General features: G+C 72.8%; 54 protein-coding genes (2 of these 54 only partly in view). 32 read left to right on the plus strand and 22 right to left on the minus strand.

Going from position 1 to position 55,940, the window contains the following annotated elements; translation table 11 throughout:
- The 6 genes from ACZ6RT_RS02275 to ACZ6RT_RS02300 form a co-directional block, all read left to right on the plus strand.
- On the plus strand, nt 1-381 hold the 3' portion of the coding sequence (locus ACZ6RT_RS02275) for an acVLRF1 family peptidyl-tRNA hydrolase (RefSeq protein WP_470151964.1). It extends 276 nt beyond the left edge of the window; 381 of the gene's 657 nt are visible here — the last part of the coding sequence; the start codon falls outside the window, past its left edge; the stop codon is at nt 379-381.
- Between the two features lie 311 nt (nt 382-692).
- Nucleotides 693-2,291 carry an ABC-F family ATP-binding cassette domain-containing protein gene (locus ACZ6RT_RS02280; RefSeq protein WP_399188465.1) on the plus strand — a complete coding sequence of 533 codons (1,599 nt, stop codon included), beginning with the start codon at nt 693-695 and terminating at the stop codon, nt 2,289-2,291.
- Between the two features lie 114 nt (nt 2,292-2,405).
- Nucleotides 2,406-2,621, plus strand: a complete 216-nt coding sequence (locus tag ACZ6RT_RS02285; protein ID WP_344903296.1) for a helix-turn-helix domain-containing protein — start codon at nt 2,406-2,408, stop codon at nt 2,619-2,621.
- Nucleotides 2,622-2,757: 136 nt separating this feature from the next.
- Complete coding sequence (locus ACZ6RT_RS02290) at nt 2,758-3,585, plus strand: enoyl-CoA hydratase/isomerase family protein (RefSeq protein ID WP_399188467.1); 828 nt, start codon at nt 2,758-2,760, stop codon at nt 3,583-3,585.
- Nucleotides 3,586-3,707: 122 nt separating this feature from the next.
- Nucleotides 3,708-5,582: an ABC transporter ATP-binding protein gene (locus ACZ6RT_RS02295; RefSeq protein WP_399188469.1), complete on the plus strand. Its 1,875-nt coding sequence runs from the start codon at nt 3,708-3,710 to the stop codon at nt 5,580-5,582.
- Nucleotides 5,583-5,693: 111 nt separating this feature from the next.
- Complete coding sequence (locus ACZ6RT_RS02300; RefSeq protein WP_399188471.1) at nt 5,694-6,068, plus strand: transposase; 375 nt, start codon at nt 5,694-5,696, stop codon at nt 6,066-6,068.
- A 63-nt stretch (nt 6,069-6,131) separates the two neighbouring features.
- Here the strand turns inward: ACZ6RT_RS02300 and ACZ6RT_RS02305 are convergent, their stop codons facing one another.
- Complete coding sequence (locus ACZ6RT_RS02305) at nt 6,132-7,022, minus strand: sulfotransferase family protein (RefSeq protein ID WP_399188473.1); 891 nt, start codon at nt 7,020-7,022, stop codon at nt 6,132-6,134.
- Nucleotides 7,023-7,052: 30 nt separating this feature from the next.
- On the opposite strand from ACZ6RT_RS02305, the gene ACZ6RT_RS02310 reads away from it, so the two are divergent.
- The 3 genes from ACZ6RT_RS02310 (at nt 7,053) to ACZ6RT_RS02320 (ending at nt 11,721) form a co-directional block, all read left to right on the plus strand.
- Entirely contained in the window at nt 7,053-7,979 is a 927-nt protein-coding gene (locus ACZ6RT_RS02310; RefSeq protein WP_470151967.1) for a S66 peptidase family protein, read from the plus strand.
- A gap of 39 nt (nt 7,980-8,018) precedes the next feature.
- Nucleotides 8,019-8,975, plus strand: a complete 957-nt coding sequence (locus tag ACZ6RT_RS02315) for a hypothetical protein (RefSeq protein WP_470151968.1) — start codon at nt 8,019-8,021, stop codon at nt 8,973-8,975.
- Nucleotides 8,976-9,183: 208 nt separating this feature from the next.
- Entirely contained in the window at nt 9,184-11,721 is a 2,538-nt protein-coding gene (locus tag ACZ6RT_RS02320) for an Hsp70 family protein (protein WP_470151969.1), read from the plus strand.
- Between the two features lie 138 nt (nt 11,722-11,859).
- On the opposite strand, the gene ACZ6RT_RS02325 is transcribed toward ACZ6RT_RS02320, so the two are convergent.
- Complete coding sequence (locus ACZ6RT_RS02325) at nt 11,860-13,065, minus strand: hypothetical protein (RefSeq protein ID WP_399188481.1); 1,206 nt, start codon at nt 13,063-13,065, stop codon at nt 11,860-11,862.
- A 427-nt stretch (nt 13,066-13,492) separates the two neighbouring features.
- Here ACZ6RT_RS02325 and ACZ6RT_RS02330 point away from each other — a divergent pair, with 427 nt between their 5' ends.
- Nucleotides 13,493-14,440 (plus strand): NAD(P)/FAD-dependent oxidoreductase, encoded by a 948-nt coding sequence (locus ACZ6RT_RS02330; RefSeq protein ID WP_470151971.1) that lies wholly within the window; start codon nt 13,493-13,495, stop codon nt 14,438-14,440.
- A 193-nt stretch (nt 14,441-14,633) separates the two neighbouring features.
- On the opposite strand, the gene ACZ6RT_RS02335 is transcribed toward ACZ6RT_RS02330, so the two are convergent.
- Nucleotides 14,634-15,461: an alpha/beta fold hydrolase gene (locus tag ACZ6RT_RS02335; RefSeq protein WP_470151973.1), complete on the minus strand. Its 828-nt coding sequence runs from the start codon at nt 15,459-15,461 to the stop codon at nt 14,634-14,636.
- A gap of 206 nt (nt 15,462-15,667) precedes the next feature.
- Between ACZ6RT_RS02335 and ACZ6RT_RS02340 the strand changes: the two genes are divergently transcribed.
- From ACZ6RT_RS02340 to ACZ6RT_RS02355, 4 genes are all read left to right on the plus strand, one after another.
- Nucleotides 15,668-17,203, plus strand: a complete 1,536-nt coding sequence (locus ACZ6RT_RS02340) for a S1 family peptidase (RefSeq protein ID WP_470151975.1) — start codon at nt 15,668-15,670, stop codon at nt 17,201-17,203.
- A 135-nt stretch (nt 17,204-17,338) separates the two neighbouring features.
- Complete coding sequence (locus ACZ6RT_RS02345) at nt 17,339-17,674, plus strand: ArsR/SmtB family transcription factor (RefSeq protein WP_399188495.1); 336 nt, start codon at nt 17,339-17,341, stop codon at nt 17,672-17,674.
- A gap of 129 nt (nt 17,675-17,803) precedes the next feature.
- Nucleotides 17,804-18,700 (plus strand): TIGR03620 family F420-dependent LLM class oxidoreductase, encoded by an 897-nt coding sequence (locus tag ACZ6RT_RS02350; protein ID WP_470151977.1) that lies wholly within the window; start codon nt 17,804-17,806, stop codon nt 18,698-18,700.
- 129 nt (nt 18,701-18,829) lie between these two features.
- Entirely contained in the window at nt 18,830-19,117 is a 288-nt protein-coding gene (locus tag ACZ6RT_RS02355; RefSeq protein ID WP_399188499.1) for a hypothetical protein, read from the plus strand.
- A gap of 64 nt (nt 19,118-19,181) precedes the next feature.
- Here ACZ6RT_RS02355 and ACZ6RT_RS02360 read toward each other — a convergent pair whose 3' ends face one another.
- The 4 genes from ACZ6RT_RS02360 to ACZ6RT_RS02375 all read right to left on the minus strand — a co-directional run bounded on the left by ACZ6RT_RS02360 (nt 19,182) and on the right by ACZ6RT_RS02375 (nt 23,566).
- Nucleotides 19,182-19,562 carry a VOC family protein gene (locus ACZ6RT_RS02360; protein ID WP_344903251.1) on the minus strand — a complete coding sequence of 127 codons (381 nt, stop codon included), beginning with the start codon at nt 19,560-19,562 and terminating at the stop codon, nt 19,182-19,184.
- 53 nt (nt 19,563-19,615) lie between these two features.
- Nucleotides 19,616-21,547, minus strand: coding sequence for a dynamin family protein (locus tag ACZ6RT_RS02365; RefSeq protein WP_470151980.1), 1,932 nt, complete (start codon nt 21,545-21,547; stop codon nt 19,616-19,618).
- Nucleotides 21,548-21,668: 121 nt separating this feature from the next.
- Nucleotides 21,669-22,523 carry a hypothetical protein gene (locus tag ACZ6RT_RS02370; RefSeq protein WP_470151982.1) on the minus strand — a complete coding sequence of 285 codons (855 nt, stop codon included), beginning with the start codon at nt 22,521-22,523 and terminating at the stop codon, nt 21,669-21,671.
- Nucleotides 22,460-23,566 carry a dynamin family protein gene (locus tag ACZ6RT_RS02375; RefSeq protein ID WP_470151984.1) on the minus strand — a complete coding sequence of 369 codons (1,107 nt, stop codon included), beginning with the start codon at nt 23,564-23,566 and terminating at the stop codon, nt 22,460-22,462. The genes ACZ6RT_RS02370 and ACZ6RT_RS02375 overlap by 64 nt, the downstream gene beginning before the upstream one ends.
- Nucleotides 23,567-23,694: 128 nt before the next feature.
- Here ACZ6RT_RS02375 and ACZ6RT_RS02380 point away from each other — a divergent pair, with 128 nt between their 5' ends.
- Nucleotides 23,695-24,300: an RNA polymerase sigma factor gene (locus ACZ6RT_RS02380; RefSeq protein WP_470151986.1), complete on the plus strand. Its 606-nt coding sequence runs from the start codon at nt 23,695-23,697 to the stop codon at nt 24,298-24,300.
- A 32-nt stretch (nt 24,301-24,332) separates the two neighbouring features.
- Here the strand turns inward: ACZ6RT_RS02380 and ACZ6RT_RS02385 are convergent, their stop codons facing one another.
- The 4 genes from ACZ6RT_RS02385 to ACZ6RT_RS02400 all read right to left on the minus strand — a co-directional run bounded on the left by ACZ6RT_RS02385 (nt 24,333) and on the right by ACZ6RT_RS02400 (nt 28,353).
- On the minus strand, nt 24,333-24,503 hold the full coding sequence (locus ACZ6RT_RS02385) for a hypothetical protein (RefSeq protein ID WP_470151988.1): 171 nt from the start codon (nt 24,501-24,503) through the stop codon (nt 24,333-24,335).
- Between the two features lie 101 nt (nt 24,504-24,604).
- Nucleotides 24,605-24,856: a hypothetical protein gene (locus ACZ6RT_RS02390; protein ID WP_344903238.1), complete on the minus strand. Its 252-nt coding sequence runs from the start codon at nt 24,854-24,856 to the stop codon at nt 24,605-24,607.
- A 186-nt stretch (nt 24,857-25,042) separates the two neighbouring features.
- Nucleotides 25,043-26,803, minus strand: coding sequence for a glycoside hydrolase family 15 protein (locus ACZ6RT_RS02395; RefSeq protein ID WP_399188511.1), 1,761 nt, complete (start codon nt 26,801-26,803; stop codon nt 25,043-25,045).
- Nucleotides 26,804-26,853: 50 nt separating this feature from the next.
- Nucleotides 26,854-28,353 carry a peptide MFS transporter gene (locus ACZ6RT_RS02400; protein ID WP_470151990.1) on the minus strand — a complete coding sequence of 500 codons (1,500 nt, stop codon included), beginning with the start codon at nt 28,351-28,353 and terminating at the stop codon, nt 26,854-26,856.
- A gap of 175 nt (nt 28,354-28,528) precedes the next feature.
- Between ACZ6RT_RS02400 and ACZ6RT_RS02405 the strand changes: the two genes are divergently transcribed.
- A complete protein-coding gene (locus ACZ6RT_RS02405) occupies nt 28,529-30,364 on the plus strand; it encodes an AMP-dependent synthetase/ligase (RefSeq protein WP_470151992.1) in 1,836 nt (611 codons plus the stop codon).
- Between the two features lie 155 nt (nt 30,365-30,519).
- Entirely contained in the window at nt 30,520-31,533 is a 1,014-nt protein-coding gene (locus ACZ6RT_RS02410; RefSeq protein ID WP_470151993.1) for a hypothetical protein, read from the plus strand.
- Nucleotides 31,534-31,535: 2 nt separating this feature from the next.
- Here the strand turns inward: ACZ6RT_RS02410 and ACZ6RT_RS02415 are convergent, their stop codons facing one another.
- The 3 genes from ACZ6RT_RS02415 to ACZ6RT_RS02425 are packed head-to-tail and all read right to left on the minus strand — an operon-like array spanning nt 31,536 to nt 34,496.
- Complete coding sequence (locus tag ACZ6RT_RS02415; RefSeq protein WP_399188518.1) at nt 31,536-32,549, minus strand: NAD(P)/FAD-dependent oxidoreductase; 1,014 nt, start codon at nt 32,547-32,549, stop codon at nt 31,536-31,538.
- Complete coding sequence (locus ACZ6RT_RS02420; protein WP_399188520.1) at nt 32,546-33,148, minus strand: isoprenylcysteine carboxyl methyltransferase family protein; 603 nt, start codon at nt 33,146-33,148, stop codon at nt 32,546-32,548. Before ACZ6RT_RS02420 ends, ACZ6RT_RS02415 begins: the two co-directional genes overlap by 4 nt.
- A 7-nt stretch (nt 33,149-33,155) precedes the next feature.
- Nucleotides 33,156-34,496 (minus strand): type III polyketide synthase, encoded by a 1,341-nt coding sequence (locus ACZ6RT_RS02425; protein WP_470151995.1) that lies wholly within the window; start codon nt 34,494-34,496, stop codon nt 33,156-33,158.
- Between the two features lie 122 nt (nt 34,497-34,618).
- Here ACZ6RT_RS02425 and ACZ6RT_RS02430 point away from each other — a divergent pair, with 122 nt between their 5' ends.
- Nucleotides 34,619-35,488: a UbiA family prenyltransferase gene (locus tag ACZ6RT_RS02430; protein ID WP_399188524.1), complete on the plus strand. Its 870-nt coding sequence runs from the start codon at nt 34,619-34,621 to the stop codon at nt 35,486-35,488.
- Nucleotides 35,489-35,625: 137 nt separating this feature from the next.
- Here ACZ6RT_RS02430 and ACZ6RT_RS02435 read toward each other — a convergent pair whose 3' ends face one another.
- Complete coding sequence (locus ACZ6RT_RS02435; RefSeq protein ID WP_470151996.1) at nt 35,626-36,807, minus strand: FAD-dependent oxidoreductase; 1,182 nt, start codon at nt 36,805-36,807, stop codon at nt 35,626-35,628.
- Between the two features lie 53 nt (nt 36,808-36,860).
- Here ACZ6RT_RS02435 and ACZ6RT_RS02440 point away from each other — a divergent pair, with 53 nt between their 5' ends.
- The 9 genes from ACZ6RT_RS02440 to ACZ6RT_RS02480 all read left to right on the plus strand — a co-directional run bounded on the left by ACZ6RT_RS02440 (nt 36,861) and on the right by ACZ6RT_RS02480 (nt 46,762).
- Nucleotides 36,861-37,430 carry a PadR family transcriptional regulator gene (locus tag ACZ6RT_RS02440; RefSeq protein WP_399188528.1) on the plus strand — a complete coding sequence of 190 codons (570 nt, stop codon included), beginning with the start codon at nt 36,861-36,863 and terminating at the stop codon, nt 37,428-37,430.
- Between the two features lie 706 nt (nt 37,431-38,136).
- Nucleotides 38,137-39,525 carry a DegT/DnrJ/EryC1/StrS family aminotransferase gene (locus ACZ6RT_RS02445; RefSeq protein ID WP_470151997.1) on the plus strand — a complete coding sequence of 463 codons (1,389 nt, stop codon included), beginning with the start codon at nt 38,137-38,139 and terminating at the stop codon, nt 39,523-39,525.
- A 2-nt stretch (nt 39,526-39,527) separates the two neighbouring features.
- Nucleotides 39,528-40,763: an MFS transporter gene (locus tag ACZ6RT_RS02450; RefSeq protein WP_399188532.1), complete on the plus strand. Its 1,236-nt coding sequence runs from the start codon at nt 39,528-39,530 to the stop codon at nt 40,761-40,763.
- Entirely contained in the window at nt 40,760-41,770 is a 1,011-nt protein-coding gene (locus tag ACZ6RT_RS02455) for a sulfotransferase (RefSeq protein WP_399188534.1), read from the plus strand. Before ACZ6RT_RS02450 ends, ACZ6RT_RS02455 begins: the two co-directional genes overlap by 4 nt.
- Nucleotides 41,755-42,585 carry an SDR family NAD(P)-dependent oxidoreductase gene (locus ACZ6RT_RS02460; RefSeq protein ID WP_399188536.1) on the plus strand — a complete coding sequence of 277 codons (831 nt, stop codon included), beginning with the start codon at nt 41,755-41,757 and terminating at the stop codon, nt 42,583-42,585. Before ACZ6RT_RS02455 ends, ACZ6RT_RS02460 begins: the two co-directional genes overlap by 16 nt.
- 83 nt (nt 42,586-42,668) lie before the next feature.
- Nucleotides 42,669-43,520: a class I SAM-dependent methyltransferase gene (locus tag ACZ6RT_RS02465; protein WP_470151999.1), complete on the plus strand. Its 852-nt coding sequence runs from the start codon at nt 42,669-42,671 to the stop codon at nt 43,518-43,520.
- A 167-nt stretch (nt 43,521-43,687) separates the two neighbouring features.
- Nucleotides 43,688-44,563, plus strand: a complete 876-nt coding sequence (locus ACZ6RT_RS02470; protein ID WP_399188540.1) for a family 3 encapsulin nanocompartment shell protein — start codon at nt 43,688-43,690, stop codon at nt 44,561-44,563.
- A 20-nt stretch (nt 44,564-44,583) separates the two neighbouring features.
- Nucleotides 44,584-45,897, plus strand: a complete 1,314-nt coding sequence (locus ACZ6RT_RS02475) for an NAD(P)/FAD-dependent oxidoreductase (protein WP_470152001.1) — start codon at nt 44,584-44,586, stop codon at nt 45,895-45,897.
- Between the two features lie 106 nt (nt 45,898-46,003).
- Entirely contained in the window at nt 46,004-46,762 is a 759-nt protein-coding gene (locus ACZ6RT_RS02480; RefSeq protein WP_470152002.1) for an aspartate/glutamate racemase family protein, read from the plus strand.
- A gap of 145 nt (nt 46,763-46,907) precedes the next feature.
- Here the strand turns inward: ACZ6RT_RS02480 and ACZ6RT_RS02485 are convergent, their stop codons facing one another.
- Nucleotides 46,908-48,062 (minus strand): RtcB family protein, encoded by a 1,155-nt coding sequence (locus tag ACZ6RT_RS02485; RefSeq protein ID WP_399188546.1) that lies wholly within the window; start codon nt 48,060-48,062, stop codon nt 46,908-46,910.
- A gap of 234 nt (nt 48,063-48,296) precedes the next feature.
- Between ACZ6RT_RS02485 and moaA the strand changes: the two genes are divergently transcribed.
- The 3 genes from moaA to ACZ6RT_RS02500 are packed head-to-tail and all read left to right on the plus strand — an operon-like array spanning nt 48,297 to nt 50,281.
- Nucleotides 48,297-49,286 (plus strand): GTP 3',8-cyclase MoaA, encoded by a 990-nt coding sequence (gene moaA, locus ACZ6RT_RS02490; RefSeq protein ID WP_470152003.1) that lies wholly within the window; start codon nt 48,297-48,299, stop codon nt 49,284-49,286.
- Nucleotides 49,283-50,020 (plus strand): molybdenum cofactor guanylyltransferase, encoded by a 738-nt coding sequence (mobA, locus tag ACZ6RT_RS02495; protein ID WP_470152005.1) that lies wholly within the window; start codon nt 49,283-49,285, stop codon nt 50,018-50,020. The genes moaA and mobA overlap by 4 nt, the downstream gene beginning before the upstream one ends.
- 3 nt (nt 50,021-50,023) lie before the next feature.
- The gene (locus ACZ6RT_RS02500) at nt 50,024-50,281 is read left to right on the plus strand and encodes a DUF6457 domain-containing protein (protein ID WP_344903175.1); all 258 of its coding nucleotides are present in this window, start codon (nt 50,024-50,026) and stop codon (nt 50,279-50,281) included.
- A gap of 190 nt (nt 50,282-50,471) precedes the next feature.
- Here ACZ6RT_RS02500 and ACZ6RT_RS02505 read toward each other — a convergent pair whose 3' ends face one another.
- The gene (locus ACZ6RT_RS02505; protein WP_344903173.1) at nt 50,472-50,783 is read right to left on the minus strand and encodes a DUF3099 domain-containing protein; all 312 of its coding nucleotides are present in this window, start codon (nt 50,781-50,783) and stop codon (nt 50,472-50,474) included.
- A 75-nt stretch (nt 50,784-50,858) separates the two neighbouring features.
- Here ACZ6RT_RS02505 and ACZ6RT_RS02510 point away from each other — a divergent pair, with 75 nt between their 5' ends.
- Nucleotides 50,859-51,080 carry a dodecin gene (locus ACZ6RT_RS02510; protein WP_344903170.1) on the plus strand — a complete coding sequence of 74 codons (222 nt, stop codon included), beginning with the start codon at nt 50,859-50,861 and terminating at the stop codon, nt 51,078-51,080.
- Nucleotides 51,081-51,248: 168 nt separating this feature from the next.
- Nucleotides 51,249-52,418 (plus strand): linear amide C-N hydrolase, encoded by a 1,170-nt coding sequence (locus tag ACZ6RT_RS02515; protein ID WP_470152007.1) that lies wholly within the window; start codon nt 51,249-51,251, stop codon nt 52,416-52,418.
- Nucleotides 52,419-52,502: 84 nt separating this feature from the next.
- On the opposite strand, the gene ACZ6RT_RS02520 is transcribed toward ACZ6RT_RS02515, so the two are convergent.
- The 5 genes in view from ACZ6RT_RS02520 to ACZ6RT_RS02540 are tightly spaced (at most 50 nt apart) and all read right to left on the minus strand, a layout consistent with a single transcriptional unit that may run on beyond the window.
- Nucleotides 52,503-53,153, minus strand: a complete 651-nt coding sequence (locus tag ACZ6RT_RS02520) for a TetR-like C-terminal domain-containing protein (RefSeq protein WP_470152008.1) — start codon at nt 53,151-53,153, stop codon at nt 52,503-52,505.
- Nucleotides 53,154-53,187: 34 nt separating this feature from the next.
- A complete protein-coding gene (locus ACZ6RT_RS02525) occupies nt 53,188-53,349 on the minus strand; it encodes a hypothetical protein (protein ID WP_470152010.1) in 162 nt (53 codons plus the stop codon).
- A gap of 29 nt (nt 53,350-53,378) precedes the next feature.
- Complete coding sequence (locus ACZ6RT_RS02530; protein WP_470152011.1) at nt 53,379-53,915, minus strand: SDR family oxidoreductase; 537 nt, start codon at nt 53,913-53,915, stop codon at nt 53,379-53,381.
- Nucleotides 53,916-53,919: 4 nt separating this feature from the next.
- Entirely contained in the window at nt 53,920-55,287 is a 1,368-nt protein-coding gene (locus ACZ6RT_RS02535; RefSeq protein WP_399188565.1) for a metallopeptidase TldD-related protein, read from the minus strand.
- A gap of 50 nt (nt 55,288-55,337) precedes the next feature.
- Nucleotides 55,338-55,940, minus strand: the end of a protein-coding gene (locus ACZ6RT_RS02540; protein WP_470152013.1) for a TldD/PmbA family protein. 897 nt of this gene lie beyond the right edge of the window; 603 of the gene's 1,500 nt are visible here — the last part of the coding sequence; its start codon lies beyond the right edge, outside the window; the stop codon is at nt 55,338-55,340.

A 55,940-nucleotide genomic window follows, 5' to 3' on the forward strand; every position in this document is an offset into this window, starting at 1 on the left:
CACGCGGCCGGGATCTTCCAGGGGGAGGAGCTGGTCTCCTCCAAGGTCGGCTCGCGGCAGGTGCACGGACGCAGCGCCGCGGGCGGCTGGTCCCAGCGCCGCTTCGCCCGGCGCAGGGAGAAGCAGGTGGACCAGGCGCACGAGGCCGCGGCCGAGGTGGCGCTGCGGATCCTGGTCCCGTACGTGGACGGGCTGGAGGCGGTGGTGCTGGGCGGTGACCGGCGGGCGGTGGACGCGCTGCGGCCCGACCGCAGGCTGGCGCCGGTCTTCGCGCTGGAGGCCGAGCCCTTCCTGACCGTCCCGGACCCGCGGCTGGTGGTGCTCAAGGACACCCCGGCCCAGTTCCGCGCGGTCCGCATCCGGGTGACCGACCCCGCCTAGCCCTCGCCCGGCCGGGTCCGCACCGGGACGACCGGTCCCGTAGGGCCGGGGCCGCGCGGGGACGGCCGGTTCCGCGTGATCGGGCCGTGTCCGGGTGAGGGCCACCATCGACCGTCCGGGTGAGGTCCTCCATCAATGGAGGAGAAGAGGGCCGGTGACGCGCCGTACACTGATCGGTATGCGCACTCCCGATTGACCGTCGTCCGACGAAGGCGAGACGGCCGAGCCGAGAGCCGGGAGACACAGGGCGCGGCGGGTTCGGCCACAGTGAAGCGGACCTGTGTATTTCCTGCTGGGAGTGTTCTCCAACCATGATCGTAGCTTCTGACATCGAGCTGAGGGCCGGCGCGCGGCTGCTCATCGAGGGTGCCTCGTTCCGGGTCAACCCGGGCGACAAGATCGGGCTCGTCGGCCGCAACGGGGCCGGCAAGACGACGCTGACCCGGGTGCTCGCCGGGGAGGGGATGCCCGCGAGCGGCACGGTCTCCATCACCGGCGAGGTCGGCTACCTGCCCCAGGACCCCCGTACCGGTGACCTGCACGTGCTGGCCCGCGACCGGATCCTGTCGGCCCGCGGGCTCGACCAGGTGCTGAACGAGCTGCGCGAGGCCGAGCTCGGCATGTCCTCGGCCGACGACCGCACCCGGGACCGCGCGGTGCGCGCCTACGGGCGCCTGGAGGACCGGCTCCACGTGCTGGGCGGGTACGCCGCCGAGTCCGAGGCCGCCTCCATCGCCTCCAGCCTCGGCCTGCCCGACCGGGTGCTCGGCCAGCCGCTGGAGACCCTGTCCGGAGGGCAGCGCAGGCGGGTGGAACTGGCTCGGATCCTGTTCAGCGGGGCGGAGACTCTCCTTCTTGACGAGCCGACAAACCACCTAGATGCAGACTCAATCGGGTGGCTTCGTGATTTTTTACGATCTCACCAGGGCGGCTTGATCATTATCAGCCACGACGTGTCACTTCTTGAAGCGACGGTAAACCGCGTCCTGCACCTGGACGCCAACCGCGCGGTGATCGACACCTACAACGTCGGCTGGAAGGCCTATCTGGCCCAGCGGGAGACCGACGAGAAGCGCAGGCGTCGTGAGCGCGCCAACGCCGAGAAGCAGGCCTCGGCCCTGATGTCGCAGGCCGACAAGATGCGCGCCAAGGCCACCAAGGCCAAGGCCGCGCAGGACATGCAGCGCCGCGCCGAGCGCCTGCTCTCGGGCCTGGAGGTGGAGCGGCGCAGCGACAAGGTCGCCAAGCTGCGCTTCCCCCAGCCCGCCCCGTGCGGGCGCACGCCGATCATGGCCGAGGGGCTGTCGAAGTCGTACGGCTCGCTGGAGGTCTTCACCGACGTCGACGCCGCGGTGGACCGGGGGAGCCGGGTCGTGATCCTGGGCCTGAACGGCGCGGGCAAGACCACCCTGCTGCGCATCCTGGGCGGGATCGAGCAGCCCGACACCGGCGCGGTCAAGCCCGGCCACGGTCTCAAGCTGGGCTACTACGCCCAGGAGCACGAGACCATCGACCCCGAGCGCACCGTGCTGGAGAACATGCGCTCGGCCGGGGGAGAGCTTCCCGACGTGGAGCTGCGCAAGGTCCTGGGCTCGTTCCTGTTCACCGGCGACGACGTGGACAAGCCGGCGGGGGTGCTGTCCGGCGGGGAGAAGACGCGGCTGGCGCTGGCCACGCTGGTGCTGTCCGCGGCCAACGTGCTGCTCCTGGACGAGCCCACCAACAACCTCGACCCGGCCAGCAGGGAGCAGGTGCTTTCGGCACTAACGTCCTATTCTGGGGCGATTGTGCTCGTCACGCATGATGAGGGTGCTGTGGAGGCTCTACGGCCCGATAGGGTGATCTTGCTGCCTGACGGAATCGAAGACGCGTGGAGCGAGGAATTTTCCGATCTTGTGGCACTTGCCTGATCTTAATTTGAGCGGGTACGGATCTTTTCCCATGGAGTAGGTAGCCGATCTCGCTGAAATGACTGATCATGGCGTGTGTAACGCTGCGGAAGTCTGGCACTACAGGAGGTACTCGTGGCCGACACACTGAAGAAGGGCACCCGGGTCACCGGGGCCGATCGTGAAAAACTGGCCTCCGATCTCAAGAAGCGATACAGCGCAGGTGAGAGCATCCGCGCCCTGGCCGCTTCGACCGGCAGGTCATACGGGTTCATCCACCGCATCCTGAGCGAGTCCGGTGTGACTCTGCGCGGGCGCGGCGGAGCCACCCGAGGCAAGTCAAAGCGCTGACCCCGCCTCGGAACGCGCGACCGCAGCCGCTCGATCCCCCACACGCCGACGCCGTCCCCGCCCGGACCTGTAGAACCTCATTCTGGAGAGTCGATAGGCTCGGGCGAGGCGGAGACGGAAGGCGGGAGAAGAGGCGATGGTGGGAGTGTCGTTCGGGGGGAGTGCGGAGGAGATCTCTCTGAAGGAGGTCGGTCTGCGCTACGAGGTGGACGGCGAGATCGCGACGATCACGCTGGACCGGCCGGACAAGCGGAACGCTCAGACGTTCGCGACCTGGTCGGCCCTGGCGGACATCGGTGACGGCCTGCCGCAGCAGGTGAGGGTCGTCGTGATCAGAGGTGAGGGGCCGTCCTTCTCGGCGGGGATCGATCTGAGGATGTTCACCCCGGAGGGGGTACCGGGGCAAGGGTCGTTCGCGTCCTCGGCGGCACTCGGAGAGGCGACGTTCGCCGACCGGGTGACGCAGGCCCAACGCGGTTTTCTCTGGCTGAGGCGTCCCGACATCGTCTCGGTGGCAGCGGTTCAGGGCCACGCGATCGGTGCGGGGTTTCAGCTGGCGCTCGCCTGCGACCTGCGGGTCCTGGCGGACGACGCCAAACTGTGCATGAAGGAGCCCGCCCTGGGACTGGTCCCCGACCTGACCGGCACCAAGCCGCTGGTCGACCTGGTGGGACTGTCCAGGGCCATCGAGATCTGCCTGACCGCCCGTGTCGTGGGGGCACAGGAGGCGGCGCGGATCGGGCTGGCCGAGCTGGTCGTGGCACCGGAGGAGCTGGACGAGGCCGTACGGGACCTGAGCGCCGCGCTGCTGGCCACGAACCGTGACGCCGCGACGGCGACCAAGCGGCTGCTTCAGGGCGCCTCCGGCCGCACCCTGACCGAGCAGGCCGCGGCCGAGGGCCGCGAGCAGGCCGCACGGATCAGGGCGCTCTTCGGGGAGGGGGGCGGCAAGGCCCCCGCGTAGGCCCCGCGTGGCCCCCGGACGGGTACGGGGGGTCGCGTTCCCACCGGCTCCGGGTGTTCGCCCGGAGCTGATCGGGGAATGGGCGTGCCCCTCGCGGTGCTCGCATCGACGAAGGAGGCCGGATGACGATGATGGGCGGGGGCTTCGGGCCCCAGATGATGCGCTCGCTGCGGCGCGACAGCTCGGTGACCAAGGAGCGTCTGGCACCCGGCACCGTCCGGCGCATCGCCCGCTACGCCCGTCCCTTCTCCCGGCACATCGCGGCCTTCCTCGCGCTGGTCGTGGTCGGCTCGGTCATCGTCATCGCCAACCCGCTGCTGATGAAGGCGATCATCGACGACGGCATCGGTACCAAGCGCACCGGGGTCGTGATCGCCCTGGCGCTGGTCATCGCGGGCCTGGCGGTCGCCGACGCGGCGCTCACCCTGGCCCAGCGCTGGTTCTCCTCGCGGATCGGCGAGGGCCTGATCTACAACCTGCGCACCGAGGTCTTCGACCACGTCCAGCGGATGCCCGTGGCCTTCTTCACCCGCACCCAGACCGGCGCCCTGGTCTCCCGGCTCAACACCGACGTCATCGGCGCCCAGCGGGCCCTGACCAGCACCCTGTCCTCGGTCGTGGCCAACGTGGTCATGCTGGTGCTGGTGCTCGGCGCCATGCTGGTGCTGTCCTGGCAGATCACCGTCGTCGCCCTGGTGCTGCTGCCGATCTTCATTCTGCCGGCCAAGTGGGTCGGCAGGAAGATGTCCGGCCTCACCCGCGAGCAGATGGAGCTCGACGCCGAGATGAGCTCCATGATGACCGAGCGGTTCAACGTCGCCGGGGCCATGGTCGCCAAGCTGTACGGCCGCCCGGCCGACGAGGCCGCGGCCTTCGCAGGCAAGGCCGGCCGGGTGCGCGACGTGGGCGTCACCGTCGGCATGTACGGCACGGTCTTCCGCGCCGCCCTCGGCCTGGTCGCCGCGCTGGCCACCGCCCTGGTGTACGGCGTGGGCGGCGTGCTGGCCGTCTCCGACGTCTTCGAGCTGGGCACCCTGGTGGCGCTCGCCGCCCTGCTGATGCGCCTGTACGGTCCGCTGACGAGCCTGTCGAACGTGCACGTGGACGTGATGACCGCGCTGGTCAGCTTCGACCGGGTCTTCGAGGTGCTCGACCTGCGGCCCATGGTCGCCGAGCGGCCCGATGCCGAGCCGATCCCGCCGGGACCGGTCTCGGTCGAGTTCGACGACGTCCGCTTCACCTACCCCTCGGCCTCGGAGGTGTCGCTGGCCTCGCTGGAGGCGGTGGCCCGCCCCGACACCGGGCCGGGCCACGAGGTGCTGCGCGGGGTCACCTTCACCGCCCGTCCCGGCGAGATGGTCGCCCTGGTCGGCCCCTCGGGCGCGGGCAAGACGACCATCACCGCCCTGGCCTCCCGGCTGTACGACGTCTCCTCCGGCGCGGTCCGCGTCAACGGCCTGGACGTGCGCGACGCCACCCTGGCCTCGCTGCGCGACACCGTCGGGGTCGTCATGCAGGACGCCCACCTGTTCCACGACACCATCGGGGCCAACCTCCGCTACGCGCGGCCCGAGGCGAGCGAGGAGGAGATCTGGGACGCGCTGCGGGCCGCCCAGATCGCCGACCTCGTCCTGGACCTGCCCGACGGGCTGGAGACCGTGGTCGGCGACCGCGGCCACCGGCTGTCCGGTGGCGAGAAGCAGCGGCTGGCGCTGGCCAGGCTGCTGCTCAAGGCCCCCCGCGTGGTCGTGCTGGACGAGGCCACCGCCCACCTGGACTCCGAGTCCGAGGCGGCCGTCCAGCAGGCCCTGAAGGTCGCGCTGGCCGGGCGGACCTCGCTGGTCATCGCCCACCGGCTCTCCACGATCCGCGAGGCCGACCAGATCCTGGTGGTCCAGGACGGCCGGGTGGCCGAGCGGGGCCGCCACGAGGAGCTGCTGGCCATGGGCACGGTCTACGCCGAGCTCTACCGCACCCAGTTCAGCGAGACCTCCTGACGGGACCGGGACGCCGCCCGCCGTCCGTGCCCGGTCGTCCGGGCCCGTCCCGGACGGCCGGGCACGGCCCTGAGTGGATCTTCAAGCGCCGATGGTGTAGATCATGGGGTCGTGGAAGACCGCCTGAGACGCGATGACCTGACCGACGACGAGTGGGAGTCCCTGGCGCCGCTGCTGCCCGCTCACGCCCGGCAGGGAAACCGGTGGGCCGACCACCGCACGATCATCGACGGGGTGTTCTTCCGCACCAGGACCGGCTGTTCCTGGCGCAGCCTGCCGGAGACGTACGGGAAGTGGAAGACCGTCTACAACCGCCACCGCCGCTGGACGCTGGACGGCACCTGGGAGACGATCCTGAAGGTCCTGCACCCCGGCGGCGGAAGTGCCGGGAGCGTGGGAGGTGTCCCCGCCGCCCGGACGGGGCGCCGGTCCGTCCCACCGGAGGACATCCGGCCCTGGGCGACGTTCGAGGTGCCGAACCGGTGAGCGTCCCGCCGGACGGAGGGGGGCCGGACCGGTGGGCGTCCCGCCGGGCGGGCCGGCCCGGTCTCAGGAGGGCTGCACGTAGCCCAGGCGGGCGAGCTCCTCGCGGGCGACCTTGGAGACCAGCTCGGTGTCGGCCTCGCGCAGCCGGGTGCGCCAGACGCCGACCTTGGGCACGTTCCTGCCCAGCAGGGCGACCTTGGGCACCCTGGTCTCCAGGAAGCGGGAGAGGCCGTCCACGGTCTCGGCGGGGGAGGAGACCAGGTCCTCGTACCGCAGGGTGAGCAGCTGGTCGCGGGGCAGCTCGTGGTGCAGGGTGGCCGAGAGCCGGACCGCGCTGCGCCAGCGCAGCGCGCACTTGCCCGCCGTGGGCATCGCCTTCCAGCGCTCGCTGTGCTCGCCGGAGTTGACGCCGAGGAACGGGTTGGGGAACTCCGTCTCCTCGCTCAGCATGGAGGGCTTGAACCAGGCCAGGGAGGCGGGGTCGGCCAGCATGTCGGCGGCCACGTCGCGGCCGTCCCTGATCAGCTGGACGAAGCGGGCGTCGGGGAAGGCCTGCAGCAGCACCGAGGCGCTGTAGATCAGGTCGGGACTGGCGTCGCCGAAGCGGGCCACGGCGTCCGAGGTCGTGCACGGGCCCGCCCCGGTCACGCCGCCGGCCTCCCGGCAGGGGGGCGGGCACTCCTCGCAGGCGCCGGGCAGGAGCTGCCAGGACTCGGCCAGGGCGTCGCGGAGCACGCGGGTCGCCCCCATGCCCCGTCCGGCGATCGAGGGACGCCGGGCGAAGGCGTAGACGACGTTCGCCACCGCCGCCCGCCCCATGGTGACGTGGAAGCCTGGGGAGCGTTTCAGGGCGCGGGCCAGCAGGTCCGCGCCGGAGTGCGGGGCGGCGAGCACGAAAACCGGCCGGCGGACCTTGATGCCGTTGACCACCAGGATGTGGGGCGGAGGTCGCATATGAAAGCCCAGTGTGGCACCGTTTGCGAGGTGAACGAACCGGCCGCCGGGTCACCGCTCCCACCCCCGCCGCGCCCGGGGGACACGGTGGCCGTGGTGGCGCCGTGCGGCCCCCCCGACCCCGAGCGGCTGGCGCGCGGCGTCCGCGTCCTGGAGGACCTGGGCCTGAAGGTCCGCGTCGGCCCGCACGTGCTGGAGCGGGACCGCTATCTGGCGGGCCCGGACGCCGCCCGCGCGGCCGACCTGCGGGACGCCTGGTGCGACCCCGAGGTGACCGCGGTGTTCTGCGCCCGCGGCGGCTACGGCGCCACCCGGATCCTCGGCCTGCTGGACTGGGACGCCATGCGGGCCGCCGGACCCAAGGCGTTCGTCGGCTCCAGCGACGTCACCGCGCTGCACGCCGCCCTCGCCGCGGAGCTGGGCATCGCCTCCTGGTTCGGCCCGATGCCGGCCTGCTCCACGATCAGCGACCCCGAGGGGCCCGAGCCGCGCACCTTCGAGAACTTCACCGCCGCCCTCGCCGGGACGCCACCGCGGATCACCGGTGACCGGGTGATCAGCGCAGGCACCGTCACCGCCCCGGTGACCGGCGGCAACCTCAGCCTGCTGGCCGCGCTCTGCGGCACCCCGTACGCGCTCTCGGCGCGGGGGAGGATCGTGCTGCTGGAGGACGTGGCCGAGGCGCCGTACCGGATCGACCGGATGATCACCCAGCTGTTCCAGGCGGGCTCGCTGGACGGGGCCGCGGGGTTCGTCCTGGGCTCCTGGGTGGGCTGCGCCGACCCCTATCCGGTGCTGGAGGAGCTCCTCGGGCCGCTCGGCGTGCCCGTCATCGCCGGTCTCCCGATAGGTCATGGAATGCCACAATTTTCCGTATTACTAGGGACACTTGGTGTTATTGATGCAGAATCGTGCTCTCTGGCCTACTCAACCGGGGGCGCGGGCACGGCACTCTAGGTGCGAACCTAGGAGGAAACCGGCAGAGGGGGCGCACGCGTGAGATTGTTTCGGCGGCACCGCGACCGGAAGACCGAGACGCCCAGGCGGCCGGTCGAAGACGTCGATCTCGACTCCCTGCTCGCCCTGGTCGCGGACAATCTCGGCTACGCCTGCGCCTTCGACCCGGACGGCGCCGCCCTGACGCTCACCGGCCCGCGCCGGCTCACGGTACGCCTGGCCGGGCTGCGCGCCGAGGCCCTGCGCCGCTCCCGCGAGGACTGGCCGGTCCTGGTCTCCGGCCACCTGACCCACGCGCTGGCCACCGCCGACGAGCCGTTCGACGCCTGCGACCTGAGGCAGGTCCGCCCGCTGCTGCGGACCCGCATCCAGCTCGACGACGACCTCGACCCGGCCCACGTGGTCGGCCGTCACCTCACCGCCGACCTGGTCGAGGTGCTCACCATCGGCCCCGCCCCCACCGCCCCCACCGCCCCCACCGGCTCGGCCGCCCGCCCGGTCCGCCCGGAGGAGGTCGGCTGCTGGCCGATCACCGCCGGGCAGGCGCTCGACCTGGCCCTGGAGAACGCCCGCAGGGACGAGCGGCTCTCGGTCACCGAGGGCGACCTCGGCGGCGTGGCGGTCCGCAGGCTGACCGGCCCCACCGAGGGCGCCGCGGCCCACCTGCGCAGGCTGGGCGACTACCTGCCCGTCCCCTCCGACGGCGTCCTCGTCGCCCTGCCCGACCCGGCCACGCTGATCGTCCACCCGGTCGAGGGCATCGGCGTGGTTCGCGCGATCGAGAGGCTGCGGCTGTTCGCCCAGCGGGAGTTCGAACGACGGGCCGGGGCCCTCAGCCCGCAGGTCTACTGGTGGCACGCCGGCCGTCTCTCCCTGATCAGGGCCGACCTGATCGACCAGGACGGGCAGACCCGGCTGGTGGTCGCGCCCCCGCCGGACTTCGCCCGCGTCCTGGCCGCCCTGGCCGTACGGTCCGAGGGCGGCGCGGAGGGCTGAACCGCCGCGCGGCGGGCCCCGATGGACCCCGCGGTGGTCCCGGTTGGGTTCCGGTGACACCGGTGGTCCCGGGTGGGTTCCGTGGTCGTCCCGGCTCCCGCCGTACCGGATCCCGGACCGGTCCGCGCCTGCCCGCACGGTCCCGCACGGCCCCGGACGGGGGTGCCGGATACGGGATGATGGGGGCGGGATCAACGAGGGGTGGGACATGGCGCAGTGGTGCCTCGGTGTCGATCTGGGGACGAGCTTCTCCGCCGGGGTGATGGCGACCGAGGGGCGCTTCGACGTCCTGGAGGTCGAGGGGGAGCGGCGGATCCCCTCCGCCGTCATGCTGGACGAGCGGGGGACGCTCGTGGCGGGCCGGATCGCCCAGCGCGGCATCGCGATCAGCCCCGAGCGCGTCGAGCGCAACCCCAAACGCTATGTCGGGCGCGGCCGCATGCTGCTGGGCGGCGTCCCGGTGGACGTGGCCGACGCCCTGGCGGCCCTGCTGGAGCCGTTCGTCACCGAGGGGAGGCGCCGGTTCGACGGCGCCGACCCCGACTGCATCGCGCTGACCCACCCGGTGGCCTGGGGTGCCGACCGCAGGGCCGTCCTGCTGGCCGCGGCCAAGAAGGTCGTCAGCGGGGTGCGGATCGCGCTCGTCGACGAGCCCGTCGCCTCGGCCCGCTACTACGCCTCGGGCGGGTGGGCGGCCGGTGGGTCGCGGCTGGCCGTCTACGACCTGGGCGGGGGCACCTTCGACGCGGTGGTGCTCGCCGAGGACGGCGGCGACTTCGCGGTCGTCGGCGAGCCGGGCGGAAGCGACGAGATCGGCGGGGAGGGGTTCGACGAGCAGGTGTTCGCGTTCCTCGGGAGCCAGATCGAACGGTTCGACGCCGACTGGTGGCTGCAGGTGACCACCAACCCCGAGCGTCGTTACGTGAGCTACGCCGCCGATCTGCTCACCATGGCCAGGGAGGCGAAGGAGACGCTCTCGACGTTCGACACCTCCTCGCACTACGTGGTGGGGATCAACGAGGACGTGCACATCACCCGGGCCGACCTGGAGGACCTCATCGGGCAGGAGATCGCCAGAACGGTCGACATCCTGGAGCGGACGATCCGCGGCGCCGGGGTGGAGCCGGACGAGCTGGCCGCGGTGTTCATGACCGGCGGTCCCAGCCGGATGCCGCTGGTGCAGAAGGCGGTGCGCGACCGTTTCGGCGACCGGGTCAGGACCTACGACGACCCGAAGGTCGTGGTCGCGTACGGTGCCGCGCAGCTGGCCTGGAAGCTGAAGGTGGAGCGCCGCGAGCCGGGCGCGCCGGTGCCGGGCGTTCCGGCCGGTGGGCACCGGGCGTCCGGCGGGGGCGCCACCGGAGGGCACATGGTCACCGCTCCCGGGCCGGGCTCCGGCCCCGGGTCCCGTCCCGTCCCCGGGCTCGTCCCAGGTCCCGTTCCCGGTACCGGCGGTCACCACGGCCCCGTCGGCGGAGGCGCCGCGGGGGCCAGGGGGGCGGCGGACGGGCCCGTCGTCCAGGGGATCGAGAAGGTCATGGACGGCGTGCTGGAGGCGCGCGTCGCGGCGGGCCGCGTCCTCGTCCACCAGGCCTTCGGCAACGGGCACGTCCTGCGCAGGCTCGACGGGATCGGCGGCCGTCACGACCGGGAGCTCGCCTTCGGCAGGCTCGTGGAGTGGGACGCCTCCCCGGAGGGCGTCGTGGCGGTGGAGCGGGGCGGGCCCGCCCAGGTGCTGGTCCGTACCCTCACCCCCGACCTGGCCGTCCGCGCCACCCACCCGATGCAGATGTGGGGCGACCCGGCCGTGATCGCCCACGGCCGTACCGCCTGGGTCTTCTTCCACTCACGGCCGGCTGTCCCGGTCGACGCCTCGGTGGGCCTGCCCTGGGGCGAGACCGGGCAGCTCGCCATGATCGAGCTCGACCTGGGCGGGGGGTTCGCCTTCCAGGCCCCCCGGCGGCACGAGCTGGGCCCGTACGCCCGGTGGTTCCTGAACGAGGGCGACAGGCGGCGCCGGTTGGTCGACCAGGAGGCGCCCAGCGGTACCGAGCCGTCGTCCTCGGTGGGCGCGCCGGGCTGCGCCGTGGTGCTCGGGCAGTTCAGCGGCGACAAGCCGGTGTTCCAGAACGCGCACCACGGCTTCCGGCCGTGGCAGGTGCTCTGCCTGATCGATCCCGGTGGCGTGGTCCGCCCGACGGTGCGGGAGCCGGGACGCGCCTGGCTGCACCAGGTGGTCCTGCACCGGGGCAGGTGGTTCACCTCCGGCTCGGCGGGACTGGAGGCCGACACCGCGGACGGCAGGACCCGGCTGGTCATGCCGCGCCCGCGCGGCGGCGCGCTGCGCTGGTTCCCTGCGGGCAACGAGATCTACGCGGTCGGCGCCGACCAGGTGAGTCCCGCCAGGGGCTGGTCGGTCGGCGTCTTCGACCGGCGCTCCCAGAAGCCGGAGTTCCTGATGGGCAAGCAGTCGGCGACCCTCGCGGGCCACCTCACCTCCCGGCACCGCCGGGAGCGTCCCCGGCTGGTCGCCGACGGCGACTCGATGTGGATGACCATGCTGGACGCGGGCCGCAGCAGGCTGCTGCACGTCACCCCCGCGGGAGCGCGGGAGGTGCACCGCACGCCCGGCACGTTCGAGCCGGTCGTCCGGGTCCCCACCGGCCTGCTCTGCCTGCACCGTCCCGCCGATGCGGCCGGTGCCACCCGCGACCACCCTGCGACCCTGGTGCACCTGCCGCTCTGACGGTGACGTCCCGCCGCCCCCGGTCTCCGGCCTTCGACGCTCCCGGAGGTCGAAGGCCGAGGGCACACGCGAACGCGGGCCCCGGGAGGGAGTCTCCCCGGGGCCCGCGTCCGACGACGCGCGTCCTGCGGCCGGTGCTCAGCCCTCGTCGGCGCGCAGCGAGGACACCGGGTGCGGGCCCTCCGTCTCCAGCCGGTACTCCCGGCCGGACTTGCTGCGGTTCTCGTCGATGACGATCTCGCTCGGCGGCTTCTCGCCACCGTGGATGGCCGCCTGCCAGCCCTCGAACCGCTCGTGCATGTCCCTGACGTAGCCGGTGCCGATCGTGGTGAAGTCGATCGTGTCGGTCAGCAGCTGGCGCAGGTACGCCTTGTTCGGCTCGAAGGTCACCGGCGCCGGCAGGACCGGTGCCAGGACCTGCTCGGGCTCGCGCCCGTCATGACGCTTGAACATCTCCGCCGCGAGGCGCAGGTGCTCCAGCTCCATGTTCAGGTGCAGCTCCCAGATGGCCTTGACCTTCGGGTCGGACTCGGTCTCCATGAACGAGTGGTAGAGGTAGCACTCGTTGTACTCGTGGGTGAGCAGCTGCTCCCACCAGGTCTCGCCCGGGTCGACCAGTGACTCGTAGTGGGTGACGTGCTCCTCCTCGATCAGCCCGATCTCCTGGTACAGCTGGCGGGCGATCGGCTCCATGTAGGTGGGGCCGACGTTCATGTAGAAGTTCATGGTCTGCTGCTCGGCCGCCATGATCGTCAGCGCGTGCAGCCGGGAGAGCGGGTCGACGACGTTCTTGTCGTAGGGCTCGCGCACGTTGTCGACCGGGTGGCGGTGGTGCAGGTAGGTCGGCCGGCCGGGGGTGACCTCGGTCAGGTTGTCGACGATCTTCTCGGCCTTGCGGTGCTCGATCATCTCGTACAGGTTGGCGTACCGGTACAGGTGGTCGAAGTCCTCCAGGACGCCGAACTCGTAGGCGCGCTTGAGGTAGGGGTCGGGCTCCATCCGGGCGACCCAGGCGGTCAGGTCCACCGCGACCTGCTCGTAGGCGATCGTGGTCTCCAGCACCGACGCCAGGCCGGGCAGCAGCCAGTTGACCACCTTCTGCTGCTGGGCCTCGATGTAGCGGACCTCGGCCAGCTGCTGCTTGACGGCCGGGTCCGGGCAGTGCCGGGCGAACTGGTGGCTGAACATGATCGACTCGACTTCGATGCCGTTCAGCGCGATGATCCGGCACCGGGTGTACGGGTCGCCGTGATCGGGGTCTATGGGGGTGACGTTGAGTTCACGCCAGTTGCGCAGTTGCCTGTCCAGCGGGATGCCCCGCTCCTGCAAGGGGTTGAAGGTCATACGTGCTCTCGCTCCTTCTAAAGCAGTGACGAGTGCGGAGAGCCTCCGATACCCCTCTTCTCAAGGGCCAATCCGGTTTCCGCAAAGGATGATTCGACGTGGCTCTCACGCTGGGGGTCAGCGGCCGAAGTCAGAACGCGCCGGTGACGGGGCCGCGGATCCGGGCCGTTCAGGAGGTGCTTCCGGAGGCGTTCGCGGCGGTGCTCCCGACGGCCTTCCCGGCGGTCTCCGTCGGTGCTCCCGGGGCGGCGGATCCGGGCCGTTCCGGGCATGCTTCCGACGGCGTTTCCGGCGCTGCTCCCGTCGTGACCACCCCCGGATCGGGGCCGCATCCGAGGGCCGCACCGTCGGGCGCCGGGCGAGCGGACGCCGCCTCTTCCCGCCCCGTCGATGGTTTGGCAGGTCAGACACGGGGGAGTGCGACGCCATGACATACGACGTGGTGGTCATCGGAGGCGGAGCGGCGGGGCTCAACGCGGCGTCGGTGCTCGCCCAGGCGAGGCGGCGCGTTCTCGTGGTCGACGCCGGGACGCCTCGTAACGCCCCGGCCGCACAGGTGCGCGGCTACCTGTCCCGGGAGGGGACCAACCCCGCCGAACTGCTGAAGACGGGCCGGGAGGAGGTGCACTCCTACGGTGGCGAGGTCATGGAGGAGACCGTCACCGGGGTACGGCGGGACGGGGAGGACTTCCTGGTGGAGTTCAAGGGCCGGGAGGGGGTGCGGGCGCGGCGGCTGCTGGTGGCGACCGGCCTGCGTGACGAGCTCCCCCCGGTGCCGGGCCTCGCCGAACGCTGGGGCAGGGACGTGCTGCACTGCCCCTACTGCCACGGTCACGAGGTGCGCGACGAGGCGATCGGCGTGCTCGGCACCGACGAGGAGGGGCCGGAGCACGCGCTGATGCTGCGGCAGTGGTCGGACGACGTGACGCTGCTGCAGCAGGTGCCGATCGGTGACGAGGACCGGCGCAGGCTCGACGCCCGTGACGTGTCCGTGGTGGAGGGTCCCGTCACGGAGCTGGTGGTCGAGGACGACCGGCTGACCGGTGTACGCGTCACCGGCCGGGACGTCGTCCCGGTCGCCGCGATGTTCGTCACCCCCGGTTCCACGGCCAACGACGACCTGCTGACCGCCCTGGGATGCGAGATGGACGAGAACGGCTGGGTGCGGACCGACCCCGACGGCCTGACCAGCGTGCCCGGCGTGTGGGCGGCCGGGAACGTCGCCCATGACACGGCGCACGTCATCACCGCCGCGGGAAACGGCCTGGTCACCGCGATCGCCATCAACGCCGACCTCGTCGAGGCGGACGTGCGGGCCGCGCTCGCCGCCCGGGCCGCGGCCTCGGCGGAGCAGGACGAGAGAAGGGCGTCCTGACCGCCGCGCCGCTCGCGAGACGACCGTGACGGCCGGTCCCTGAGAACCGGAGTCGACCGTGGCCCTCACGGCGGGACGAGGCCGCGGAGGGGTTCCCGATCCCGGAGATCCCGGTCGGGGCACGGGTGCCGACCGTCGTGGACGACGCATCGGGCCACCCGGCCACGACACCTTCGGACGTGCCGCCGGTCGGCTAACCGCCGAGGAATCCCTCGACGGCCTCGGCGAAGGCCTCCGGAGCGGTGACCCAGGGGTAGTGGGCCCCGGGCAGCACGACGCTGGTCCCGCGGGGGAAGATCCCGGCCAGCTCGGCCGCGTGCGCGGGCGACGGTCCCGGGTCCTGCTCTCCCGCGATCACCAGGACCGGCGCGGTGACCTTCGCCAGGCCCGCCCGGGTCCGCTCGGGGGCGGGCATGCCGGTGTGGAAGCGCTTCGCCGCCTCGGCCGAGCGTTCGGCGAACCGTGTGGCGTGCGCCTCGGCGGTCTCGTTCCAGGGACTGTAGAAGAACGGCTGCGCCCTCAGGCGCCGGCTCTCGTCGCCCGCCTCCCACGCCTCGAGGTCCACCAGCCTGCTCTCGTACCAGCTCTCACCGGCCCGGCTCTCGATCCGGGCGCACCACTGCTCGTCGGTGATCTCGATCCCCGCCGGGTGCACGCTCGGTGTGACCAGCACCAGGTGCCCTATCCGTCCGGGGTACCGGGCCGCGTACAGCAGCGCCAGCCCTCCGGCCGCCGAATGCCCGAGCAGGTCCATCCGCTCGAACCCCAGGCGCACCCGAAGCGCCTCGACGTCCGCGACCATGCGGTCCATCGCGTACGTGTCCGGATCACGGGGCACCGCGGATTCGCCGGTTCCCCGGTTGTCCAGCAGGAGGAGCCGGCGCCGGGCCGACAGGCCGCCGAGATCTCCTAAGTATCCCGAGGACCGTCCGGGCCCGCCCGGCAGGCAGACGAGCGCCGGTCCTTCTCCCCGCTCGTGACAGACGAGCGCGGTCCCGTCGTACGACGTGAAACCGATCATTCCCTCATCCTGGCATCGCGGCCCGGGAGCCGTGATGCCAGGATCTCGATCTTCGGTCCGGAACCGGCCGGATGACCGCCTGCGCGCCTCGCCGCGATCGCGCACCGACTCGTTAAGGTGGTTCCGTCCATGTCGCGCGCTCAGTGGCGCCCGGCATGAATGATCTTCCCCCCGTGTGCCGACATCGACGCCCGGGAGAGAAGTTCATGGTCCGCAGGCCCGTCCTTGCCGCCGGATGCGTTCCGGTGATCGTCGCGCTCGCCCTCGCGGCCGTTCCGGCCCGCGCCGACCGGCCCGGCGGAGTCGTCCTCGCCCCGGCGGCCGCTCCAGCCGTCCCGGCCGTTTCGGCCGTCAAACCGCCGCCGGGCATGCTGGAGGCCATCGAGCAGGACCTGAACATGAGCAGGGAGGAGGCCGAGACCCGTCTGATCAACGAGAACCGGTTGCTCGCGGTCGCGGCCCGGCTGAAGGAGAGGCTCGGCGTCCGCTTCGGCGGTGCCTGGCTGCGCACCAAGACCGCGCACACCCTGGTGGTGGCCACCACCAGCGCCGCCGACATCCCCCAGATCATCGTCGAGGGCGCCCAGGCCGAGGTCGTCCCGCGCTCACTGGCACAGCTGGTGGCGATCAGGAAGAAGCTGGACGCCGCCCTGCCCCCGCAGCCGCTGCTCTCCAGCGTGCGCTACGTCGACGTCAAGCGCAACAAAGTGATCGTCCTGGCCACGACCCCGCACCGGGTCGAGACCTTCGTGCAGAAGGCCGGCGTGGACCGGGCGGCGGTGACCGTGCTGCCCTCCGTCGAGATCCCCCTGCCCCTGAGCGCCCCCTCGTACGAGCTGGTGGGCGGCGCCGCCTACTACGTCGGCCCGGTCAACCGCTGCTCGGTCGGCTTCTCGGTGCTCAAGGGCACCCGGTCCGGGTTCGTCAGCGCCGGCCACTGCGGCAAGGCGGGGGACGTCACCACGGGCTTCAACCGCGTCCCCCAGGGCGTCTTCCAGGCCTCGACGTTCCCCGGTGGCGACCACGCCTGGATCACCGTCAACGAATCCTGGAGGACGATCCCCGCGGTGGACAGCGGCGCGGGCTCCACCGTGCCCGTCTCCGGCGCCCGGCCCGCGGTCGAGGGCGCCTCGGTCTGCCAGTCCGGCTCCACCACCGACTGGCAGTGCGGCCGCCTCCAGCAGCTCAACGCCAGCGTCACCTACCCCGGGGGCGTCGTCAGCGAGCTGACCCGCACCAGCATCTGCGCCGAGCCCGGCGACTCGGGCGGCCCGATCATCTCCATCGACCAGGCGCAGGGCGTCACCTCCGGAGGCTCGGGCGACTGCGCCTCGGGCGGGACCACCTACTTCCAGCCGATCGCCGCGATCCTCACCGCCTACGGCCTGACCCTGAAGACCACCGGGGACGACCTGCTGCCCGGGGCCTCCCGGACCTGCACGGGGTACCCGCGGCAGGTGACCGGCACCCTGGTCAAGGGACAGGACGACTACCAGCCGGCCGAGCCGTACCGCTCGGCCGTCGCGGGCCTGCACGTCGGGTGCGTGGACGGCCCGGAGGGTGCCGACTTCGACCTGTACCTGGAGAAGTGGACGGGCCTGAAGTGGCTGACCGTGGTACCCGGTGACAGGGTGACCTCCGACGAGATGGTCAGCCACCAGGGCACGCCCGGCTCCTACCGCTACCGGATCACCGCCACGGTCGGCTCCGGTCCCTACGTCCTGGGATTCACGGCGCCCTGAGCCTCCGGCTCCGCGGGTGCCGCCGGTGGTGCCGGTGCCGCCGGTGGTGCCGATGGCGCGGTCTCGCGGCCCGTCCCGGCGTCACACGGGATTCCTCGGGCCGTCACGGCCGACCTATACTCGCTTCGACGACTCATGACGACATACGCCGACTCCTCACCGGACGCCTTCGCGAAGCTGCCCGACGTGTTCAGGGCGCTCGCCAATCCCGTGCGGCTCCAGGTGCTCCAGTGGTTGCGCGACCCCGAGCGTCATTTCCCGGTGGAGGGCGCGGTCGCGGACGAGGTCGGCGTGTGCGTGAGCCACATCCAGGCCAAGACCGGGCTCGCGCAGTCGACCGTCTCCGCCTACATGGCCGAGCTGCAGCGTGCCGGGCTGGTCCGCTCCACCCGCGTCGGGAAGTGGACGCACTACCGGCGCGACGAGGAGCGCATCGCCCGGCTCGTCGACGAGCTCGGACGCTCGCTCTAGCGGCATGTGACCCGCGGGGGAGACCCCGGTCCGGCCGGACCCGACTTGCTTCATATCGACATTATGCGATACTTCGATTCACTTGGAGATCACGAGAGACGGTCCCGGACCGTCGTCCGGGAGGGGAACATGGGCGCGATCGAGGGGATGGACCTGGGCCGTTTCGGGGTCTGGACGTTCGACTTCGAGGACCGGCCGGCGAGCATGATGCGGGACTCCGTCCAGGAGCTGGAGGAGCTCGGCTGGCGGGCGTTCTGGATCCCGGAGCGCGACGGGCGCGAGGCGATGACGCACGCCGGGTTCCTGCTGTCCTGCACCGAGCGCATGACCGTCGTCAACGGCATCGCGCAGATCTGGTCCCGGGGGGCGCGGTGGACCCGGGGCGCGGCGACGCTCCTGGCCGACGCCTACCCCGACCGCCACCTGCTCGGCCTCGGCTTCGGGGGCGAGCGCCCGGGGGTCACCAGCCCGCTGCGGGCGATGGGCGAGTACCTGGACGAGATGGACGCGGCGACGAGCGCCAACCCCGCGCCGCGGGCACCGATGCGGCGCCTGCTGGCGGCGTACGGGCCGAAGATGCTCGAACTCGCCCGCGACCGGGCCGGGGGCGCCCACACCTACCACGTGACGGTGGAGCACACCGCGCAGGCGCGCCAGGTGCTGGGGGAGGGCCCGTTCCTCGGCGTCGAGCACGCGGTGCTCTTCGAGACCGACCCGGCCAGGGCGCGCGAGATCGCACGCGAGCACCTGCACGTCTACTTCGGCACGACGTACAACATCGCCAAGTTCCTCCGCCTGGGCTACACCGAGGCGGACATCGACGGCGGCCGGGGCAGCGACCGGCTCGTCGACGACCTCGTGTTCTGGGGGGACCTCGACACGATCGCCCGCAGGCTGCACGGCCACCTCGACGCCGGGGCCGACCACGTCGGCGTCCAGGTCATCGGCGTCGAGCCCGGCCGGTCGGCCATGCCGCAGTGGCGGCTGCTCGCCGAGGCGCTGCGGCCCGGACCGGCCGCGGGGTAGGGGCGACGGCCCGCCCGGAGTCCGGGCCCACCCGGCTCCGGGCGTCCGGGGCCGCGGCCGGTCCCGCCTCCCCGGCGAGTCGGCCGCGCGAGCCTGTGAGGTCACGGCCCGGGATGGAACAATCGCCGTATGCCACGCTTCACATGTCTCACCGTCGAGGAAGCACGGACCCTGAGCCGTAACCAGCTCCTTCCCCGCATCGAGGACGAGCAGAAGTACTGGTACGGGCGGATGAACCGCGGGGAGATGCGCGTCGGCGACGACGAGGCGTTCAAGACCTTCAACCGGATCCTGCACGTCGTCACCGGCCCCGGCCGTTCCGCCGCCGACGCCGCCGACGCAGGGTCACTGCTCGACGACGACCCCCGCGACCGGGACCACTGGACGAAGCCGCTCGGCGAGCTCGGCGACCTGTAGACGGAACGCCGGAATAGCCGGAAAGCCGGAACGGCCGCGGGCCCGGCAGGGTCCCTAGAGTCCCTCAGGCCCCCTGGGGATGACGCCGGTGGAGCAGGCAGAACTCGTTGCCCTCGGGGTCGGCCAGCACGACGAAGCCCTCCTCGCCCGTCTGGCCGACGTCGACGCGGGTGGCGCCCAGCCCGACCAGCCGCTCGACCTCGGCCTGCACGTCGCCTCCGTCGGGGACGTGCAGGTCGGGGTGGTTGCGGTTCTTGTCGCGCTTGGGGGCGTCCGTCTGCTGGAGCCAGACGGTGAGCGAGCCGCGCGGCGCGTCCGCCGGAGGCCACAGGTGCGGGCTCTCACCGTCGTGCTCGATCTCGTACCCCAGCGCCGCCGACCAGAACGCCGCCATCCTCCGGCTGTCGTGCACGTCGAGTGTCCACTGCGCGAACCGGCTCGTCACGTGTCTCCTCCTCGTGGTCCCTGCTGATCCCTCGTGTTCCCCCGCGGTCCGGCCTACCCGGAGGCGCCGGAGATATCTGCGCGCCCGGCGCCCAGGGCGGCCACCGCGGCGGCCAGCTCGGCGCGGAGCTCCCGTCCCCGGGTGGTGAGGGTGCCGATCGCGGCGATGCGGTCCTGGCCGGACCGCCGGGCCTTGAGACGGTCGGCGGCCGAGCGGGCCGAGGCGGACCTCAGCTCGGCGCGCCTGGTCTCCAGCTCCTTGCGTCGCCGGGCCAGGCTCTCGTCCGCGGTCTGCTCGACGCCCACCCGCCAGGTCGCCACCATGCGCTCCAGGTCGAGCGTCATCTCCCGGGCGACCACCGAGAACTGGTCGCGCAGCGCCCCCCTGATCGCGGCCTGGCTGCGCTGCACCTTCTCCATCGAGCGGCGTCCCATGAAGATGGCCGCCCCGATGGCCGGGGCGACCAGGACGAAGCCCACCGGGCCGAGCAGCGCCGTGGCGAAGCCGCCCAGCGAGAGCCCGATCGAGGCCGAGGGCAGCACGTCCCGGATCAGGTCCACGTCGCCCGCTTCGTCGGCCGCCAGGTCGCCCCTCACCTGGACCTGCGACAGGCCCGGCATCGCGCGCCCCCCTCCGGCCAGGTCGACCGGGTCCATGCCGAGGTCGCGGGCGAAGGCGTCCAGGGTGGTCCTGGCCAGCCTCTCCACGTCGTGGACGATCTGCGACCAGGCGGCCTCCAGGGAACGCTGGACGCTCTCGGGCAGCTCCGCCATGTACCGGTCGATCTGGTCCTGCTTCTTCAGCGTGGCGATCGTGTTCTCGTACGGCCGGCGGATCTCGGCGACCCGCGCGGCCACGATGCCCGCGACCTCGCGTCCGAGGAAGGTGTTGGCCACCGCGCCCGCCCTGCGGCGGCCGGAGAGCTCGGCCAGCTCGGCCAGCCCGGCGTCCACCTCCGCCAGGCGCGCGGCCACGTCGCCCTGGTCGTCGGAGCCCGCGGCGACGTCGTCCCCGGCGCCGGTCGCCAGCGTGCCCAGCACCGACAGGGCGGCGGCGACCACCGTGGCACCGCGCGCGGAGTCCCTGCCCTCGGCGAAGCCGCGCAGGTGGCGTTCGAGCGCGTCCATGCCGCTGCGCGCCCGCAGCGAGTCCGCCCGTTCGGCGCGTCCCTCGCGCCGCTTGGCCTCGGCGGCCTCGGCCAGCTTCGCGCTCACCGGGAACCAGGGCGCCTCCAGCAGCGGCGCCAGCGTCGCCGCCCTTCCGGGATCGGCCGCGATCGCCTCGGTGACGAACGTCCTCAGCCGCGTCCTGTTCTCCTCCATCAGGCTCCGCCAGTTGGCCGAGTCCTCCACCTTGGTCAGCACGAACGCGATCGCCTGCACCCGCTCGGCCGCCTCGGCGAGGAACTCCAGCTCGTGCCGGAGCACCGGCTGGTCCTGGGCGCTGAGCGTGAACAGCAGCGCGTCGGCCCGCAGCAGCATGGCCACGGTCACCTGCCGGTGCCCCACCGTCAGGCTGTCCACGCCCGGGGTGTCGAGCAGCCGCAGGCCGTCCAGGAGGGGGGAGTCCACGGTGACGTCGACGCTGACGACGTCGCGGCGCCTGCCCGCGTCGCCGCGCATCGAGGCGTGGTCGGGGATCGACTCGACGGTGATCGGCGTCCGGACCGGGCCCGCGCCGGTGCTGCGGTGCACGACCGCGGTCAGGCGGGGGCCGCGCCGCAGCGACAGGAAGCAGTTCGTGGCGACGTCGGCGTCGACGGGCAGCAGGTCGGGGTGGCCGACCAGGGTGTTGAGCAGGCGGCTCTTGCCGCGTTTCTGCGCACCGGCGACCACGACGTCGGTGCACTCGTCCTGCCAGCGGCCCGCGCAGGCGGCCAGCACCTCCGCCAGGTCCGGCCTGCCGCACCGCCCGGCCAGCGCGTGGACCTCGTTGGCGTAGCGCAGCAGCCGGGCCACCGGGCCGTTCGGGTCGGGGCTCGTCATCGGACACCTCCAGCGTGAGGGGGCGGGACCTCGGTCCCGGGGGGAAGGGCGGCGGGCCGCGGGATGGGGTCGCGGGGCCGGGAGAGCGGCGGCCGGGCGGGCGCGTCCCGGGGACGGCGGCTCAGGAACCGGTCCCGTAGCGCGACCAGATGGTCTCGTACGCCTCGCAGAGGGTCTCCGCCGCGCGTCGCTGCCGCAGCGAGAGCGGCCGGTGGGTGAGGATCCGAAACCGGGCGCCCAGGGCCGCGGCGTGACCGGCGACCTCGACGGGCGGTGCACCGGGCGGTGCGCCGAGCTGGGTGGCCAGCTCGGTCCCGGTGACCAGGAGCTCCAGTGCCCGCCGGTCGTCGGCCGGGACCAGGGGGGAGGCGCGCAACGCCTCGATCGCGGCCGGGTCCACCCGGACCGCCGGAAGCGGCCCGCCGTTCCCGGGCCCGCCACCGGGGCCGTTCCCGGGTCCGCCACCGGGGCCGTTCCCGGGGAGGCCGTCGGCGGCGTCGGCGCCGTCGGCGCGCTCCCGCTCGTCCAGCGCCGCCGCGACCATGTCCTCCAGCACGGTCAGCACGTCCCGGGCCCGCTGCCCGCCGGTGCGGCCCTCGCTCATCATGGCGAGCGTGCGCCAGCGCATCGCCGCCGCCGTGGCCGCGGCGGCGATCTCGTCCGGGGACGCCTCGGCGGACAGGCCGAGCCGCCCGGCGGGCTCGTCGTGACGGGCCAGGCGGAGCAGCTCGCCGGTCATCTCCTCGTTCAGGACCAGCGTCCCGCGGCCGAGCGCCTCGGCGGCGGTGAAGATCCGCAGGCCGCCCAGGGCGGTCGCGATCGGGCGGTTCTCGTCGAGCTGGGCCGCCAGCGCGTCCAGGGTGACGCGGTCGGACCCCAGTGCGGGCGTCCGGGCGATCGCGCGCAGCCGGGTCAGCGCGTCGAGCGCCTTGAGCTGGTCGGCGCGGCGGGCGAAGTGGGCCAGGCCCGCGGCCACGGAACCGGTCGCGGCCCGTCCGGCCGAGGGTACCCCGAGCGCTCCAGCAGCAGCGTGGTGAGCGCCCCGGGATCGGCGGTCCCGGCCTCGCGCACCGCCCGCACCGCGACGGTGAGGCCGTAGCGGTGCAGCCGCTCGACCAGCCGGTGCCGCACCCTCGCCGGTACGGGCAGCTCGGGCGCCGTGCGGAAGTCCTCCAGGTCCAGCAGGTGGTCCTCCAGGTCGTCCTCGTCCATCGCGGCCAGCGCCTCCAGCGCGGCCGTCTCCTCGGCGTCCAGTGGCCGGGCCCGCGCGGTCTCGGCCAGCAGGCCGATCACCGGGACCACGTCGAAGACCGAGATGCGCAGGTCCCGGTACCCCTGGGCGGCCAGCCTCCTGGCGGTCGGCCAGGGGTCGTCCTCGTCGCCGCGCCGGTCGACCTGGCCGAGCACGGCCAGGGTGTTGACGCAGCTCATGCCGGAGGCGTCGGTCAGCGCGCGGAACTCCGCCAGGGTGGCGTCGTCGAACCTCTGCACGTAGCGGAGCACGTAGATCATCGCCTGCGCGCGGTCGTCCTCGTCACCGGAGCCGAACAGCATGCTCCTGGCCGCCCGCTCGTTGGCCGCCGTCACCGTGTTCATGCCCGGGGTGTCGACGACGGTGACCGTGCGCAGCGAGGGCAGGTCGAGCGCGACCCGCAGCCTCCGGATCCGGGACACCTCGACGCCGAGGTCGGCGGGGAGACGATGGCCGGGCAGCAGCCGGGAGTGGGCCACACCGCCGTCGGTGAGCTCGATCGTGATGCGGCCGTCGTCCTCGCCGTACTCGTACCGGGTGACCACGAACGTGCACTCGCCGGCGTCCACCGGTGCGACGGGCAGCCCGAGCAGCGCGTTCACCAGCGTGGACTTGCCGCTGCTGACCGCGCCCGCCACCGCGACCCGCAGCGGCGCGTCCAGGCCGGCGCGCACCTGCGCCACCCGCTCGCGCAGGTGCGAGCCGGCCAGCCGGGCCGCGGTGGTGTCGCACAGGCGGCGCAGCAGCTCCGCGGGCCCGGTCCTCATGGTGTCTCCATAATCAGCCTGAATCCAGGATTGTTACGGTCCAATATCATGACGCGGTACTTCGCGCCCTATGTCGTGGGACGTGGTGTCATTAGCTGATTTTTCGCCCGGTGAGAAGGGACGACCGGATGACGACCGTGGCGCCGGGCGCCACCGTGGCCGACGACCTCCCCGCCGGGACATGGACCGGAGCGGGGAGCGGCGCGGTGGCCGGGGCCGAGGAGGTCCTGCTGCTCGTCCGCGCGAGGGCGGGTGACGAGGGCGCCTTCCGCGCGCTCTGGGACACGGCCCAGCGCCAGGCGTTCGGCCTCTGCCACCAGCTGACCGGCAACCGGGCCGACGCGCTCGACGCGCTCCAGGAGACGCAGTTCGCGGCCTGGCGCGGCCTCGCGGCCTTCGAGGGCAGGTCGTCCTTCCGCTCCTGGGTGATGGTCATCGCGCGCAACGCCGCGTACACGGTGGTGCGGCGCCGCTGTCCCGCCGGGGTGGTCTTCGCCGAGGTGGACGAGGCGTCGGCCGTCACCGAGCCCTTCGAGGACTCCGTGGCCCGGCTGGCGGACCTGCGCCGGGCGATGGACGCGCTGCCGCCCTCCCAGCGCCAGGTGCTGCTGCTGTGGGCGGGCGGCCTCACCTACGAGCAGGTGGCGGTCTCGCTCGGCGTGCCGCTCAACACGGTACGGGTCTGGATCCACCGGGGCAGGCGGCGGCTGCGGGCCGGGCTCACCGACGGCTGACCACCCCTCCGGCCCGCCCGGGACGGGACGGCTCACCGCTCCGCCCCCGTGGAGGGCGGGGGGAGCGGGGCCGGGCGGCTCCGGTGCCACAGGTACGGGCCCGCGGCCACGGCGGCCGGCACGACCACCACCGCCACGGGCGTCAGCGGCAACGGCAGCGGAAGCGGGAGCGGCAGGGCGAGGAGCGCGCCTCGGTCCCTCATCGGTCGCCTTCCTGGTCGGCGGCCCGCGTGACCCCGGTCCGGGTTCCCCCTCGGTGCGGGTCGGGCGGGCTCACGCCGGTTCGCGTGATCGGACGGTCGGGTCAGACGGCCGGGAAGGGGCCCGCGGTCTCGGTGTAGTCGGAGACGCCGTCGCCGTTCAGGTCGACCCGCGTCTCGTCGACGTAGCCGTCACCGTCGTTGTCGAGGTAGACGACGTCGGTGACGCCGTCGCCGTCGGTGTCGTAGCGCTCCTCGTCGGCGAGACCGTCCCCGTTGACGTCGATCAGCTGGGCGTCGGTGCCCCCGTCGCCGTCATAGTCGATGAAGTCCGTGGTCACGTCGAAATCGCTCATTGGTCTGTCCCTTTCCGGTGGTGTTCCACCGGATGAGAGTCGCGATCGCCCCGGATTGTTGCGGCCGTCCGCCGACTTTTCCGCATCATTTTTCCGAGGGCCGGTCCTGCCGGTCCCCCGGCCGGGGGAGACCGGCCAGACCGGCCCTCCCTGCCGCGTGACCGCCCGCGGGTCGCCCCGGACGGCTCAGCTGAGCGCGCGGGCGGTGTGGATCAGGGGCACGTGGCTGAACGCCTGCGGGAAGTTGCCCACCAGCCGCCTGTAACGGGGGTCGTACTCCTCGGCCAGCAGGCCCACGTCGTTGCGCAGCGCGAGCAGGCGCTCGAACAGCTCGACGGCCTCGTCCTTGCGGCCGATCATCGCCAGCGCCTCGGCCAGCCAGAAGCTGCACGCCAGGAACGCGCCCTCGCCACCGGGCAGGCCGTCCACGTCGTTGTCGGGGGAGACCGGGTAGCGCAGCACGAAGCCGTCGACCATCAGCTCGCGCTGGATCGCCTCCACCGTCCCGACCACGCGCGGGTCCTCCGGGGGCAGGAAACCGACGATGGGGATCAGCAGCAGCGCCGCGTCCAGCTCCTGCGAGCCGTACGACTGGGTGAAGGTGCCGCGTACCGGGTCGAAGCCCTTGTCGCAGATCTCGGCGTGGATCCGGTCGCGCAGCTCCTTCCAGTGCTTCAGCGGGCCGGGCTTGCCGAACGCCTCCACCTGCCGGACGGCCCGGTCCAGGGCGACCCAGCACATGACCTTGGAGTGCACGAAGTGCCGGCGCGGCCCGCGGACCTCCCACAGCCCCTCGTCCGGGTCCCCCCAGTGCTGCTCGACGTAGGAGATCAGCTCGAACTGCAGGGTCCACGCCCGCTGGTCGGCCTCCAGCCCGGAGACGCGGGACAGGTGCAGGGAGTTCATCACCTCGCCGTAGACGTCCAGCTGGAGCTGCTCCACGGCGCCGTTGCCGATCCTGACCGGCCGGGAGTTCTCGTACCCGGGCAGCCAGTCGAGCTCCAGCTCCGTCAGCCGCCGCTCCCCGGCGACGCCGTACATGATCTGCAGGTCCTGGGCGCGGCCGGCGATGGCCCGCAGCAGCCACGAGCGCCAGGCGCGGGCCTCGTCGAGGTACCCGGCGCCGATGAGCGCGTCCAGGGTCATGGTGGCGTCGCGCAGCCAGCAGTAGCGGTAGTCCCAGTTGCGGACGCCGCCGATGTCCTCGGGCAGCGAGGTGGTGGGGGCGGCGACGATGCCGCCGGTGGGGGCGTAGGTGAGCGCCTTGAGCGTGATGAGCGAGCGGACCACGGCGTCCCGCCACGGCCCCCGGTAGGTGCACTTCTCCACCCACTCGGCCCACAGCGCCTCGGTCTCGGCGAGCTGGTGGTGCGGGTCGATCTCGTCGGGCCGGGGCTCGTGCGAGGGGTGCCAGGTGAAGACGAAGGCCATGCTGTCCCCCTCCGACACCGTGAACGTGGCGTGGTGGGCGTAGTCGCCGCCCTCCAGCGGGACGGGGGAGTGCAGCCAGACCGAGTCGGGCCCGCCGACGGCCTGCAGGATGTCCCCGTCACGGCGCACCCAGGGCACGATCCGGCCGTAGTCGAAGCGGATGCGGATCTCGGTGGCCATCTCCACCGCCCCCGACACGCCCTCGACGATCCGTACCAGATCGGGGTTGGTGTGACGGGTGGGCATGAAGTCGGTCACCCGCACGGTGCCGGTCGGGGTGTCCCACTCGCTCTCCAGGACGAGGGTCTCCCCCCGGTAGCGCCGCCGGGTGGCGCGCGGGCGCTCGGCGTGCGCCGGCCCGATCCACCACTGCCCGTTCTTCTTGTCGCCCAGCAGCGCCCCGAAGCACGAGGGCGAGTCGAACCGCGGCAGGCAGAGCCAGTCGATGGAGCCGTTCCGGCCGACCAGGGCGGCCGACTGCATGTCGCCGATGAGCGCGTAGTCCTCGATCCACATGCCTCGACGCTAGTGCCTCACCCGAGGTGCGCGCTCCCCCCGGAGGGGCGTCAGGGGGGCGCGACGGCCCGTTCCGCCGGATGCTCGCGCATCATCGCGTGCAGCCGGCCGGCGAACGCCAGCAGCACCAGCGACGCCACGATGGCGATGCCCGCCAGCGTGAGGAAGTACGCGGGCTCGGACATGTACCGTCTCAGCCGCCAGGTCTGCCCGCCCACCGCGTCGCCCACCGAGAACGAGATGAACCACAGTCCCAGCATCTGGCTCTTGAACGCCTCGGGGGCGAGCTTGGTGGTGACCGAGAGCCCGACCGGGCTCAGTGCCAGCTCCCCGAAGACCTGGACGAAGTAGACCAGCACCAGCCACCACACCGAGATCCTGCCGCCCAGGGCCAGCCGCGCGGCCAGGGCCATGAGCACGAAGCTCACCCCGTTGAGGAACAGGCCCGCGGCGAACTTCTGCGGGGCGCTCACCCGGTTGCCCAGCCTGACCCACAGGGCCGCGAAGACCGGCACCAGGAGCATGATGAAGAACGGGTTGAACGCCTGGGTGGTCGCGGGGGTGATCCGCAGGCCGAACAGCGACAGGTCCGTCCTGTTCTGCGCGAAGAACAGCAGCACGGTCGGCGCCAGGTCGTAGATCATCCAGAAGATCGCGGAGGCGATGAAGAGCCAGACGTAGGCCTTCACCCGCGAGCGCTCGTCGCCGGTCAGGTTGTGGCTGCCGAGCAGCACGTAGCCGAAGTACAGCACCGGAACGGCCACGATGAACAGCGTCATCACCAGCGCGAAGGCGTCCAGCGTGAACGTGCCGGACGCCACCCAGGCGGCCAGCGCGGCGGCGACCACCACGACGGCGACGGCGACGGCGATCAGGAAGTGCCCGCGCTCGGCCGAGGTCATCCGGTGCCCCGGCCGCTCGCCCACCCCCCGCAGGTGGCGCCCGCCCAGCACGTACTGCGCCAGGCCGAGCGCCATCCCGACCGCCGCCGCGCCGAAGCCCAGGTGCCAGCGGTCCCCCGAGGCCAGCCAGCCGACGACCAGGGGGGCGACGAAGGCTCCGATGTTGATGCTGAGGTAGAAGATCGAGAAGCCCGCGTCCCTGCGCCCGTCCTCGTCCGGCGGGTACAGCCTGCCGACCATCGTGGAGACGTTCGGCTTGAGCAGGCCCGTCCCGACGATGATCAGCAGCAGCCCGAGCACCACGAAGACGCCGCCCCGCACCGGGACGGCCATGCTGATGTGACCGAACATGATCACAAAACCGCCCCAGAGCACCGCCCTGCGGGCCCCGAGCACCCGGTCGGCGATCCAGCCGCCGGGCAGGGCGACCAGGTAGATGAGGGCGCCGTAGATGCCGATGACCGCCTGCGCGGTCTGCTCGCTCAGGCCCAGGCCACCGGTCGCGGGGGAGGCGGCCATGAAGGTCGCGAGGATGGCCCGCAGCCCGTACCAGCTGAAGCGCTCCCACAGCTCGGTGCCGAACAAGGTGGCGAGGCCGCGCGGATGCCCGAAGAAGGTCCTCTCGCGAGCCGGTCCCTGCGATGACATGCGCCCCCCTGACGACGTGTGATCGAGTGGACACTCTACGTACGAGATCCGGCGACACGCGGGCGCGGCCGGGCACGGTGGCGTTTCTTCTCCCTTTCAGGGGCTTGTCCGGAGGGAACGGCGTGTGGTGCGATGCATGCCACTTGCGCAAGCGAACACTTTCTGGAGGAGCGCCATGGCCGGTGTCCTTGATGAGCGCGCGGAGATCGAGCGGGAGATCGCGGGCCGCACGGTCTGCGATCAGCTGAAGGAGGCCGCCGACGGCAATCCCGACGCCCCGGCCTACTCCGACCCGGTCGAGGGGGGCTGGTCGACGCTGACCTACTCGCAGGCGCGGCAGCGGGTCCTGGAGATCGCCGCGGGATTCGCCGCCCTCGGGCTGGAACCCGGCGAGGCCGTCGCGCTCATGATGGTCAACCGCAGCGAGCACGTGCTGGCGGACCTGGGCGCGGTGCACGCCGGCGCGGTGTCCTGCTCGGTCTACTCGACGTTCGCCCCCGAGCAGGTCGCCTTCGTCGCCTCCGACGTGCAGGCCAGGGTCGCGGTGCTCGGCGGCCCGGCCGAGCTGTCCAGGTGGGAGCCGGTCCTCGACGACCTCCCCGAGCTGCGCACGATCATCATGCTGGACGGTGCCCCGGCCGGTGACCGCTTCATGAGCTGGGACGACTTCCTGGCCCTGGGCCGCGAGCGGCTCGCCGCCGACCCCGGGGCCGTCGACGCCCGCTGGCGGGCGGTGAACGCCGACGACGTCCTCACCGTGCTCTACACCTCCGGCACCACCGGCAACCCCAAGGGCGTGCCGCTGACCCACGCCAACGTGTTCTTCGAGGTCGTGGCCACCAACCGGATGGCCGACCTGCCGGTTCGGGGCACCCAGATCTCCTACCTGACCTACGCGCACATCGCCGAGCGGGTGCTCAGCCTCTACCTGCCGCTGTTCAAGTTCTCGCACACCCACTTCTGCACCGACCTCGCCCAGCTCGGCGCCACCCTCGGGCAGGTCAAGCCGGTGCTGTTCTTCGGCGTCCCGCGGGTGTGGGAGAAGATGATGGCCCGCCTGCAGGCGCTGCTGGCCACCCAGTCCGAGGAGCAGCAGGAGAACGTGCGCGCGGCCATGGCCGCGGGACTCGCCTACGTCGAGGCCAACCAGTACGGGCGCACCCCCTCGCCCGAGGTGACGGCCGCCTACGAGCAGGCCGACGCCTCCCTGCTGGCGATCATCCGGTCGATGATCGGCTTCGAGAACGCCGGCTGGCTCGCCACCGCGGCCGCCCCCATGCCGCTGGAGGTGCAGCGCTTCTTCGCCGGTCTCGGCCTGCGGATCCTGGACGTGTACGGCATGACCGAGACCACCGGCGCGTTCACCGCCAACGCCCCCGAGCGCTTCAAGCTCGGCACGGTCGGCCAGGCGGGGCCGGGCGTCGAGGTCCGCATCGCCGAGGACGGCGAGATCCTCACCCGCAGCCCGGCCAACACCCGCGGCTACCTGCGCCGTCCCGAGGCCACCGCCGAGCTGATCGACGCCGACGGCTGGCTGCACACCGGCGACGTGGGCTCCATCGACGAGGACGGCTTCGTCAGCATCGTCGACCGGAAGAAGGAACTCATCATCACCGCCGGGGGCGAGAACATCTCCCCGGCCAACATCGAGAACTACCTCAAGGAGCACCCGCTCATCGGCCAGGCCCTCGCCTACGGCGACGGCAGGCCGTACCCGGTGGCGATCCTCACCCTCGACGGCGAGGTGGCCCCCGGCTGGGCCCAGGCGAACGGCATCACCTTCACCACCCTGGCGGACCTGGCCGAGCACCCCGACGTGCTCAAGGCCGTCGAGGGCGCGATCGCCGTCGCCAACGAGAAGCTGGCCCGCGTCCAGCAGATCAAGCGCTGGCGGCTGCTGCCGGTGGAGTGGACGGCCGAGACCGCCGAGCTCACCCCGAGCCTGAAGCTCAAGCGCCGGGTCATCCACGCCAAGTACGCCGAGATCATCGACGAGATGTACCGCGACTGACCGCGGCCCGCCGCGCGCCCCCCGTGAAGGGGCCCGTCCGCGAGGGGGGCGCGTGGTGGGGGCGGGGACAGGGGACGCCGGGCGGGCGCCGTTTTGCCCAACGGGGCGTGTGTCCTCTACCCCCCTGTTACCGCCGTCCTCCTAGCGTCGTGATCATGACGATCAGAGTTCTTCTCGCCTCCCTCGCGGCGGGGGCCGCGGCCCTGCCGGCCGGGGCCGTGCCCCCGGCGCCCCCGGCTTCCCCGGCTTCCCCGGCTTCCCAGGCTTCTCCGGCCCTGACCGGCGCCCCGGCCGCCGCCGTCGAGGACCTGACGATCCGCTCGGTGACCCTGCGCCCCCCGGCCCCGGTGGTCGGCCCCGCCGACTCGGTGCGCATGGTGGTGGAGGTGGTGGCCCGGGGCGTCGCCGGCCCCGAGGGAGTGACGATCAAGGTCGAGCCGGGCCTGCCGCCCGGCTCGGTGGACACCTTCTTCCCCCTCACCGCTCCCCACCGGCAGGCCCGTCCCGGCAAAACCCCCGCGCCCCGCCCGGGAGGCGGCCCCGGCGGCGCGCCCGGTCCCGCACCCCGGCCGGGCCACGGTCACGGTCACGGTCACGGCCACGGTCACGGCCATGACCGGGGCCCGGCCCTCGCGCCCGGTCCGGCACCCGTCCGGCCCGCCCCCGCGCGCCTGGCCCCAGCCCGTCCCGGAACGGGGACCGGCGCGTCCGCGCCCGGTGAGGGCTGGGAGACCTGGCGCTTCGTACCGGAGAAGAGCCTGAGCCGCTGGTACCCGGCCGGGCCCTGGACGGTCACGGTCAACGCCGGCGCCGCCGACGGCACCCGGCTCACCGGCTACCGGGGATTCCTGCTGAAGCGCCTGACCAGGTTCGGCGGGGTCCAGGTGGCCAGGCAGGGACCGGCCGTGCGGGTGACGGGCGTGCTGAACCGGGTCGATCCGCAGGGGGACCTCGACTACGCGCCCTTCCCCGGCCAGCCCGTCGAGATCCTGCACCGGCCGGGACGGGAGCACGGCTGGACGACGGTGGCCGAGGTGGTGACCGACGACCACGGGCGCCTCGCCCGGACCGTGCAGGGCCGCACCGGCGGCGAGTGGCGGCTCCGGTTCGAGGGGACGAGCCGCTACGCCCCCAGGGTGGGCGTCGTCCACCGGGTGGCCGCGGGGTAGCGTCAGGCCAGCGCGTGGACCGCGGCGCCGAACAGCGCGGGCATCCGCCGGGCGGCCGGGACGATCAGCCGTCCCGCCGTCCGGTAACGGCGGGTGCCCACCAGCGCTCCGGTGAGCATCCGGTGCCGCCGGGACAGGCGCCGCCAGGCCGGCTCGTACGCCTCCGGGGTGCCCGCCCGCAGGCAGTCCACCAGCAGCCGCGCGGACGTCAGCGCGAGCGACACCCCCTCACCGGTGAGCGCGTCGACGTACCCCGCCGCGTCGCCGACCAGCAGCACCCGCCCGGCGACCCGGGAACGCACCCGCTGGCGCAGCGGCCCCGCGCCGCGCACCGGGGTCGCCGCCGGGCCGTCCAACCGTTCCAGCAGCGCGGGGAAGTCCGCCAGATGCTCGGGGTAGCCGCGCCGCCGCGAGCTCAGCACCGCGACGCCCACCAGGTTCTCGCCCACCGGCGTCACGTACGCCTCGCCGTCGGCCGCCCAGTGCACCTCGACGAAGTCCGTCCACGGGGCGATCGGGTAGTGCCTGCGCAACCCGTACCTGCGCGGCCCGTGAAAGGGCAGCTCCAGGCCCAGCCGGGCGCGCAGCGGGGAGTGCAGGCCGTCGGCGGCCACCATCCAGCGGGCCCGCAGCCCCGCGGCCTCGACCAGGTCGCCGTCCTGCCGTACGTCCTCCACCCTGCCGCGCACGACCCGCACGCCCAGCTCCCGCGCCCGCAGGGCCAGCCCGGCGTGCAGCGTGGTCCGCCGCACGCCCAGGCCGAACCCGTCGCGGAACTCCGCCTCGACCGCGTGACGCCGGTCGAGGTAGCGGATGCCGCGCAGCGGCCTGCCCTCGGCCAGCACGCCCAGCTCCCGCAGGGCCGCGGCGCCGCTGGGCATCAGCCCCTCGCCGCACGCCTTGTCCACCGGTACGGGCCTGGGCTCGACGACCACCGCCTCCATCCCGGCCATGGTCGCGTGGATGGCGGTGGCCAGCCCGGCCGGTCCGCCGCCCGCGATCAGGACGTCGATCACCCGGTTTCCCGCCCGCCGGCCGGTGCCGACGTGCCGGGCGACGCGCCCGATGACGCGCCGGCCGGCGGGCCCGCCGACGCGGCCAGGGCCTCCTCCTCGCAGCGGATCCGCACCACCATCAGTGCGGCGTTGAGCACGGTGAAGGCCAGCGCGGTGATCCACGCGCCGTGCACCAGGGGCAGTGCGGCGCCCTCCACGGCGACCGCGACGTAGTTGGGGTGGCGCAGCCAGCGCAGCCGGTAGGGGCCGCGCTCCACCAGCGGCATCCCGGGGACCACGACCACCTGGGTGTTCCACTGCGGCCCCAGCGCGGTGATGCACCACCAGCGCAGTCCCTGCGCGGCCACCACCAGGGCGAACATCGGCCAGCCGAGCGCCGGGACGAAGGGCCGGTCGGCCAGCCCCGCCTCCAGCAGGCATCCGGCCAGCAGGCCGGTGTGCAGGGCGACCATCCACGGATAGTGGCCCCGCCCGTAGGTCACTCCGCCGCGCTCCGCGCTCCAGCGCGAGTTGCGCCGGGCCACGACCAGTTCGGCGACGCGCTCCAGCCCGACGAGCAGCAGGAGCAGCAGGTACCAGGACGACAGATGCCAGGACATCGGGCTCCTACCAGCGCAGCAGTACGAGTTCGGAACAGAAGCCCGGCCCCATCGCCAGCAGGAGCCCCGGGGTGCCGGGCGGCGGCGGCCGCAGGGCCAGGGTATCCCGCAGGACGTGCAGGACCGAGGACGAGGACAGGTTCCCGATCGTGGCGAGCGAGCGCCAGGTGAGGTCCAGCGCGCCCTCCGGGAGCTCCAGCGTCTCCTGCACCGCCTCCAGCACCTTGGGGCCGCCGGGGTGGCAGACCCACGCCGTCACGTCCGCGCCGGTCAGCCCGTGGTCGGCCAGGAAGTCGCGCACGTCGTCGGCCAGGTAGGTGCGCACCACCTCCGGGACGCTGGCGTCCAGCACCACGCGGAAACCGCTGTCGCCGACGTCCCAGCCCATCACGTGCTCGGACCCTGGATACAGGTGGCTGCGCGAGGCCACCACCTGGGGACCGGGCGCCGGGGACGCGGCCGCGGCCGCGGAGAGCCGGGACGTCCCGGACGCGGGGGAGGTCCCGGCGGGACCGGAGGGGCCGGGTGTCCCGGGCGCCCCGCTCGCCGGGGAGGACCCGGCAGGACCGCAGGGCCGGGTCGTGGCCGCGGTCACCGCGCCGGTGCCCGCGCCTGTGCCTGTGCCCGCGGCACCGGACGGCTCGTCCTGGCCGGGGACGCCCGCGGCGTCCGTCCCGTTCCCCGGGGACGACACCGGCGCCGACGGCGGGCCGTAGAACACCCCGGCGCGGCGCGGACGCCACTCGTCGCCGCAGGCCACCACGGCCGTCGCGCCGTCACCGAACAGGGCGCTGGCCACCATGTTGGCGATGGAGGCGTCACCGCGCTGCAGGGTCAGCGAGCACAGCTCGACCGAGAGCAGCACGGCGAGCTGGTCCGGCCAGCCGTGCAGGTAGTCGTGCAGGCGGCCGATCCCGGCTGCGCCCGCGACGCAGCCGAGCCCGAAGATCGGGGTCCGCTTGACGTCCGGGCGCAGCCCGAGCCGGCCGGCGATGCGCGCGTCCACCGACGGTGCCGCCAGGCCGGTCACCGAGGTGAAGATGATCATGTCCACGTCCTCGGGCGCCGCCCCGGCGTCCTGGAGCGCGCCGCTCACCGCCTCGACGCCCAGTTCCATCGCCGTCTCGACGAAGGCGGCGTTGGCCGCACCGAAACCGTCCAGCTTGGCGTACCGTTCCAACGGCAGCGCCAGGTGGCGGGACTCCACCCGCGCGGAGGCGTGCAGCCGGTCGAGCAGCAGGCGGCTGGATCCCTCGGGCAGGCACGCCCGCGCGAACGCGTCGGTGATGTCCGCCTGGGAGTGCCGGTTCGGTGGAAGCGCGCCGCGGACAGCGACGATTCGCGTCATCTGAACAACCACCCCCGGCTTACGAAACGTAGACACCTCCCTTTTGCCCAGCCGAGTCCTTCGCATGCGTGGCGACGACCGCGATGCCCGCTTTCCGGGACGGCCCGGCTTACCATCGGTCCGTGACGACGAGCCGGTCCTCGAATCCGCGCCCGGGGCCGGTGCTCCGGGCCGCGCCGGCGTTGCTGCTGGCCTGCCACCCGGTGCCGACCGTGGCGGTGACCGTCCTGGTGACCGCGCTGGCCGTGGCGAGCGGGCGCGACGCGGCCGGGTGCGTCCTGGTGGCCGCGGCCGTGCTGACCGGGCAGCTCTCGGTCGGCTGGTGCAACGACGCGGTGGACGCGGCGCGCGACGCCGCCGCGGGCCGTACCGACAAACCCGTCGCCGGTGGCGCGGTGAGCGGGCGCGCGGTGTGGGCCGCCGCGTTCACCGCGCTGGCGCTCTGCGTGCCGCTCTCGCTGGCCTCAGGGCCGGTGGCCGGCGCCGTCCACCTCGTCGGCGTCGCCGCGGCCTGGGCCTACGACCTCGGGCTCAAGGCGACGGTGCTCTCCTGGCTGCCGTACGCGGTGGGGTTCGGCTCGCTGCCGGCGTTCGTGACGCTGGGCCTGCCGGGACAGCCCTGGCCGGCCTGGTGGGCGATCCCGGCCGCCGCGCTGCTGGGCTGCGGGGCGCACCTGGCCAACGTGCTCCCCGACATCCCGGCGGACCTCGCGGGCGGGATCCGGGGCTGGCCGCAGCGGCTGGGCGCCGCCCGCGTCCGCGCCCTGATCCCGGTGCCGCTGCTGGCGGCGACGGCCCTGCTCGTCCTGGGGCCCGGGGGATCGCCGGGGCCGGGAGGCTGGGCGGCCCTGGCCGTGGCCGGGGCCTTCACCGCGGGCGGGCTGGCGCTGGGCCGCGGCTCACCGCGCGTGCCGTTCGCCGCGGCGATCGCGGTCGCCGCGGTCGACGTCGCGCTGCTCCTCGCCGGCGGTACCGCCCTCACCGCTGCCTGACCCGCGCCCCGGCCCCCCGGGCTTCCGCTCCCGGGGCTTCCCGCTCCCGGGTCTCCCGGCCCGTTCCCCGGGCCCCCGGCCCCTTCCCGTCTCCCGTTCCCGCCTCCCGTTCCCCGGGCTCCCGGGCGGGAGAGCGCTCAGCGCGCCGCCGTGGACACCGGGGTGTCCCAGGAGACGCGGTAGTCGTACATCCAGGCCATCGCGTTCCCCTTCGCCACCTGACGCATGACCACCGGCAGCACGAGGTCGCGGACGAAGGCGCCCGCGCCCCCCGGGGCCTTGCCGCTCCCGTTCCGCCTGCCCTGCGCCACGATCCGCTCCACCCGGTCGCGGCGCAACCGCTCGAAGGCGGCGAACGCGTCCCGGGTCCCGGGGACGTCGCGCAGGCACGTGGCCAGCACGACCGCGTCCTCGATCGCCATGGAGGCCCCCTGGCCCGCCGAGGGCGAGGTGGCGTGCGCGGCGTCGCCCACGATGACCATGCGGTCGTTGAACCAGCGCGGCACCGAGGGGAAGTCGTAGGTGTTCCAGGCGGGCGGGATGTCTCCGGCCGCGCGGATGATGTCGAGCATCGGCCCGGTGTCGTCCCGGAAGAGCTCCTCCAGCCGGGCGCGCCACTGGTCCGGGGTGATCGCCGCGAGCTCCTCGCGGGTCGGCTCCCTGGGGCTCGGCGGGTTGGCGAACCACCACACCTGGCCGTCGGGGTGGACCAGGTAGCCGAAGAAGCACTTCTTGCCGAAGATGAAGTGGCTCGTCCCCGGCTCACCCGGCACGGTGACGCCCGTCGCGAAACCGCCGGTGTTCAGCAGCCCGACGTGCCGGGCACGGGGAGCGCCCGGGTCGATGAGCGTGCGGGTGCGCGAGCGCAGCCCGTCGGCGCCGATCAGCAGGTCGCCCTCGGCCGTGCCGCCGTCGGCGAAGACCGCCCGCACCCCGTCGCCGGTGATCGAGGCGTCGACCAGGCGCCTGCCGTAGGTGATGCGCACGCCGCGCCGTACGGCCTCGTCGCGCAGCGTGCGGTAGAGGTCGGCGCGCTTCACCGTCCGGCCGGGCTGCGCCAGGGAGGCGAGCCGCCTGCCGCGGCTGTTGAAGATCAGCATTCGGGGCGAGTCCATGCCCAGGGAGGCGACCTGCTCGCGCAGGTCGAGGACGCGCAGGGCCTCGAGCCCGTTGATCGCGATGGTGAGGAAGGCCCCCACGCTGTCGGAGCCGCGGTCGTAGGCCTCGAAGACCTCCACGTCGAGGCCGGCCCGCCGCAGGGCCATGGCCGTCACCGGGCCGGCGATGCCGCCGCCGATGATCAAAGCTTTTTTAGTCATGAGATGACTATACATAGAATGACTATGGTTCGTCGCCCCGTACGATGGGTCCCATGTCCACGAGGCGCTCACCCCTGGCCATGGCCCTGCTCTCCCTGGTCTCCGAGGCGCCGATGCACGCCTACCGGATGCAGCAGCTGATCAAGGAGCGGCACAAGGACGACGTGGTCAACGTCGCGCAGCGCAACAGCGTGTACCAGACCATCGACCGGCTGCTGCGCGACGGCCTCATCGCGGTGCGCGAGACCCTGCGCGAGGAGAACCGCCCCGAGCGGACCGTCTACGAGCCCACCGAGACGGGGCTGGAGACGCTGCGGGCGTGGATGCGCACGATGCTCTCCACCCCGGCCCGGGAGTTCCCGGAGTTCCCCGCCGCGCTCGCCTTCCTGCCCGTGCTGCCGCCCGACGAGGTCCGGGCCGCGCTCGACGAGCGCCTGGAGGCGCTCGCGGCGCAGCTGGCGAGGCTGGAGGGCGACCTGGTGGAGGGGGCGGCCTTCCTGTCCCGGGTGTTCCTGGTGGAGTCGGAGTACCAGCGTGCCGTGCTGCGGGCCGAGCTCGACTACGTCCGCGAGCTCGCCGACGACCTGCGCGCCGGGCGGATCACCTGGCACCGCCCGCAATAGGAAAGGGCGTTTCGGATAGCCGTTCGGTCGTCATCCGGCTGGAAACAAAAGCGGATCGGCGGGCCCGCCGACGTCCGGAAAGCTTTTTCTCAAACCGTGTTAAGGGAATGACCGAAACGCCGGGTCAAGGGCGGGAAGCGCCTACTTCTCTCGCCGGGAATGCCTTTTCTCGCCATTCTCCTATTTCGTTATTGGTTTTGTGGGTTTTCATGGCGAGACCGGCGTCCCGGCGTCGGCCTGCATCCTTCCTGCGGCCGGACGGCCGCGTATCCGCGCCGCTCCGGGGCGTGACCGCCCTGTGGGCGGGGAACGAGGCGCAGGTGGCCGCGGGCGTTCCGGGAGGCCGCTCGTCCGCCCCGGACCAATGATATTTCCCCCCATTGACACCTTCTGGACATTTAGGGAATATGCAGAAGGTTTTCATTCGGCCCCCACATGATCGAAAAACTCGCCGGGTCTTCCGGACGGGTTCCTGAAGCGATTCAGTCCTCTTTTCCGACCGATGCGGGCCTTTTCCGGTCCGCCGACCTTCCGTGCCCGCGACGGGCGCCCTCCACGTTCACCGCCGCCACCCCCGACGCCACCGGCACCGCGTGACCACGACCGCGCCGGCGGTGTGACCGCGCCTGCCCCGACGCCCCGACGCCCCGACGCCCCGACGTTTCCGACGAGAAGACCAGCCAGCCCAGCACCGAGGAGCCCGACGGTGAACACAGACGAGGAGGGGGCGGCGCCCACCCTGCCGTCATCGCAGACCCCGCAGACCGGGAAGGCCCGCCTGGCCCTGCACGGCGGTGACCCCGTCCGGCGCACCCCCTGGCCGACCTACGACAAGGGGGCCGTCTTCGTCCACCCCGAGGACGAGGAGGCGGCACTGCGCGCCATCCGCAGCCACCTGTACTTCCGCTACGACTACCGGGCCCAGCACGACACCGAGTGCGGCAGGTTCGAGGAGGACCTGTGCCGCTACCTCGGCAGCAGGCACGCGCTGGCCGTGTCCAGCGGCACCACCGCGATCGCGCTCGCCATCATGGCGGCCGGCATCCCGCCCGGCTCCCTGATCGCCTGCCCCGGCTTCACCTTCGTCGCCACCCCCAGCGCCATCGTGCTCGCCGGATGCACCCCGCTGCTGGTGGAGGTGGACGAGAACCTGCAGATGGACCTGGACGACCTGCGCCGCCGCTGGACGCCCGGGATCAAGGGGATCCTGGTCGTCCACATGCGCGGTTTCGCCGCCGACGTGGAGGCGCTGACGCGCTTCGCCGCCGAGATGGGCGTACCGCTGTTCGAGGACGCCGTCCCGGCCTTCGGCGCCGAGCTGAGGGGCCGCAAGCTCGGCACCTTCGGCCTCGCGGGCGCCTTCAGCACCCAGTCCGACAAGTCGCTCAACTGCGGCGAGGGCGGGTTCCTGGCCACGGACGACAGCGTGCTCTTCGCCCGCGCGGTGGTGCTCTCCGGAGCGTACGAGGGGCGTTTCCGCAGGCACTTCCCGGACGGCGACCCGCCGATCGCCACCGACCTGGACCTGCCGCTGCTCAGCTTCCGGATGGACGAGATCCGCGCGGCCCTGCTGCGCGCGGAGATGAAACGGCTGCCGCTCCGGCTGGAACGCTTCCGGACCAACTACGCCTACGTGGCCCAGGCGCTCGCCGACCTCCCGCAGATCGCCATCCGCCGGCCCGTGGCGCCCGGGGCCTACCTGGGCGAGGCGTTCATCTTCCGGGTCCCCGGCGCGGACGCCGGGTGGTTCGCCCGCGCCCTGTGCTGCGAGGGCGTCGACGCGCGCAACCTCGGCTCCGACAGGGACACCAACGTGCGGGTCTTCTGGAACTGGCGGTTCCTGTTCGGCGACCAGGACGTCGAGGAGATCAAGGCGCTGCTGCCCGCGACCACCCGGCACCTGCGGGAGGCGGTCGACGTCCCGCTCTCCTCCAGCCTCTCGACCGAGGACTGCGACCACCTGATCAGGGCGGTCCGCAAGGTCGCGGGCGCACTCGGCACGAACCGTCACGCGCCCGATCCGGTACGCCCCGATCCGGTAGGCCCCGATCCGGTGCGGTCCGGGCCGGTCGGCACCGCTCCCGCCGGGCAGTAGCGGTGGACGCCTCCGCCGGGGGGAGCCGGATCCCGCGCCTGGCCCTCTTCGGGGTCTTCGGCGGCCTGTTCTGCGGCTACCTGGGACTGACCGCGGCGATCCCGGTGCTGCCGGGCTTCGTCCGGGAGCGCTTCGGCGCCGGGGACCTCGCGGTCGGGCTGGTGGTCACGGCGACGGCGCTGACCGCGCTGCTGGTGCGTCCCGTCTCCGGCCACCTGGCCGACAGGTACGGCCACCGGCGCGTCATGGGCGCGGGCGCGCTGCTCGTCGCCGCGGGCGGCCTGCTGTACTTCCTCCCGCTCGGCCTGGGCGGTCTCGTCGCCGTCCGCCTGCTGGTCGGCGTCGGCGAGGCGTCGCTCTTCACCGCGGGCGCCGTCTGGGTCGTGTCGCTCGCGCCGCACGAGCGCCGCGGGCAGCTGATCGGCCTCTACGGCGTCAGCATGTGGGGCGGGATCTCGGCCGGGACCTTCCTCGGCGCGACGCTGCTGAACCTCGGCTACGGCGCGGTCTGGGGTTTCACCGCCGCCGCCGCCCTCCTCGGCCTGCTGCTGATCCTCTCCGTCCCGGCGGCCACCCGCACCGGCCGGCCCGCCGCGCAGGCACCGGCCGCGCGGGCACCGGGCGACGGGAGGGGGCGGCCGGGCCGGTGGCAGACCCTGCTGCCGCGCCCGGCCCTGCTGCCCGGCCTGGCACTCGCGCTCGCCTCCGCCGGATACGCCGGCGTCGCCGCCTTCGTCGTCCTGCACCTGCAGACCAGGGGCGTGGGCTCGGGCGTCGTGGCGCTCAGCGTCTTCAGCGCCGTCTACGCCGGCACGCGGCTGGTCATCGGCCACCTGCCGGACCGGCTCGGGGCACGCCGGGTCGCGACCTGGTCCGGCGTCGGCGAGGCCACCGGGCTCGCGATCATCGCCCTGGCACCGAACCTGCCCGTCGCCGTGCTCGGAAGCGTGGTGATGGGGGTCGGGTTCTCCCTGCTGCACCCCTCGCTGGCCCTGATGGTGATGGACCGCGCCGACCCCTCCGCGCAGGGGGCCGCGCTCGGCGCCTACACCTCCTTCTGGGACCTGGGCCTGAGCGTCTGGGGACCGCTGACCGGGGTGGTCGCGGCCGTCTTCGGGTACCCCGCCGTCTTCGTCGCCGGCGCCTGCTGCGCGCTGGCGGCCGTGGCGGTGGCGCTGAGTGTACGCCCGCCGGACACCGAGCCGGCGGCGGTGAGTCGAGTCAGGAGCACGCCTTGAACACATCGGACCGGTCACCGCTCACGATCCTGTGCATCACCGGCTGGTGCCGCAACGGCAGCACCATCATCGGCAACATCCTCAACGAGGTCCCGGGGGTCTTCCACGTCGGGGAGCTGCACTTCCTGTGGAGGAACTCCGTGGGCAGGGGCGCGAACGGTTCCTGCGGCTGCGGCAGGCCGCTGACCGAGTGCGCGCTCTGGTCGGAGGTCCTGCGGACCGTCCGGCCCGACGGGCTCTCGGCGAAGGCCCACGCCGACGCCGTCATCCGCCGCCAGCGCTCCTGCGTGCGGACCCGCCACACCTGGCGCGTCCTGCGCCGCGGCCTGTACCGCGACGACGTCCGCGAGCACGCCGCCCTGATGACGCGGACCTACCACACCGTCGCCGGGCTGACGGACGCGCGCGTGATCGTCGACACCACCAAGATCCCCGGCGAGGCGGCCCTGCTGCCGTACCTGGACGGGGTGCGGCCCTACTACGTCCACCTGGTACGCGACCCGCGCGCGGTCGCCCAGTCCTGGAGCAGGGAGAAGGACTACTGCTACGTCATGTCGTCCCCGAAGAGCACGGCCTACTGGCACGGCTTCAACGTGGCCTCGCAGGCCATCCTCCGGCACCACCGGGAGCGGTCGGTGTTCCTGCGCTACGAGGACTTCATCGCCGACCCCGAGACGACGATCGGCAGGCTGCTCCGGTTCTGCGGCGCCGACCCGGCGGGCAACCCGGTGCGCGGCCGGACGGTCGAGCTGCACACCAACCACACGGTCACCGGCAACCCGGACCGCTTCAACACCGGCACCACCCTCATCAGGGACCGGGACGACTCCTGGACGACCCGGCTGCCCCGGCGGGCCCGGCTGGCCGCGACGACGCTGTCGTGGCCGCTGTTCGGAAGCTACGGCTACACCCGGGGCGGCCCGCTCCACGCCGTCCCGCGTACCGGGACCACCAGGCCACCGGTGAACGAGGAACGCCAGAAGGAGGACGGTTGGACCTGGGACTGAACGGCAGGGTGGCGCTCGTCGCCGGTGGATCGAGCGGGCTCGGTCTCGCCGCGGCCATGGAACTGGCCCGGGAGGGCGCGCACGTCGCGATCGGCGCGCGAGACCCCGGCCGGCTCGCCGAGGCCGGGCGAAGGCTGAAGGAGGTGGCGCGCGGACGCGTCCACACCACCGTCGTCGACATCACCGACGAGGCTGCGGCCCGCCGCTGGGTCGGCGACGTCGCCGCGGACCTCGGCGCGCTCCACGTCGTCCTGGTCAACGGCGGCGGCCCGCCGATCGGCACGGCCTCCCGGTTCGAGCCGTCCGAGTACCGGGAGGCCGTCGACAGGGTGCTGCTCCCGGCGGTGACCCTCGCCCTGGCGGCGCTGCCGCACCTGCGGGCCGCGCGCTGGGGACGGCTGCTGTTCGTGACCTCGGAGACGGCGAGCGTCCCCGTCGCCCAGCTCGCGCTGTCGGGGGTGACCCGCGCCGCCGTCGTGCGCTTCGCCCAGTCCCTCGCCACCGAGGTCGGCCGCGACGGGATCACCGTCAACGTGCTCGCGCCGGCCGCCACCCGTACCCCGCCGGTGGAGCGGGCCGCGGCCAGGCTGGCCGGGGACGGCGGCGACCCCGAGGCGGAGCTGCGCGCCATGGGACGGCACAACGCGCTGGGCCGCATCGCGACCCCCGAGGAGTTCGCCGCCGTCGCCGCCTTCCTCGCGGGGGAGCGGGCCTCGTTCGTCACCGGCGTGGTCCACCTGATCGACGGCGGCGCCAGCGTGACGGGGGCCGAACCGGACCACCTCACCTCCGCCACCAAGGACACCTACACCTGACGCCCGGCACGCCCGCCGGGACCCCGCGAGGGTCCTCACGGGCGCCGGACCGCGCGGCACCGAGAACGAGAAAGGAACCCGTGATGTCAGCCACCGGCCACGTGTACACCGAGAGGGACGTCGAGGACTTCTTCGACGAGACCCTGCACACCTACCTGAGCTTCTGGGACGGCGACGGAGTCCTGCACACCGGGTACTTCGCCGGCGACACCGACGACGACTACCGCGCCGCCGCCGAGCGGACGTCGGAGATCCTGGCCGCGGACGCCGGGATCGACGGCTCGTCCCACGTCCTGGACGTCGGCTGCGGCTGCGGCAACTTCCTGTTCCACCTGGCCGGGCGGTTCGGCTGCCGAGGCGAGGGACTCGACCTCAGCGCGGAGCGCGTCGCGTTCGCGCGGCAGGCGCTCGACGCGCGCGACGGCCTCGACCTGGCGTTCCGCCAGGGATCGGTGACGCGGATGCCCTACGAGGCCGGCACCTTCAGCCACGTCGTCAGCCAGGACGCGCTCTGCCTGGTACCGGACAAGCCGGCCAGCCACGCCGAGATCCACCGCGTCCTGCGGCCCGGGGGGATCTTCGCCTTCTCCGACTTCCTCCAGCCCAGGGAGGAGATCGGCGAGCGCGCCCGCAAGCACGTCTACGACCGGGTGAGGTGGAACGGGGGCTACTCGTTCGTCGGGTACCAGGCGGCCCTGGAGCGCGCCGGCTTCGAGATCCTCCTGGCCCGCAACCTGGAGAGCCACATCCGCCAGACCTACCGCGTCCTGGGAAGGACGGCCGCCGAACGCGCCGGGGCGACCACGGACACCGCGGCCCGCGACTGGATGCTGGCCTTCTCCGAGTCCTGCGCGGAGATCCAGGTCGCCATCGACGACGGCGAGTTCGGCTGGGGCATGTTCGTCGCCCGCAAGCCGCGCACCGCCACGCCCTAGTGCCGGAGACAGTGCCGGAGACAGTGCCGGAGACAGCGACGGGAACGGCACCGGAGACGGTGCCGGAGCAGTGCCGGACCAGTGCCGGAGAAGCGCCGGAGAAGCGCCCGTCAGTACCTGCCGCACCGGTGCCCGCCGGTGCCCGACCACCAGTGAGCGAGGAAGCCATGCAGCGCGCCGAAGGCGTGAAACGGACGATGGCCGAGGTCGTCGCCCAGCGGAAGAACGAGATGTCACCGGGCCGGATGTTCGTGGAGGCCTGCGCCGCCAAGGGACTCGAGGCCTCCGTCGAGTACGACGTGACGATCACCGACTCACTGACCAGCTCGCGCAGGAAGCCCCGCTACCCGGCGCGCAACATGCTCAAGGTCGTCGACCTGTCCAGGGACCCCCGGCGCTTCTACTGGCACGAGAGCCCGCCCCGGCCGGGCGACCCCGAGGTCGACGACGCCGACCTGAGGCGGGAGGCGGCCAACCGCTTCCACCGGTCGCCGATCCCGGAGCTGTGCACCACCACCGCGTGGGTGCAGGTCCCGCCCGACCTGTGGGAGGACCCCGAGACCTTCGAGTCCTTCATCAACTACCGGCTGATCGTCCGGCTCGGCACGGCCGAGAACCACACCATCATCCGCGGTGAGGGCGGGCTGCTGAACATCCCGGGAATCCCGCGGATGACGTCGAGGGGACCGTTCGGCTCGACGATCCTCGCGGCCTGCAACGAGGCGGAACAGATGGGCGGCACGGCCGACGGGCTCATCATCAACCCCGTCGACTACTACCGGTTCATGGGACAGGGCGGCCTGATGGACGACCTGGAGCGGAACGGCGTCTTCATCGTCCGGACCCGCCTGGTCGACCCGGGGACCGCCATCGTCGGCGACTTCGGGCACGGCGCCCAGCTCTTCGACGCCGGACGCTCGGTGATCCGCTTCGACGAGCCGCCTCCGGGCACGTTCGCCGAGCCCGGTATCGCGCTCAAGGCCGAGATCTACGAGCGGGTCGTGGTCAACCTGCTGACCAACTTCTTCATCGTGACCCTGTAGAGGACGCCACCATGCCGGCGATGCCCGCCCCGAGCACCCCCGTCCCCCTCCGACGCGACCCGGACGTCCTCGTCATCGGCGGCGGCATCGTCGGCCTGTTCTGCGCCTACCACCTGCGCCTCGCGGGCCTGAGCGTGACCGTCGTGGAACGCGGGCCGGTCGGCGGCCCGCAGTCCTGCTCGTACGGCAACACCGGCTTCGTCGGGACCCAGGGCGCGCTCCCGCTGGCCGAACCCGGCGTGATGGCCCAGGGGCTGCGCTGGCTGCTCGACCCGGAGAGCCCCTTCCACATCAGACCCCGCCCGGACCCCGCCCTGCTGTGGTGGCTGTGGCACTTCCGCCGCGCCTGCAACGAGCGGGACGCCCGGGCGGGGTTCCGCGTGCTCGTCGACATGAAGAAGCGGAGCCTGGACATCCTCCGCGAGCTCTGCTCCTCCGGCGACCTCGCATCGGCCTTCACCGCCCAGGGCATGCTGCTCACGTACCGGACCCGGCAGGGGTTCGAGAAGGCGTGCCGGTCGGTGCCCGCGACGGTGGCCGGTGGCGTGCCGCTGCGCGTGCTGGAACCGGGGGAGCTGCGCGAGCTCGAACCGGACACCGAGTTCGACGTCCACGGCGCCCTGTACAACGAGGAGGGCGCCTACCTGCGCGTACCCGAGTTCCTCACCGGCCTGGCCCGCACGCTGCGCGGGATGGGCGTCGAGATCCACGAGCGGACGGAGGTCGTCGGCTTCGGGACCGGGGGAGGAGAGGTCAGGCGGGTCAGGACCACGCGCGGAGACCTCACCCCCGCCGAGACGGTCGTCGCCGCGGGAACGTGGTCGGCGGAGTGCGCCCGCGGGCTCGGCGTCGGCCTGAACCTCCAGCCCGCGAAGGGCTACTCGATCACGGTCAAGGCGCCGGCCGGCGGCCCCCGGCTGCCGGTCCTGCTCGGCGAGGGAAAGGTGGCGCTCGTACCGCTCGGCGACCGCCTGCGCTTCGGCGGGACCCTGGAGCTGTCCGGCATGGACGCCACCGTCTCCCGCCGGCGGGTGGACGGCATCCTGCGCACCGTCCGCACCTACCTTCCGGGGATGGAACGGACCGAGATCCTGGAGACCTGGAGCGGGTTCCGGCCGTGCAGCCCGGACGGCCTCCCCTTCCTGGGGCGGGCCGGCTCCTACCGCAACCTCTCCGTCGCGTGCGGCCACGGCCACATCGGCATGGGTCTCGCGCCGGTCAGCGGCAGGCTGATCGCCCAGATCGTCACCGGGGAGCCACCCGAGACGGACCTCGCGCCGCTGCGCCCCGGACGCTACGGCGGCCTTGCGCGCCGTCTCCGTCTCCGGCGCTGACCGCGGGCCGTCCACGCCGATCCGGCGGGCCGTCCATGCCGATCGGCCCGGAGAGGGAACCCGCACGCCCCCGACACGACACGGAACCGCACGGGAGAGGACCGCCGTGAAAGCCGAGACCGAGACCGGAGCCGCGAGCAGGACCGGAGCCGAGACCGAGACGGGACGCGAGGTCGCCATCGGTGTCATCTGCATGGACACCTCGTTCACCAAGATCCCCGGGCACATCCGCAACCGGGCCACCTTCGACTTCCCCGTCCTCTACCGGGTCGTGGAGGGCGCGACCGCCGAACGCGTGGTGACCCAGGCCGACCCCCGGCTGCTCGGCCCGTTCGTCGACGCGGCCCGGGACCTCCAGGCGCGGGGCGCGGCGGCCGTCACCAGCGGCTGCGGTTTCCTCGCCATCTTCCAGCGGGAACTGGCCGACGCGGTCACGGTGCCGCTCTACTCCTCCAGCCTGATCCAGGTGCCCATGGTCGCCCGCATGATCGGCTCGGACCGGAAGGTCGGCCTGCTGGTCGCCAAGGAACGCTCCCTCACCCGGCGTCATCTGGAGGGGGTGGGAGCCGAGAACGTCCCGGTCTGCGTGGCGGGCATGGAGGAACAGCCGGAGTTCCGCGAGGTCATGCTGGAGGCCCGGCGCCCGGACCTGGACGCCGCCCGCCTGGGCCGCGAGGTGCTCGGCCAGGCCGAACGGCTGGCCCGGGACAACCCCGACATGGGGGCGCTCGTCATCGAGTGCACCGACCTGGTGCCCTACGCCCACGCCGTCCAGGAACGGATCGGCCTGCCGGTCTTCGACATCGTGACGCTCACCGAGATGGTCCACAGCGGCCTCACCCGCCGGCCCTTCCGCACCCCCTGAGCACCCACCGAGCACCCACCGAGCACCGACCGAACACCGGCCCGATCAGGTGCCGCCCGGCGACCCGGCGGGCCGGGGAGCACCCCGGTCGCTCCCGGCTCCTCCTCGTGGCCGGAACGCCGTCCCGGCCACGAGGAGGGCGGGCTCACCCCTTGTAGTTGAACACCTGGCGCAGCGTGTGCTGGACCGCGACCAGGTCCTTCTGGTCGGCCATCACCTGGTCGATCGACTTGTACGCCTCCGGGTGCTCGTCCACCAGGGCGGCGGCCCGGTCCGCGTTCCAGGTGCGGCCGCGCATCGCCTCGGTCAGCGACGCCGCCGACAGCTCCTTCTTGGCCCTGGTACGCGACATCCTGCGGCCCGCCCCGTGGGAGCAGGAGTTGTACGACATCGGGTTGCCCAGACCGCGCACGATGTACGAGCGCGTCCCCATCGAGCCCGGGATCACGCCCTCGTCACCGGTGTCGGCCTTGATGGCCCCCTTGCGGGTGATCCACAGCTCCTTGCCGTCGTGGCTCTCCCGCTGGGTGAAGTTGTGGTGGCAGTTGATGGTCCTGACCCGCTGCCCCTTGCCGACGACGCGGAACAGCGCGTCGCTCAGCACCTTGTCCATCCGGGCACGCGAGGCCATGGCGTACGCCTGCGACCAGAGCATGTCCTCGATGTAGGCGGTGAACTCCGGGCTGCCCTGCACCAGGTAGGCCAGGTCCGGGTCCTCCAGGCCGATCGCCTGCCTCTTCATCAGCTTCTTGGCGTCGACGATGTGCTTGGTGGCGAGCAGGTTGCCGATGCCGCGCGACCCCGAGTGCAGCACCGTCCAGACCCGGTCACGCTCGTCCAGGCAGACCTCGACGAAGTGGTTGCCGGACCCGAGGGTGCCGAACTGCAGCGAGACCTTCTTCTCCTGCTGGGGGGTCAGGCCGGTGTGCGGGCGGCCGAGGTCGCTCAGCGCGCGGTCGAGCGACGGGTCGTCGTGACCCTTGCCGACACCGGCCGGGATGCGCCTCTCCACCAGCGGCATCAGCGCGGCGAGGGTGTCGGGCAGGTCGGAGGCGGTGAGCGTGGTCTCGGTCGCGACCATGCCGCAGCCGATGTCGACGCCCACGGCGGCCGGGATGATCGCCCCTTCGGTGGGGATCACCGATCCGACCGTCGCGCCGATACCGATGTGCGCGTCGGGCATGAGGGCGACGTGGCCGGAGACGAACGGCAGGCGGGCGGCGCGCGCGGCCTGCATGATCGTACCCTCGTCGATCTCGCTGGCCCACGACACCAGGTTCGGTGCGGGATGGTTCGGCATGATGATCTCCTTCGTTGCGAGATCCAGTCTGCCCATCGACGATGCGATATCCCACCCATTTTACCGGGGCCTGCCCGGATGCGACGCGTCGCCGCAGGGGAGCGCCCGCGCGAGGAATCAACCGTCCCGCGGTGATGTTGGACCGATGGAGGCCCGTCCGGGGCCGGGCGGGTGACAGGCCGTAGGCTGGTCCCTGTTCGCACACACAGGCGACCGACCGGAAGGTGGCACTCCGTGTTGCAGGACTCGTTCGGGCGTGTGGCGACCGATCTGCGGGTGTCCCTCACGGACCGCTGCAACCTGCGCTGCTCGTACTGCATGCCTCCCGAGGGGCTCGAATGGCTGCCCAAGCCCGAGCTGCTGACCGCCGACGAGATCGTCCGCCTGGTCACCATCGGGGTGGAGCGGCTGGGCGTCACCGAGGTCCGCTACACCGGCGGTGAGCCCCTGCTCCGCAGGGAACTGGTCGACATCGTCTCCCGCACCACCGTGCTGACCCCCGCCCCGCAGGTCTCGCTGACGACCAACGGGATCGGCCTGAGCCGGATGGCCGCCTCCCTGGCCGACGCCGGCCTGAGCCGGGTCAACGTCTCCCTCGACACCCTCGACCGCGAGACCTTCAAACGGCTCGCCCACCGCGACCGGCTGGACGACGTCCTGCGCGGCCTGGAGGCCGCCGACGCCGCCGGGCTCCGGCCGGTGAAGATCAACACCGTGCTGATGCGCGGGATCAACGACCACGAGGCCGTGCCGCTGCTGCGCTACTGCCTGGAGCGGGGCTACGAGCTCCGGTTCATCGAGCAGATGCCCCTGGACGCCCAGCACGGCTGGACCCGGGAGAACATGATCACGGCCGACGAGATCCTCGCCCGGCTGGGGGACGCCTTCCGGCTGACCGGCGACGACCCGGTGGAGCGCGGCAGCGCCCCGGCCGAGAGCTTCCTCGTCGACGGCGGACCGGCCCGGGTCGGCGTCATCGGCTCGGTCACCCGCCCGTTCTGCGGCGCGTGCGACCGGGTACGGCTCACCGCCGACGGGCAGATCCGCAACTGCCTGTTCGCCACCGACGAGTCGGACCTGAGGGCCGCGATGCGCTCCGGCGCCGGAGACGACGAGATCGCCGAGCGCTGGCGCTCCGCGGTCCGGATCAAGAAGGCCGGTCACGGCATCGACGACCCCTCCTTCCTGCAGCCGTCCCGCCCGATGTCCGCCATCGGCGGATGACGATCCGGTACGACGCCTGCATCCTGGCGGGCGGGCTCGCGCGACGGCTCGACGGCCGTGACAAGCCCGGCCTGCGCGTCTCGGGCCGCCCGCTGGTCGAGTCGGTGGCCGCCGCGGTGTCCTCGGCGGAGCGGCTGGTGATCGTGGGGCCTTCCCGTCCCGGGCTGCCGCGCGCGGTGTTCCGCCGGGAGGATCCGCCGGGCGGCGGCCCGGTCCCGGCGCTCCGGGCGGGACTGGCCGAGATGACCGCCCCGTGGACGGCGCTGCTCGCCGCCGACCTGCCGTTCCTGACGGCCGGGCACGTCACGGCCCTGCTGGAGGCGGCCACGGGACGGCCCGATCCGGAGGAACCGGACCCGGGGGAGCGAGGCGCAGGGGAGCCGGGCGCGAGGGAGGCCGTACGGGAACCGGCTCCGGGGAGATCACCGGCGGCCGGGGCGGTGCTCCTCGACGACGAGGGCCGCGAGCAGTGGCTCGCCGGGGTGTGGCGGACGGAGAGCCTGGCACGGGCGCTCGCCCGCTACGAGGGCCGGTCGCTGCGCGGCCTGCTGGCCCCGCTCTCCCCGATCACCCTTCATCTCCCCGGCAGGCCGTGGTTCGATTGCGACACCATGGACGATCTACAGCGGGCCCGTGCGATGGAGCCGGGCTCCGACGGCGAGGACGCGAATCCGTCCCGGGCACCGCGCGAGCGGCACCCGCACGGGACGGCCGCGACCGCGGACGAGGAGTGACGGATGAACGTGCTGGCGGAGTGGACCGCGCTGGTCTGCCGGGAGCTGGGCATCGACCCCGCGACGATCGACCGTGACGAGCTGCTGGACCTGACCAAGGAGGTCGCGCACGGTGTGACCCGGCCGGCCGCGCCGCTGACGGCGTACCTGCTCGGCCTGGCTCAGGGGGCGGGAACGGCGCCGCCGGAGGTGGTGGAGAGGCTGACCACGCTGGCGCGCAACTGGGAGCAGGCGACGACCGAGACGCTGGGCGATAAATAGCCAAGAAAGAGGATAAAAACAAAGGTTCGATAAAAGGGCAACGCCGGGTGGTTACGGGGGCAAACCACCCGGCGTTGCTTCATCGGCGTTCCGACGGGGGCCCGGAACGCCGGCAACAGTGCCCCGACGGGGGACCAGGGCACTTGGTTAAAGCGTACACCTACTACCCTTGGGATGCGTCAAGACTTAGTCACGACCCGATCTCGCGTCGATGGAGCGGGATCTCGCTCTGTGTGGAATCTCCCACGTCAGGGGCAACGGACGGTCCTCGCGGCGGCGCGTTGGCCCCGATGACGGCAATGTATGGTAAAAAGATCGCTCCGGCGAAGAGCAACAGCCTGACGGGCATCGGGGCGGGCACGGTGAAGGCGAGGATCAGGCACAACAGCCGGATCCCCATCTTGATGAAGTAGCTCTTCTCGCGCTTGCCGATGTCATCACTCAGCGAGGGCTGGGCGTCGGTCACCTGATGGACCACCGGACGTCTACGCCATCCGTTCACGATTCCCAATCTAGGCCTCATATCAGCCTGCTGCGAACGGTCATGCGGTCACCGCTTTCTGGGAACAAGCATGAGATGACAGATCGAACGTACCGGGTGACCGAAGTGGTCGGAACGTCGGGGGACAGCGTCGAGGCGGCCGTGCGCAACGGTGTCCGCCGCGCCGCCCAGACCCTGCGCCACCTCGACTGGTTCGAGGTGACCGAGATCAGGGGGCACATCGAGGGCGGGGAGGTCGGCCACTTCCAGGTCTCGATGAAGGTCGGATTCCGCCTGGAGGACGACGAGGACGGCTGAGCCTGTACGCCGGGCCCTCCGGTGACGCAGACTGCCGGGGTGGAAGAGAGACGAACCGCGCAGACCGGACGTGGCACAGGACCGGCCGGGACGTCCGGGACGCACGGGAACCATGGGACGCGCGGGTCGCATGGGCCGCGCCGGACGCAGGGAGCGTCGGGAACGCCGGTGGCGCCGGTGGCACGGCTCGCGCTGGCCGCGGCGCTGATGCTGGCGACCGGCTGCGCGGCCTCGGCGGGCGGGACGTCCACAGCTGTCACCCCGCCTGCCACCGCGCCTGCCACCGTGCCCGACGACGCTCCCACCGCGTCGCGCCCGCCGGCGACCGGGCTCACCACGACACCGGACGCCGGGCCGGACGCGAGCCGTCCCGGCACGAGCCGTCCGGGTACGACGCCGCGGCCCGTGACGGCCCCGCGGTCCGGGACAGGAGGGGAACCACTGCTGCGCCAGAGCGCCACCGAGGTCGAGCGGACGATCCGCAGCATCCGGAAGATCGACGACCTTCCGCTGTACGAGATGACCTTCCACGGCTCCTACGACCGTCAGGCGCCCTTGGGCGAGGAGGAGCTGGCCGCCCCCGCCGACGGGTGGGCCTGCTCGCTGTTCGCCCTCGCCGGTGACCGGCCGCTGTTCGGCCGCAACTTCGACTGGGAGCCCAACCCGGCGCTGATCGTGCACGCCGACCCGCCCGACGGCTACGCCTCGGTCTCCGTCGTGGACCTGTTCCACCTGATCGGCGGTTCCGACCCGCCCGACCTGACCGCCGCCCCCGACCGGCGCAGGATGGCCCACGCCGTGCTCGCCCCGTTCGACGGCGTCAACGAGAAGGGCCTGGCGATCGGGATGGCCACGGCGCCCGAGGGCGGGCTGCCCGAGCCCTCACCCGACCGTCCCGACATCGGCAGCGTGCGCGTCATCCGGATGATGCTCGACGAGGCGGCCACGGTGGACGAGGCGGTGGCGGTCATGCGCCGCCACGACGTGGACTTCACCATCGGGCCGCAGGTCCACTACCTGATCGCCGACGCGACGGGCAGGTCGGTCGTGGTGGAGTACGCCCGGGGCAGGCTCAACGTCATCGACGACCGGATGCTCACCAACTTCACCATGACCGGCACCTCCGCCGCCCAGCGCCGGGCCGACGGCCGCTACGGCACGCTCGCCCGAGGGCTGCCCGCCGCCAGGGACTGGCGCGACGCCATGGGCCTGCTGCGCCAGGTGGCCCAGACCCACACCCGCTGGTCGGTCGTGTACGACCTCACCGACGCCACCGCCCGGGTGGTGACGGGCCAGCGCTGGCAACGCGTGCACACCGTCCCCCTGGTCCAGCGCTGATCGAGACCGTGCGGCGAGGCCCGGTGCGGGGAGGCCCGGTGCGACGGGGTCCGGCGCCGGGCGAGGCCGCCCGGTTCCGCGGGATCACCCGGTGAGGATGCCGCGTCCGAGGTTGTCGACGAGGGCGTCCGCGAACGCCAGGGTGAGCGCTTCGTCGGGAAGGAGGAGGCGGTGGTAGCAGGCGCCCCAGAGCTGGTCGACGACGGCCTGCGGATCGACGTCCTGACGGATCTGCCCGGCGTTCCGAGCCTCGACGAGGCGATCGACGGCGAGCCGCCTGCGGTCCCGTGAGTAGTTCTCCGACCACGCCCTGGCGAGGTCGGGGTCGTCCTGGGCCGCGCCGATGAGGTGGGCGATCGCCTTTCCCACGTCGGGCTGCATGAGCAGCGTCACGAAGGCGCGCAGCTGGGCGCGGAGGTCGTGCTCGATGTCGCCGGTGGAGTCGAAGTGGAGTCGTTCCTCGACGTGGGCGAAGTACGCCTCGGCCGCCAGCGCTCCCGGTGAGCGCCACCACTTGTAGATCGTGGCCTTGCCGGCGGGGGCCGCCTGCGCGACCCTGTCGAACGTGACGGCCGACATTCCGCCCTCCAGGAGGAGCCGGGCCGTGGTCCGGAGGACGGTCGCGCGCACCTCGTCCGCCGACCGTCTTCTGCGGCCCTCGGAGGACCGTGCCGGAGCCTGTGCCGTCATGGGGTTCTTCTCGTCCGACGGTCCGCCGATGGAGCTCACCCGCATGGGGTCCCATGATAGGCACCCCCGCGCGGTGCTCTCACGGGCACGTCGGCCGGTGATCGGCCCGGGGGGCGTTCCGTGTCGCGGTCTCGCGCATGCCGACGTGGACGACGATGTCGCCGTCGTCGGCGAGGCGGCGGGCCGCTCCCGCGCCGAGGCCGCTGCCGGCTCCGCCGCTGACGACGACCTTCCCTGCCATGTCCGATCCTCTCGTGTGCGAACGCGTGGTCAGGGGATGCCGCCGTTGACGTACACGACCTGGCCGTTGATCCAGCGGGCGTCGATGAGGCCGAGCACCGAGCGCGCGATGTCGTCCGGGGTGCCCAGCCGCTCCAGGGGGGCCAGGGAGGACAGGTGGTCGACGACCTCCTGCGGCTTCCCGTCGAGGAACAGCGGCGTCGCGGTCGGGCCGGGTGCGACCGCGTTCACGGTGACGTCGTGCCCGCGCAGCTCCCGCGCCAGGATCAGGGTGAGGGCCTCGACGGCGCCCTTCGACGCGGCGTAGGCGCCGTAGGTGGGCTGCTGCAGGCGGGTCACGGACGTCGAGAAGTTCACGACGCTCCCACCGGCGCGGACCACCCGGGCCGCGGCCTGGTTCACGACGAACGTCCCGCGGACGTTGGTCCGCTGCACCCGGTCGAACTCGTCGAGGTCCATGTCCGCGATCGGCGCCAGGGGCATGACGCCCGCGGTGTGGACGACGACGTCGACGCCGCCGAAGGCGGTGCGCGCCCGCTCGAACAGGCCGGTGACCTCCCCGGTCACGGCACTAGCTGGCCTGGCTGACCGTCGACATGTTGAAGTCGGGCACCCGGATCGCGGGCATGATCGCACGGTTGAAGTAGTCGCCCCACTCGCGCGGCAGGGTCTGCTCCGAGGCGCCGACCTCGGTCAGGCGGCGCAGCAGGTCCACCGGGCTCTCGTTGAAGCGGAAGTTGTTCACCTCGCCCACCACCTCGCCCTTCTCCACCAGGTAGACGCCGTCCCGGGTCAGCCCGGTCAGCAGCAGCGACTGCGGGTCGACCTCGCGGATGTACCACAGGCAGGTCAGCAGCAGGCCGCGCTCGGTGGAGGCGATCATCTCCTCCAGCGACCTGCCCCCCTCGGGCCCCCGCATGATCAGGTTGTCGACGGCCGGGGTCGTCGGAAGGCCGGTCAGCTCGGCCGTGTGCCGGGTCTGCAGCAGGCCGGCCAGCCTGCCGTCGGAGATCCAGTCGGTGGGCGCCAGCGGCATCCCGTTGTCGAACACCGAGGTCTGCCGGCCCGAGGCGTGCGCCACCACGAACGGCGGGCACTCCACCCCGGCCGCCCCCGGGTCGGAGTACAGCCGGACCGGCAGCGAGGAGAGCGTGTCGCCGACGCGGGTGCCGCCGCCCGGCCGGGAGAAGACCGTGCGTCCCTCCAGGGCGTCGCGGGCCCCGGCCGTCCAGTACAGGTAGATCATCAGGTCCGCCACGGCCGACGGCGGCAGCAGCGTCTCGTACCGGCCCGCGGGCAGGTCCACCCGGTTCTCCGCCCACGCCAGGCGCCGGGCCAGCTCGGCGTCCAGGGCCATGACGTCGACATCGGCGAAGTCGCGGGTGGACACCCCGGTCCAGGCCGAGCGCCTCATGTCGGGGGACTTGGCGTTGAGCTCCAGGCGGCCGGTGGGCTGGGCGTGCCGGAGCCGCGCGCCGGCCGAGGTCCCCACGAAGGTCGTGGTGACCTCGTGCTCGGCGAACCCGTACAGCCTGCGCCCGCCCGCCTCGGCCGCGGCGAAGGCCTCTCCCAGGGCCGGGGCGAAGGCGCCGAAGACCCCGATCGAGGTCGGCTCGGCCGGATCGTCCCAACCGTCGGAGCGGGTGCCCTCCAAGAGCGGCCGGGCGTCCTCGGACGGCCGTGCGTCCTCGGCGGCGTGGTCGGCGGCGGCCACCACGTCGTCGAGCCCGTCCGCCCGCACCGCCGACCGCGACACCACGCCCACGCCCCGGCCCACGACGGAGATCACGGTCAGCTGGGACGAGCGCGACACGCCGTTGGTGGTGAGGGTGTTGCCCGCGAAGCGCAGGTTGGCGCTCGACCCCTCCTCCACGATCACGACGGTGTCGTCGGCCGTGGAGAGCTCCAGTGCCTTCTCGATCATCTCCTGGGGGCTCATCCCGATCCTCTCCCGCCGCTCACTCTCTCCGGTCCGCCCCTCATGGGTGTTCAACTTCCACTCTCCTGGACGGTGTTGAGGACGCGCACGCCGCGGAAGAGCGCCGACGGGCAGCCGTGGCTGACCGGGGCGACCTGCCCCGGCTGGCCCTTGCCGCAGTTGAACGCCCCGCCCAGCACGTACGTCTGCGGCCCGCCGAGCGCCGCCAGCGACCTCCAGAAGTCGGTCGTGGTGGCCTGGTAGGCGACGTCGCGCAGCTGGCCCGCGAGACGGCCGTTCTCGATCAGGTAGAACCGCTCGCCGGTGAACTGGAAGTTGTACCGCTGCATGTCGATGGACCAGCTCCGGTCGCCCACCACGTAGATGCCCCGGTCGACGCCGGAGATCAGCTCCTCGGTGGAGGGGCCGTCCGGCGCCGGGCGGAGCGAGACGTTGGCCATCCGCTGGATCGGGGTGTGGCCCGGGGAGTCGGCGAAGGCGCAGCCGTTGGAGGCGCCCAGGCCCTTCAGCAGTGCCATCCGCCGGTCGAGCTGGTAGCCGACCAGGACGCCGTCGGAGACGATGTCGAACTCCCGGGTGGCGACGCCCTCGTCGTCGTAGCCGATGGTGGACAGGCCGTGCTCGACGGTACGGTCACCGGTCACGTTCATCGC

The sequence above is a fragment of the Streptosporangium sp. NPDC050148 genome (assembly GCF_055586505.1).

Coding starts and splice junctions, on each gene's coding strand:
- ACZ6RT_RS02365 (WP_470151980.1), bottom strand. CDS start 21,547: ATGACGAGCCCCGACCCGAACGGCCCGGTGGCCCGGCTGCTGCGCTAC.
- ACZ6RT_RS02405 (WP_470151992.1), top strand. CDS start 28,529: ATGGCCGGTGTCCTTGATGAGCGCGCGGAGATCGAGCGGGAGATCGCG.
- ACZ6RT_RS02350 (WP_470151977.1), top strand. CDS start 17,804: ATGGGCGCGATCGAGGGGATGGACCTGGGCCGTTTCGGGGTCTGGACG.
- ACZ6RT_RS02475 (WP_470152001.1), top strand. CDS start 44,584: ATGCCCGCCCCGAGCACCCCCGTCCCCCTCCGACGCGACCCGGACGTC.
- ACZ6RT_RS02425 (WP_470151995.1), bottom strand. CDS start 34,496: ATGACGCGAATCGTCGCTGTCCGCGGCGCGCTTCCACCGAACCGGCAC.
- mobA (WP_470152005.1), top strand. CDS start 49,283: ATGACGATCCGGTACGACGCCTGCATCCTGGCGGGCGGGCTCGCGCGA.
- ACZ6RT_RS02510 (WP_344903170.1), top strand. CDS start 50,859: ATGACAGATCGAACGTACCGGGTGACCGAAGTGGTCGGAACGTCGGGG.
- ACZ6RT_RS02535 (WP_399188565.1), bottom strand. CDS start 55,287: ATGAGCCCCCAGGAGATGATCGAGAAGGCACTGGAGCTCTCCACGGCC.
- ACZ6RT_RS02375 (WP_470151984.1), bottom strand. CDS start 23,566: ATGAGGACCGGGCCCGCGGAGCTGCTGCGCCGCCTGTGCGACACCACC.
- ACZ6RT_RS02520 (WP_470152008.1), bottom strand. CDS start 53,153: ATGCGGGTGAGCTCCATCGGCGGACCGTCGGACGAGAAGAACCCCATG.
- ACZ6RT_RS02290 (WP_399188467.1), top strand. CDS start 2,758: ATGGTGGGAGTGTCGTTCGGGGGGAGTGCGGAGGAGATCTCTCTGAAG.
- ACZ6RT_RS02325 (WP_399188481.1), bottom strand. CDS start 13,065: ATGACCTTCAACCCCTTGCAGGAGCGGGGCATCCCGCTGGACAGGCAA.
- ACZ6RT_RS02390 (WP_344903238.1), bottom strand. CDS start 24,856: ATGAGCGATTTCGACGTGACCACGGACTTCATCGACTATGACGGCGAC.
- ACZ6RT_RS02295 (WP_399188469.1), top strand. CDS start 3,708: ATGACGATGATGGGCGGGGGCTTCGGGCCCCAGATGATGCGCTCGCTG.
- ACZ6RT_RS02465 (WP_470151999.1), top strand. CDS start 42,669: ATGTCAGCCACCGGCCACGTGTACACCGAGAGGGACGTCGAGGACTTC.
- ACZ6RT_RS02345 (WP_399188495.1), top strand. CDS start 17,339: ATGACGACATACGCCGACTCCTCACCGGACGCCTTCGCGAAGCTGCCC.
- ACZ6RT_RS02320 (WP_470151969.1), top strand. CDS start 9,184: ATGGCGCAGTGGTGCCTCGGTGTCGATCTGGGGACGAGCTTCTCCGCC.
- ACZ6RT_RS02330 (WP_470151971.1), top strand. CDS start 13,493: ATGACATACGACGTGGTGGTCATCGGAGGCGGAGCGGCGGGGCTCAAC.
- ACZ6RT_RS02500 (WP_344903175.1), top strand. CDS start 50,024: ATGAACGTGCTGGCGGAGTGGACCGCGCTGGTCTGCCGGGAGCTGGGC.
- ACZ6RT_RS02420 (WP_399188520.1), bottom strand. CDS start 33,148: ATGTCCTGGCATCTGTCGTCCTGGTACCTGCTGCTCCTGCTGCTCGTC.
- ACZ6RT_RS02485 (WP_399188546.1), bottom strand. CDS start 48,062: ATGCCGAACCATCCCGCACCGAACCTGGTGTCGTGGGCCAGCGAGATC.
- ACZ6RT_RS02395 (WP_399188511.1), bottom strand. CDS start 26,803: ATGTGGATCGAGGACTACGCGCTCATCGGCGACATGCAGTCGGCCGCC.
- ACZ6RT_RS02335 (WP_470151973.1), bottom strand. CDS start 15,461: ATGATCGGTTTCACGTCGTACGACGGGACCGCGCTCGTCTGTCACGAG.
- ACZ6RT_RS02440 (WP_399188528.1), top strand. CDS start 36,861: ATGTCCACGAGGCGCTCACCCCTGGCCATGGCCCTGCTCTCCCTGGTC.
- ACZ6RT_RS02525 (WP_470152010.1), bottom strand. CDS start 53,349: ATGGCAGGGAAGGTCGTCGTCAGCGGCGGAGCCGGCAGCGGCCTCGGC.
- ACZ6RT_RS02435 (WP_470151996.1), bottom strand. CDS start 36,807: ATGACTAAAAAAGCTTTGATCATCGGCGGCGGCATCGCCGGCCCGGTG.
- ACZ6RT_RS02280 (WP_399188465.1), top strand. CDS start 693: ATGATCGTAGCTTCTGACATCGAGCTGAGGGCCGGCGCGCGGCTGCTC.
- ACZ6RT_RS02470 (WP_399188540.1), top strand. CDS start 43,688: ATGCAGCGCGCCGAAGGCGTGAAACGGACGATGGCCGAGGTCGTCGCC.
- ACZ6RT_RS02385 (WP_470151988.1), bottom strand. CDS start 24,503: ATGAGGGACCGAGGCGCGCTCCTCGCCCTGCCGCTCCCGCTTCCGCTG.
- ACZ6RT_RS02305 (WP_399188473.1), bottom strand. CDS start 7,022: ATGCGACCTCCGCCCCACATCCTGGTGGTCAACGGCATCAAGGTCCGC.
- ACZ6RT_RS02340 (WP_470151975.1), top strand. CDS start 15,668: ATGGTCCGCAGGCCCGTCCTTGCCGCCGGATGCGTTCCGGTGATCGTC.
- ACZ6RT_RS02355 (WP_399188499.1), top strand. CDS start 18,830: ATGCCACGCTTCACATGTCTCACCGTCGAGGAAGCACGGACCCTGAGC.
- ACZ6RT_RS02410 (WP_470151993.1), top strand. CDS start 30,520: ATGACGATCAGAGTTCTTCTCGCCTCCCTCGCGGCGGGGGCCGCGGCC.
- ACZ6RT_RS02380 (WP_470151986.1), top strand. CDS start 23,695: ATGACGACCGTGGCGCCGGGCGCCACCGTGGCCGACGACCTCCCCGCC.
- ACZ6RT_RS02400 (WP_470151990.1), bottom strand. CDS start 28,353: ATGTCATCGCAGGGACCGGCTCGCGAGAGGACCTTCTTCGGGCATCCG.